Here is a 43,861-nt window from a genome sequence, read left to right as displayed (position 1 = left end):
GGTGCACTGTGGGGGGGGGGGGGGGGGGGGGTGGGGTTTTTTTTTTACGTTTGAGGGGCCAAACCCCGGGGTGGGGGGGGGGGCGGGGGGGGGGGGGGGGGGGGGGGCTCGCGGGACACGCCGCAAGTACATCCCTGTAGGCTCCGCCACCGCATCCATGCGGTGGAGGGTCCCGCAATCCCACCCAGCCCCACCCCCGATAGTGGATCGGTAGCCATGGGCAAGCAAAGCAAGCGGCACAAGCAGGCCAGGCACAGGCAATTGATACGAGGTAGGGTCGGTTCCCAAACGATTGCCGGTAGGGTTGGTCGGCGCGGCGAACGCATGTTGCCCACCGAAGAAGGCCCTGGGCAAGCCAGTGCCACCGGCCCAGCCGATAAACACACGGGCTCACACTGCTTTCGCTCTTGGCTTCTCAATAAAAAAAGGCGGCGCCCGAGGGCGCCGCCTTACTTCCATTCAACGGCTTGGAGAGAGTAAGCCGTGGATCAGAAACGCTGCTGGTACTTCATGTACATGTAACGGCCGATGTCGAAGCCACCGTAGTAGGTGAAGCTGCTGTTCGGCTGGCTGTACATGATCGGACCCTGGTGGTCGAACACGTTGTTCATGCCCATCGAGATGGTGCCGTTCCACGGCAGGATGTAACGCATCTGGATGTCATGGAAGGTGTTCGAACCCACCTTGTTGATGCCCTGGTTGCCGGTGTACGGCGAGCTGAAGCCCGGGTTGCTGCACTCGGTCGCGAACGCGCAGTTTTCCTGCATGCCCGAGTAGTAACGTGCCGTCCAGCCCAGGCCCAGATTGCCGTACTGCCAATCCAGGTTCAGGTTCGAGCGCACGCGGAAGTTGCCTTCCCAGCCCGTGTACTGACGCACCGGCGTCGTATCGACGTTGTCGTTCTTGCGCTCCAGGTAATCCACATACGTGGTGTTCCAGGTGATCGCGAACTTGCCGATCGCCAGTTCCGGCAGGCGGTAACGCACCGAGATGTCATAGCCGGCCGTTTCCTGGTAGCCCGCGTTGAGCAGGGTGCGATCCAGGCTGCTCACCTGACCGATGGTCTTGCCCGACTTGCTGCGGGTGAAGCGGCTGCATGCCGCGTCCACGCCCTGCACGTAGCACTGGTTGAGCATGTCCGTGGCCGACTCACCGACGATCACGTCGTTGATGCGGATCTTCCACCAGTCCAGGCTCAGGTCCAGGCCCGACACGAACTCCGGGCTGTACACCAGGCCCACGGTCCAGGTCTTGGCGGTTTCCGGCTTCAGCTCGGCATTGGAGCCGGAGGTGAAGTCGGTGCCACCCTGCTGGCCCGGCACCGTGGCGGCATTGCCGTCGGCGGCGAGCTGGTGGAAGTTGGCCGGAACGCCCTTGGCCAGGCAGCGTGCCAGCACCTGCGGGTTGCTGGCGGCGGCGCCGAAGGTCATGTCGCACGGATCGGTGTACGAATCACGCGTGGTGACCGTGCCGCCGTACAGATCTTCCACCGTCGGTGCGCGGAAGCCGGTGCCGTAGGTGGCGCGCACCAGCAGGCTGTCGATCGGCTTCCACTTCAGGCCGAACTTGGTGTTGGTGGTCGAACCGAAGTTGCTGTAGTCCGAGTAACGGGCGGCCATGTCCAGCGACAGCTCGCGCGCGAAGGCCATGTCGGCCAGCACCGGCACCTGCAGTTCCAGGTAGGCTTCGTTGAGCGAGTAGTCGCCCCGGGTCGGCTGGCCGGAGGTACCGGCAATCTGGCCCTTCTGCACCATCATGTCCGGGTCGTAGCTGGCTTCTTCGCTGCGGTGCTCGAAGCCCATGGCACCCATGATGTCACCGGCCGACAGGCTGAACAGCGAGCCGGAGATGTTCGCGCTGGCCACCTTGGTGGTGCTCTGGATCTTGTCGGTGAAGCGGGTGAACAGGAAGTCCTGCACGTCCTGGTTGCCCAGTGCGCCCGGGCCGGTGTAACCCATCGGGGCCAGCGGGTTCCACGGCGTGCAGCCGGCGATCACGTTGCCGACGCTGCCGCAATGGGCCACGCCATTGGTATCCAGGAACGACGGACCGACCGACTGGTTGACGTTCGGCTGGTACATGCTGCCCGTGCCGATGCGCTCGCCTTCGTTGCGGTTGTACATGTAGCTCACGTTCCAGTCCCAGTACCGCGAACCGGTTTCGAAGCTGCCTTCCACGCCCACGCTGGCGCGCTTGGTGGTGAGGTTGTTTTCGGTGGCGCGCGGCAGTTCTTCGGTGCGGTGCGCGAACGCCACGTCACGGCCGAACGGGTTGAACGCGCTGTCCTTGGACAGCAGCGCACGCGAGCCGGTGCTCTGGTACGGGTAGCCAGCCAGCTGTTTGGTCGACTCACGCTCGGTGTACAGCGCGTCGGCCACCAGGCGCAGGTTGTCGTTGATCGAGAACCCACCGTTGGCGAACACCGACTTGCGCTGCAGGCCGGTGAGCAGGCTCATGTTGGTCTTGGTGTTGGCGTCGTTGGCCTTGTTGGCCGGCACGAAGTTGCCCAGCTGGGTCGGGTCGCCGCCCGGGCCCACGCTCAGGTTCTTGCCGTCCACGGTGGCATAGCCCCACGGGGTGACGCCGCTCAGGCCGTCGGTCGGATGGCGCGGACCGTTCGGGTAGGCGGTGAATTCACGCGCGCTGCCCAGCACGGCATCTTCGTCGGAGTACTCACCGCCAACGGTGACCCAGCCACGGTCGAAGGTCTTGCCGAAGGTGGCGCTGTAACCGGTCTTCTGGCCGTCGCCTTCGCTGTACTGGCCGACGTAGGCGTTCACTTCGGCGCCGTCGAAGTTCTTGCGGGTGATGATGTTGACCACGCCGGCGATGGCGTCCGAGCCGTACAGCGCCGAGGCACCGTCGGTCAGCACTTCCACGCGGTCCACGATCGAGGACGGGATCGAGGCGAGGTCGGAATAGCCGGCGGCGGACACGCCCATGCGGCGGCCGTCGATCAGCACCAGGCTGCGTTCCGGGCCCAGGTTGCGCAGGCTGACGTACATGCCGCCGAAATCGCGGCCCGACTCCAGCGAGTTGGCGCGGCTCATCGCCGGCGCACCGGCGGCGGTGACGTCCTGCAGGATGTCGGCGACGTTGACGTAGCCCTTCTTCTCGATCTCGGCGCGGTTCAGCGCGACGACCGGCTGGGCGCTCTCGACGCTGGCCTGGCGGATGCGCGAGCCGGTGATTTCAATGCGATCCAGATTGGTGGTGCCATCAGTGGCGGTCTGGGCGAAGGCAGGGGCACTGCAGCTGGCAACAAGCGCGATGGCAATCGCGTTGCGCAGCGGGTGGGTCTTCAAATACATCCGTGCGATATCTCTTTTCAGGAAAAACAAGCGCCCTTGCGGGCGACGTGGGGAACAACATCACGACGCGGGGGGCGGGAGTCTAATGACTTTTCAAAATTTTTACTTTCACTTGAAAGCATAAAAACAGCCAAAAATGAACGATGGCTGACAAATTCGCGGGTTGGCGAACTATCTTTTTGTAATGCATGCCGTCGCGTGGGCAGTGCATCGCAACGATGCAGGCAGAGGCACCGATAACGGCGATGCACCCAGCAACTTGAGTGCCTGCAGACGCGCACGACGACAAGCATTCAGCGTCCGCCACCCGGTAGAGCCACCCCCATGGGTGGCTACGCAAAAAAAGTTCTTCTCCCATCTGAGGGAAGCGTCTTGTTGCAATGGCCGTCGCAGAGTGAGCACGACGGGACGCGGGTCGCCGGATGTGCAGGCGCCGCGGCTGGCGTCTCCGATCGGGGAGGTCGCGAGCGTGAGGGCCCCGTAGCAGCCGGTAGGCCCCTGGTGCAAATGTCCCCCGGCCGCTGGGCGGCCTCCTCCTTTACTTTGCCCAGGAGCCTACCGGCTGCGACGGGGCTCGGCTTGCGGTAGGAAGCGGGCGCCGGGCTTTTGGTGCTGTCGGTGGGTCGGGCGCTGGGTCCCGATGCCCTTGGAGGCGAAGTAAAGGGGGAGGCGGCGGCCGCAGGCCGACGCCGGAGGACATTCGCCGGAAAGGGTATCGGGGCCCAGCGCCCGACACGCCGACGGCTGCGCCTGGAAAGCGCCAATGCACGTTTTTGCATGCCCCGCAGATGGGCGAAGAACCCAAAAAAAGAACCGCACCCTTGCGGATGCGGTTCGTGACCTGCTATCGCGTGTGCGCAAACGCGCGCGCGGGTGCCTCTATTGCGGTCTCAGGTTTCGCGCAGTGCGGTAGTGATCGGCAGGCGTGCGGCTCGCAGCGCCGGGAACAGACCACCGACCAGCCCGATGCCAAGTGCCCACTTCAACCCCGTCCACAACAACTGCGGCGACACCTGGAACTGGAACACCACTTGGCTGAAGTTGTTGCCCAGCGTGGACACGGTGTAGTTGTTGAACACCAGCCATGCCACCAGCCCGCCGAGCAGGCCGCCAAGCAGGGCCAGCAGCATGGTTTCCAGCATCACCGCCGTCACCACCGGCAGGCCACGGAACCCGATCGCGCGCATGGTGGCGATCTCACGCGCGCGCGTGGCCACGGCCGCATACATCGTGTTGAGTGCGCCGAACACCGCGCCGATGGCCATGATCGTGCCGATCACCGTGCCCAGGATGCTGATCAGTTTGCTCAACCCGCCGGACTGCTTGCTGTAGTACGCGCGGCTGGTTTCCACGTCCAGCTTCAGTCGCGGGTCGGCCTCCATCGCCGCCTTGAAGCGGGCGAACCCGGCCGTGCCGTCGGTACGCACATTGACCGACTGGTAGGCACTGCGGTTGTAGGTGGTGGACAGGGTCTGGGTGTCGGCCCACAGCTCGGACTCGTGCACGTCGTTGGAGGCGAACACGCCCACCACCGTCCAGTCCTGCTTGCCCAGCTGCAGCGTCTTGCCCACCTCCAGGCCCTCGAACTGCGCCTTGGCCCCCTTGCCCACCACGATCTCGCGCAGGCCGGGTTTGAAGCGGCGGCCTTCAATGATGCGGATCGTGTTGCGCACTTCCCAGGCCTTGTCGCCGACCCCGCGGAACTGCACGTTGGTGTCGCTGTGGTCGCTGCGCGAGAGCAGGCTGATCACCTGCGACAGCTCGGCCGACACCAGCGGCTTGCCATCGGTGCCACGCGCCACGCCGGGCAGGCTTTGGATCAGCGGCAGCTGGTCACGCATGATCACCGAGTTGGTCTCGGCCTGCGAACCACCGCGCAGCACGATGGCCACGTCGTCACTGCCGCTGCGGTTGAGCGTGGCCTTGAAGCCGTCGCCCATCGCCAGCATCGCCACCAGTACGCCGACCACGCCGGCAATGCCGACCACGATCACCGACGAGGCGCCCCAGCGCTGCGGCAGGCTGGCAATGCCGATGCGCGCGGCCGCCAGCGACAGCCGCCCGCTGCGGGTCAGCAGCAGCCAGGCCGCCAGGGCCACCGCGATGACCAGCACCGCCGGCCACGGCAGCACGATCCAGACCCCCAATGCCACCGCCAGCAGCAGCACGGTCAACACGTTCCACATCCAGTGCGTTTTCATGGGGGGCTCCTCAGCGTCCGGCCAGTGCGTCGACGATCTTCAACCGCTGCGCGCGCAATGCCGGCAGCAGGCCCACTACCACGCCGATCACCGCCATCAGGCCCAGCGCCATGGCCCAGGTCTGCACCGGTACGCCCGGCAGGCTGATCATGCCCTGGCTGTTGGCGCTGATCGCCGGCATCAGGATGGCGGCCAGACCCATGCCGATCAGCCCGCCCAGCACGATCAACAGCACCGACTCCACCATCACCAGCACCAGCACGGTGCCGTCCTTGAAGCCCAGTGTCTTGAGGATGGCCAGCTCCGGAATGCGTTCGCGCACCGCCTGGGCCATGGTGTTGCCGGTCAGCAGCACCAGGGTGAAGAACACCGCGGCCATGATGCCGGTGACGATCAGCCCGATGTCGGCGAACTGCTTGGCGAAGGCCTGCGAGAACGCCGCTTCGGTCTGCGACTTGGTTTCGCGGTCGGAATTGAGCGACAGCGCATCGATCGCCTGGGCCACGCGCGAGGCATGGGCCGGGTTGTCCAGTTGCACGGTGTAGAAGCTGACCTGGTTCTTGATGTAATCGTTGGACTCGTCGAAATAGCTCCAGTGCAGCAGCAGCTGGTTCTCCGCACCGGCGTTGTTGCGGTCCTTGGCCCGATAGATGCCCACCAGTTCCAGCGGCCAGTCATTGCTGCCCTTGCGCGGGAAGATGGTGGCCTGCATCGGAATCGTATCGCCCAGCTTCCAGCCGAAGCGCTTGGCCAGGGTCTCGCCCACGATGGCGCCGGTGCGGGTGTTCTTGAACGCCTCGGCCTGCGCCGGTGGCAGCTCGAACTCCGGGTACAGGTCCATGTAGTTGTCCGACACCGAGAAACTGGGGAAGAAGTTCTTCGGGTCCTGGTAGATGCCGCCGAACCACATCGCGTAGTTCACCTTGCGCACGCCCGGGGTGGCTTCGATGTCACGCAGCAGGCGCAATGGCAGGCTCTGGGTGATCGAAAGCTTGGAGGACACCACCAGCCGCTTGGCGCCTTCGATGGTTTCGCCCCCGGAGTTGAACGCCACGCGCACCGAATCGAGCATGCCAAACAGCAGGAACGCGGCCACCACCGACAGCAGGGTCAGCAGCGTGCGTGTCTTGCTGCGGAACAGCTGGGCCCAGACCAGCGAGAAATACTTCATCGCGGCATCCTCCGTCAGTGGGCCGCTGGCGCGCTGGCCAGTTCGCCCTTGTCCAGGTGCACGGTATGGGTGGCGTACTCGGCGGCCTTGGGGTCGTGGGTGACCATGATGATGGTCTTGCCGTGCTCGCGGTTGAGCTGCTGCAGCAGGCCCAGGATTTCCTCGGCCGACTGCCGGTCCAGGTCGCCGGTGGGTTCGTCGCAGATCAGGAAGGTGGGGTCGGAGACGATCGCCCGTGCGATCGCCACGCGCTGCTGCTGGCCGCCGGACAGTTCATTGGGGCGGTGGCTGCGGCGGTCGGCCAGGCCCACCAGGGTCAGCGCGATCTCGGCGTTGCGCTTGCGCTGCGCCGCGCCCAGATGGGTGAGCAGCAGCGGCAGTTCCACGTTCTTCTGCGCGGTCAGCATCGGCATCAGGTTGTAGAACTGGAACACGAAGCCGACGTGGTGGCTGCGCCAGGTGGACAGCTGGCCGCCACTCATGCGGTCGATGCGTTCGCCTTCGATCACGATCTCGCCGTCGCTGGGCGTGTCCAGCCCGCCGATCAGGTTGAGCAGGGTGGTCTTGCCCGAGCCGGACGGGCCCATCAACGCGACGAAATCGCCGCGCTGGATGTCCAGGTCGATGCCGTGCAGCACCTGCACCTTCTCGGGGCCACGCTGGTAGGTCTTGGTGATGTTGCGGAGCGAAACCAGGGTCGACATGGACGGTTCTCCGTGGATCAAGGCGAATCGAGGGCGGCGCGGCATGCGGCATGCGCCTGCCTGCGGCGGAATGAGGGCCGTGCCCGGGTGGGATGCGCAGTGGCAGACAGCGGCCCGCCTGCGCGCCTGCTCGGCACGGGTAGCGCACGTTCGAGGCCGCGCGCGGGGGCGCGCGGGTCACACACTGCGTCGCGCCGCCCAGCGGGGCGGCACGGCTTACTGCTTCGCTTCCACGACCTTGCCGCCGTCCTTCAGCTCCGCCGGCGGGTCCAGCACCACCACCTCGCCCGCGCTCAGCCCCTGGCTGACCTGGCGGTCGGTGTTGAGCGTGGCGCCGGCGGTGACCGTGCGCTGTTCCACGCGCTGGTCGTCCTTCACCACGAAGGCCACGGTTTTCTGGTCGCGCTCCACGAGGGCGGCCGCCGGCACGCGCACGCCCTTGGGTGCGGCCGCCTGCGCCGGCTGTGCGGCCTCCAGGAAGCTCACCCGCACGCCCATTTCCGGCACGATGCGCGGGTCTTTCACCTTCAGCGCCACGCGTACCTTGACCGTGGCCTTGCCGCGGTCGGCGGTGGGAATGATGGCGATCACCTCGGCCGGGATCTTCCAGTCCGGGTAGGCGTTGAGCGTGGCTTCGACCGGCATCTTCGGTTGCACGCGGCCAATGAACGACTCGCCCACCTCCACTTCGATCTCCAGCGACTCCATGTCCACGATGGTGCCGATACCGGTACGGGTGAAGCCACCGCCGGCCGACAACGGCGACACGATCTCGCCCGGCTGCGCAGCCTTGGCGGTGACAACCCCGGAGAACGGCGCGCGCACGGTGTTGTTGTCCACGCCCAGGTCGGCGATGGCCAGTGCGTCGTTGGCTACCTTGGTATTGCGCTCGGCGGTGCGCAGCTGCGCGCGCAGGCTGTCACGCTGGGAAATGGCCAGGTCGTACTGCGAGCGCGACACCAGCTGCTGGCCCACCAGTGTCTGCAGGCGGCCGGCTTCGGCGTTGGCCTGCGCCACCTGCGCCTGCAGCCCGGCCAGCTGGCTGCGCGCGGCCTCCAGCTGCGAGGCCGACAGGCTGCGCTGGGCGTTGGCATCGATCGGGTCGAGCGTGGCCATCACCTGGCCTTCTTCCACCCGCATGCCTTCTTCGATCATCACCTCGCGCACCTTGCCGGTGATCTTGGCCGACACCGTGGCCATGCGCCGCGCCACCACGTAGCCGCTGGCATCGAGCACCGAACCGCTGGCGCCGCCCTGCTGGATGGCCACCACCGGTGCGGTGGTCACCTCGATCGGCCGTTGCCGGCCGAACAGAAACCAGCCGATGCCAACGAGCAGCAGCACGGCGACGATGGCCAGCCCGATCCATAGCCCACGGCGGGGCGCGGACGGCGGCGGGGTCGCCTTGCGGTCGATGCGGAGTTCCTTGAGCAGTTCAGCGGATGCGTTCATCGTGAGTCTGGACGGGGAATCGGGCCGAGTGTGACCGCAACGGCGGCCGGGGACAAACCGGCACCAGGCCGGGAGGTGCACAGCATGCCCGCCGGCCGGGGGCCACGGCAGTGACAGCTGTCACCTGCTTGCGCTGACGGTGGCCACTGGGACCGCGCCCGCCGCGGCGCGACGCTGTGCCGAACCCGTCACGGAGTGTCCCGATGTCCGTTTCCTGTCCGACTGCCTTGGCCACGCTGCGCGACGCGCAGGTGCATTACGGTGCTGTCGCCGCGCTGCAGGGCGTGAGTTTTTCGCTGCAGCGCGGCGAAGTGCTGGCCCTGCTCGGCCGCAACGGCGCGGGCAAGAGCACCGCGATCTCGGTCCTGCTGGGCCTGCGCGCCCTTGATGCCGGTCATGCCGAGCTGCTGGGCGGCGACCCGCAACAGCGCGCCAGTCGGCGGGGTATCGGGGTGATGCTGCAGAGCACCGCACTGCCACCGGTGCTGCAGGTAGACGAACTGATCGCGCTGGCAAGCGCCTGCTACGACGACCCACGCCCGCTGGCCGAGTGCCTGGCACTGGCCGGGCTTACCGACCTCGCGCGGCGCCGTTACGGCCAACTGTCCGGTGGCCAGCAGCGCCGCGTGCAGTTCGCCATCGCGCTGTGCGGGCGGCCGCAGCTGCTGTTCCTGGACGAGCCCACCACCGGCCTGGACATCCAGGCCCGGCAGGCGCTGTGGCAGGCGATCCGGCAGCTGTCCAGCGAAGGTTGCGGCGTGCTGCTGACCACACACTACCTGGAAGAGGCCGAAGCGCTGGCCCAGCGCGTGGTGGTGATCGAGCAGGGCCGGGTACTGGCCGATGGCCCGCTGGCGCAGTTCCGCCAGCAGCTGGCCCCGCGCCGGATCCGCTGCCGCAGCGCGCTGGATGCCGACGTACTGAAAACCTGGCCGGGGGTGCGCGAGGTGCAGCGCGATGGGCTGCGCCTGCAGCTGCTGGCCGAACCGGCCGAGCCGGTGGTGGCGCGGCTGCTGGCCGAAGACCCGCAGCTGCAGGAACTGGAAGTGCATGGCGGCGGCCTGGCCGACGCCTTCGTCGAACTGACCCGGGAGGCCGCATGAACACCCTGACCACCGTACCGAACGTGCACCCACGCGCGTCCACCTGGCGGATCTACCGCGCCGAAGCGCTGTGCGAACTGCGCCGTGCCTGGCGCACGCCCGCCTTTGCATTGCCCTCGCTGCTGTTCCCGGTGCTGTTCTATGCGCTGTTCGGCATCCTGCTCGGGCGCGGCCACGCGCCGCAGTACCTGCTGGCCACCTACTGCGTGTTCGGCGCGATGGCCCCGGCGCTGTTCGGCTTCGGCGTGCAGCTGGCGCTGGACCGCGAAGGCGGCCTGCTCACGCTGAAGCGCGCGCTGCCGTTGCCGCCGATGGCGCCGTTGCTGGCGCGGCTGCTGATGGCGGTGCTGTTCGCGCTGCTGGTGGCGCTGGTGCTGCTGGGGGTGGCGGCCCTGGCCGGGGTGGGCCTGGCGCCCGGCATGGTGCTGCGACTGCTGGCCGTGGCCGCCTTCGCCGCGCTGCCGCTGGGCGCGATCGGGCTGTGGATCGGCAGCCATGTCAGTGCCAGTGCGGCCCCGGCGGTGGTCAACCTGGTGTACCTGCCGCTGGCCCTGCTGTCGGGGCTGTGGCTGCCGCTGTCGATCCTGCCGCCGGTGTTCTCCACGCTGGCCCCGCTGTGGCCCACCTGGCACCTGGCCCAGCTGGCGCTGCCGGCGGTGGGCATGCCGGCCCAAGGCAGCACATGGGTGCACATCGCGGTGCTGCTGGCGGTCACCGGCGTGGCGCTGGGGCTGGCGCGGCGACGCCTGCGCCGGGTTGGCTAAGCGGCGGATGAAACTGGCATGATCGCGCCTGACCGCCCCGCCCTGGAACCGCCCGTGTCTTCGCGCTGGATCGCCTCGCTGCTGCGCCCCGCGCCGGACTCCTCGGTGGCCGACAACCTGCGCCGTGGCAAGCCGGCCTGGGCCGACGCGGTCCACCTGTTGTGGACGGGCTGGGTGTTCTTCACCCCCATCTTCGGCACGGGCTACACGCTGGATTGGATGTGGCTGACCCTGCTCACCTACCCGGTGTTCCTGACCCTGTATGTGCGCCTGCTGCTGGCGCCCCGCCACCACGGGCCGCGCTATGCGCTGGCGATGGTGGCCATGGGCCTGGCACTGCTGCCGTGGTATCCCTCGGGCATCAGCTACTTCATCTTCGGCTGCGTGATGCTGCGGGTGTGCCGCAACGCCAGCATGCTGCGCTACATGCTGCGGTTGCTGGCGCTCAACGGCCTGTTCGTGGTGGTCGCGTTGTGGGTGGGCTACCCCTGGCAGCTGGTGGTGTGGATTCCCTCGATGGCGCTGATCATCGGCATCATCATCAACGTGGAACGGGCCAACAAGGACCGTGATGCGGCCCTGCAGCTGTCGCAGGAGGAAGTACGCCGGCTGGCTGCCACCGCCGAACGCGAACGCATCGGCCGTGACCTGCACGACCTGCTGGGGCATACGCTGTCGTTGATCACGCTGAAGCTGGAGCTTTCGCGCAAGCTGGCCGACCGCGACCCGCAGGGCTCGCGCCGCGAAGTAACCGAGGCCGAAACGATCGCGCGCCAGGCCCTGGCCGAAGTGCGCAGCGCGGTCACCGGTATCCGCGCCAGCGACCTGGCGGCCGAGCTGGCCTCGGCGCGCCTGTTGCTGGAGTGCCAGCACGTGCACCTGCATTACGCGCCGCCGCCGCCGATGCCGCCGGATGTGGAGCGCGGGTTGTCGCTGGTGCTGCGAGAGGCGGCCACCAACATCGCCCGGCATGCGCAGGCGCACCAAGCCTGGATACGCTTTGAACAGGAAGGGCGCAGCTTGCTGATGGAGATCCGCGATGATGGCCGCGGTGGCGTACAGGCCGACGGCAACGGGCTGGGTGGCATGCGCGAACGGGTGACGGCTTTGCGCGGCACGCTGGTGCTGCAGTCGGTGAAAGGCGAGGGCACCTGCGTGACGGCGCGCGTTCCGCTGCCCGCGGCCACCGCGGCGGTGACTGCGTTGCCGACCGACCTGCCAACGGCACCGTCGCTGCCTGCGGGCGGGCCGGCATGATCCGCATCGTATTGGCCGAAGACCAGGCCATGGTGCGCGGCGCGCTGTCGGCGCTGCTTGGCCTGGAGCCGGACATCGAGGTGCTCGGCAGCGCCGCCGATGGCGAGGCGGCCTGGCGCATGCTGCAGCAGCTGCAGCCGGACATCCTGGTGACCGACATTGAAATGCCCGGCCTGTCCGGGCTGGAGCTGGCCCAGCGCATTGCGCGCCAGCAGTTGCCGATCAAGGTGGTGATCGTGACCACCTTCGCGCGCTCGGGCTTCCTGCGCCGCGCGTTGGATGCCGGCGTGTGCGGGTACCTGCTCAAGGACGCGCCGGCCGAACGCCTGGCCGATGCCCTGCGCCAGGTGCAGCGCGGCGGCCGTGCGATCGACCCGCAGCTGGCGCTGGACGCCTGGTCGCAGGCCGACCCGCTCAACGACCGCGAACGCCAGGTGCTGCGCCTGTCGGGTGACGGAAGATCCGCCAGCGAGATCGCCACCCAGCTGGGCTTGTCGCACGGCACCGTGCGCAACTACCTGTCCGAGTGCATCGGCAAGCTGGGCGTGGCCAACCGCATCGAAGCGTATCGGTTGGCGCGGCAGAAGGGCTGGCTCTGAATCTAGCGCCAACGGTGTGTCCGGGTTTTATTTAGTAATTATAATGGTGGTCTCCAAACTAAGAAAAGCTGGATGCATCGCCGCAAGCCCTATACTCCCGGCGGAGGCGGTAGCAGCCGGGAGATTATCAAGCGGAGACCGACCTAAGGTGAATCAGTGCGCATCTGAAAAATGCGTTCGAGCGAGCTGGGAAATGCAATTCAGCCATTCGTCAGCCTCCAACTTCGTGTATCCACGTTCCAATGCAGCTTCATGCATTAGGTGATATTCCATTCTGATCGTAGTCGGAATTACCCCGGGATCATCTGTATTGATAGTTACATCAATCTTCCTCTTGCGAAGTCCGTAAAGATTGATGGGTCCTCCGGCTTTAAGGTCGGAGATTCTCACCGGATGCCATCGAAAAATTGGGTGCTCACTGTATGCTTGCAACTGCCCGATATATACATTAGAGCTGGGGTTTGCCTCAATTGACAATCCTAGTCTCGCGTATCTCTCGATGCAGACATCCTGGAGGGCATGCATAAACTCCAGGTCCAGCTGATTGTCATGGTCGTGGATCGGATCATTACTGCTATGGTTTATGCTCTGGGACTCAAGCAGAGTTTGTTGACGAGTTGCATGCCCATAGCGAGGTGTTGCAACGCATGCAATTCTCGGCTTTCTGTTGGGAGACAAGTTTGTGCGATTTTGATGTCTAGACCAACTTAAAAAAAGTCCTGCAGCAGATGTTTCGTCAGTAGCCGATAGTCCCCTCTCCAGTATGGCCAAGTCCGGTAGCGCAACTTTCACCTTGGTGCCGCCAGTGATGGAAGCAGACTTCACTGAAGTCGATAGTTCCGCACAATTCCTCCGCAGCTTCCATGCTTTATACAGCAGTAAAATATGAGAATCAGTAATGGTCTCCTTCATGAGACTGACGGGGAGCCACGAAACACTAGGGGCCAGCCTCGCAATCCTTGACTCTAAGCGACTCCGAACCTCCTTGGAGAAAGCAAAATGTTTGATCTTGTTTGACTCGGACCATGCCCACACTAGGTTATCGAAGTGCTCGTCAAGAGGAAGAAGCGCCTCCCCAAATTTGGATAGCCAATCCTTTGGCGGCACCCCTAAGGCCAACGCGTGGCCGATCCTATCCCCGCGCCGCATCCCGCAGAATCGGACAGTCTCATTAACGTGGCGAATGCCAGACAGCGGATGCGAATAGTCTTCCCCCGCATGAATGCTAAGGTGCAGCCTGCGCGTTGGCTTGGTCGGGTGGAGTAAGCCGACCACTGATTGAGATTCCTCATGCTCGACACGAAGCCATCTAACCATCGGGGCAAATACATCAATTCTCTGGCGGTTCTCATCGCCGGCGACATCAAGCCCACGAATCAGATCAGACGGAAGCGCCATCTGGCTTTTACCAGTAGCGCATGCCTCCGATAGTGGGGATAGATTCCAAGGCGTGATAGATTTCATGACCGAGTTAAAGCGTTCGGCTTTCAGCCATAGATCCCTGCGAGAGGCATCGGATGAGCGATTAAAGTGTGCACAAAAGTGCCAGTCCCTGATCCTGATGGCGTCACCTGAGTTACCTGAAGATATTTTTGCTCCTCGGTGTATTGCGGCTCGTGCAAAGTTAGTTGTGGCTACGTTATTCTCGAAAGTGTGTAGGGATGCCTTAATCTCCGCCTGGTCCCCTTGTATATTGAATAATCTCGATGCAATCGCCTGCTGTCTCAGTTGTCCTCGCGCTGAGTCCCGGTTGAAGTCGGACCTCAATGGCGCGTGAAAAGTGCTGGACGTAAATCTCCGAAGGCCGCTTCCATGTGAAATAAGTCTTCGACGAAGCGCCATTATCTCAGATACCATTAGCAAGACTACAGCGCGAACCTCCCTGGATGTGGTTTTGGCTCTGTAGGTGCTCCAGAGTAGTATGAATAGCCATTTCCAAGCGCTATCAGTATCGTGGCCAGCTGCAGCCCGGCTCATCATTTTCAAGAGCCATGCCAGACAAATTGGTGTGTTGCGCTCGTTATTTGGCGATGCAATGCCTGATTCTACGCAAATCCAGTCAATTACTGGATCTGGTTCTATGGGGGTTGCCGTGTTGACGCATGCCTGCAGTAGTGATTCTGAGGATGCGGTATCCGAATGGCTGTTCGACCAAATAATGACAAAGGCCCTCAGTAGCCTGTGTATTCTACGAAGCCGTACATCCTCCGAGGTTGGTCGGTCAGTCGACGGATGGAATATGAGCTGGGCGAGCACAGTCTCGGTTCCGGCGACGCCATTTAGGTGTACATGACCATCTGAAATCGCACAAGAGTCAAACCTGTTTCCGACTAGGAGATGGTTGTGAGCTTCGACTAACGTGAAGAGTTCATTTGGGCAATCCGAGTAGCAATCACTCAGTGAGCTCGTTATGTGCCAAGCGAGGAGCATTATGGGGTCTATCTCAGAAACTAGCTCAGCGTAACGATGCACGAGTTCTTCGCGGAAATGAAGAACGCCGTCCGTGGTGGTCATGACATAACTAACTGTGCTTTCCAGTGCGGGTATGGTTGGGCCATCTAGGAACGGTTCGTCGCAAAGAAGATTTGCCGCATGTTCAAGGTCATCAATGCGGAAGCGTCGCCCGGTCTGGTCGTCGATATCCGCTAATAGTGCTAGCTTGAGACTTTTCCTAAGCTTCCCTGGCGACAGGCGTAACTGATTCCCATTGTCGGTCTTGAGCTGGCAATCTGATAAATGATGCAGTAGAACGGCGCTCGCTCTTTCGCCTCCGAACAGTGCGCCAATTGCCCGCTGCTGCATCTGTTTTACTAACACTATCGCGCACCCATGGCTGCTTCTGTAGTTGAATAGTGTTGGATCGCCCTGCGTAGGACGTTCAGCTGGCCCAGTGTTGGATACCTATTTTCAATTTTCTTTAGAATACTTTCGCCAAACCGACGAGGGGTGAATCCTCTTGGTGCATTTCTAAGTAGCGCGTTCTTTACCATTGCAACGGTAATTCGCTTCACGTTTTCCGACAAGCCTAGCGCATTAATAAGGGCAGCCCTCCCATCAGCTGTACTTCGCAGATCAAGAGGCATCAAGGCCGCCTCGCTTGAATGCGAGAAGAGATTCTGTAGAGCACTCCCCAAGGGGTGCGAGCTGAGGGTGGACGTGTAAGAGATAAATCTTTCAGGATCCACAGAGCCCGGCACTTCAGTAGCGTCCAATAGCGGTTTTATATTCTGTGTGTACAGGTTTGTCTTGTAAAAGTCTCCCTTTCTGTTGACAATATTAACGTTGGATACTTCAATGCTGAGGCCAAATAGGGGGCCCTTCTCAAAACTTGCCAATGCCGCCCAAAAGGAGTTGAATGTAGAAAGCCCTGAGGCCACCACATCCACAAGCGCTTCGGACTTTGGCTGCTCATTTATGCCAAGTTGTCGTGTAAAGAATGGGGTCTGATTGAGTGTCTTATTCAGTGCGCAGTATATCAGCCACGGAGAAGCTGCTAGTTTATTGGCATTGGAGCTGGATCGCCATGAATTTATTTTGGTGCATAGAAAGTTAACTGCTCCTTCCATGTCTGAGTCGGAATGGGCACCGCCACGTTGGCCGCGAATAAATGATGTTTCATCATCCACATCCTGTTCTGCTGTATCGATTTCGTGTATTGGTATCTTAAGCTCCTTAGTCGCCGCTACCTTAGGTGCGCTATGGAAGGGGGGCGCCCTTAGGATCCTATCGATGTCATCAGCCGTAACGTCGCGTACCAAACTTGTGACAATTAGCTCGAGTATCCTTCCGCTACTGATTAATGTGGATCGTTTGCTGGAGCTGTAGAAGTTGTGGTGTGTTATTAGATTGACGAGAAGGTGCGCAATCGCTGCGTCTTGAGCGTCAATGTTGCTGCTCGTTTCAATCTCCCAATTTAACGGTACCACTGCTCGGCCAGCCTCTGGAGTTGCAAAAGGCAGAATGGATTCATAGGGAATCGACTCCAGCCATGAATCCGGCAGACGACCTTCCAGTTCCATACTCCAGTTCAGGGGGGATCTGGTTTCTATATATCTAAGCTCTTGGCATTCAATTTGATTTTGAGGCTGGAAGAGCGGAGTATCAAGAACAGATGCTTTTTCATTGGATTGCCAATCGCGCAACGCGAGCAGCACCAAACAAACTGCGCCTGCAGAAGGTTCAAAAGTAAAGTGATCCAATAGCGCAGCAGTCCATCTTGATAATGATAGCTGTTCGCCCTTATTGCTGGATGCTGGTTCAGCTTGCCTAGGGTGTTTCGGCGAAGAACGCCGTTTCCCCTGTAGGGATATTCGGCGCATCAGTTCCGTCTGTGGCGTTGACTGCGATTCTCCGAAGAAAGCCTCTTCCAGTGATGGAATTTCATGTTTGACTCTAGACAAGATTTGGGAAAGTGCGCGGACGGTGGTGATTGGTATTTTGAGCCGGCTATTTTCTTGGCCGTTCACTGGTCCTGCGAGAACTGCGATGAGCCAAGAGTCCATTTCTGGCAAAGAAAGTCTACCTAATCCAGCGCGGTGATTTTCCGGTCCGAGAATTATGTTGTGGTTAGATAGTAATTCACCCACATCAGACATTCGAAGCCGTCGGTGAAGAGGGAGGATCTTCCTTAAGTACTCGTGCGCAAGTTCCACCGCTATTGGCTTTGCCTGTTCAGACTGGTGGGAAGTATCAATAGTGAGACGGCGGAATGCATCTCGCCAAGTGACCTCTCTGTACAGTGAGAGGTCGCCACAAACGATGGGAAGAACCGCTGGGCTTGCCAAGTATCTTCGAACGACTTCTAGATTCTCAAACGCTCGATGAAGGGTCGTATCCACGTCATCAATTGGAAGAACAAGAAGCTTTTTTCCCACCAAATGCGCTGCTTTTGTGAAGAATTCGTGCACCGCGCTGACTAGTTCTTGTGTGCCAATGAATGCGCGTAGTCGATCAAGACCCACTCCTTCACCCTGAGTCTCTTTCCCGGCAAGCGCACTGCCGAGCGCCTGCAGACTATTATGCAGCGCCTGCCATCCATCCGGCTGTGAATCCCTTCCTTCTAAGATTTTTCTATCGCTCAGTACCGCAGCAACAACAACATTCAGGAACAGATCGTCTCCGTCTTCTAACTGCGAGGGATCGATTGGTTCGAGTACGTGGACGAAATCTGAGACGCTTGGGTATAGTCGTCGAACTTCATCAGAATTGATGTACTGACGGAGGTTCACGATGACAGTTGTCTTCCCGGTTCCACGATTTCCATCCAGGAATATGGTTGTGTGACCTCTTTCTCGCTGGAAGTTGGTCTGCTGAGTGTCAGGTGAATTGAGCTCACCCACTTGCAATGAGTCGCTGATCATTTTTGTCAGCTTCTCATAGACGGTTCTCGGCAATAGTTGGTTGACGCTCAAGTGCCCAGATCTCTCTCCTTGGTCAAGTGGGAGATAGATGTGGTCATGAATTCGACTTTGCTGTTCGGCCACGCAGCATTCCTGTATTGGTTTATCGTAGGTTTCAGCATTATTCCCTACTTCTTTCTCACCTTCGAGTACAAGGTTGCCCCGTACACTCTTGAATGGTCTTGAGGCCGGGGCATGGACTGTGGTGATCGATAGGGCTCGCTGTCCTTAGATGAACTCTAGAACTCACAAAGTTGATCGAAGCCTGTCGCACGGCACCGTGCGCAACTACCTGTCCGAGTGCATCGGCAAGCTGGGCGTGGCCAACCGCGTCGAAGCCTATCGGCTGGCGCGGCAGAAGGGCTGGCTGTAGGCGAGCGCGTATCCTGTGCGCTCCATGGACCGGAAGCGCACCCGATGAAACACCACTTCGCCGATCTCATCGACCGTACCGGTGGGGTGTGGACCATCACGCCGAACGCGCAGCGCTGGTCCTGCCATTACGACGACATGGCCGATGCGCCCGACGACGCCACCCGGCTCACGCTGACCCGCCACGACCGCAACTGGGTGCGCGTGTTGGCGCTGTCGCAGCTGCGCGAACTGACCCTGCATGAGCCCGACCAGGCCCAGCTGGCGGCGTTGGCCCAGCTGCCGCAGCTGACCGCGTTGCGGATCAGCCATGCGCGGCCGAAGACGCTGGCGATGCTGGAGGGCATGCACGACCTGCGCGAGCTGGTGCTGGAGTATGTCTCGGCATTCTCCGATCTTTCGCCCGTGGGCCGCCTGCCGGCGTTGCAGGCGCTGCATTTGGAGAACCTGCGCCGGGTCCATGATTTCTCCGGCCTGGCCGGCGCCACTGCGCTGCGCGACCTGACCCTTCTCGGCACCCTGGACTGGAACCAGCCGGTGGACGACTTCGATTTTCTGGCCGGCCTGCCCGCGCTGGAGCGGTTGCACGCCTCGTGGTTCCGCGCGCCAAAGGTGTCGCCGGTGATGGGCGCGCTGCGGGCGTTGCCGCGTCTGGCCACGTTGGAAGTGGGCATGGCCAGCCTGCCGCTTGAAGAGTTCGCCTGGGTCGAGGCGAACCTGCCGCACGTGGAAGGTGCGGTGCGACCGGCCACCGTTCCGACCCAGGGCCAGGACCATGAAATCGGCGCCCGCGATCCGCGCGCGAGCATGCCTCTGGCCGAGTTTTACCAGCACATCGAGGTGTACGTGGGGCACCAGGGGAAGCGCTTCAGAAGCACCGGGTTCGAGGCCATGCTGCTGGGCAAGGGCGAGCGCAACGCCACCGGCACGCCCGAGGCGGTGCTGGCCAAATGCATCCGGCACCGCGAGCGCTACCGCGCCCTCGTCGACGCCCACCGCGCCGCCCGGTAGGCACCCACCGTGGATGGGTGCAACGCAATCGCACCGGTAGTGCTGGCCGCTGGCCGGCGCCTCGCAACGCTGACCGGAGGGCCATCTACCGACCAACGGTCGGTAGCTACCTGGCAGGCGTCCGTTTACCGAGGATCGACATCAGCCGGTCGCGTACGCCCCGGTCCCTTCGCCATCGCCTGAAACACCCCATCCCGGCGCACCCACAGGTGGAACAGCGCGGCCGACAGATGCACCACCACCGTGGCGAACAGCGCATAGGCCAACAGGCTGTGCGCATTGCGCAGCGCGGCGTACAGCGACGGATCATGCGGCACGATCGCCGGCAGGTTGAAGCCGGACCACATCACGATCGGATAGCCACCGGCCGATAGCATCGACCAGCCCACCAGCGGCATCGCCAGCATCAGCCCGTACAGCACCCAGTGCGAGGCATGCGCGGCAGCGGCCTGCCAGGCCGGCAGGTCGGTCGGCAACGGCGGCGGCCGGTGGCGCAGGCGGTTGTACAGGCGCACCAATACCAGCAGCAGGATCGCGATGCCCAGTGGTCGGTGCAGGTCGACCAGCATCGGCCGCCACTGCAGCGCGGCCACCATGCCCACGCCCACGAACAGCATGGTCAGGATCATCGCCGCCATCAGCCAGTGCAGCACCCGCGCGGTAAGGTTGAAGTGGCCGTTCTCGCGGTTCATTTCGCACCTTCCTTGCCGGTGGCAGCGGCACCCTTGCCGCTGGCGATTTCGCGCTCGCGGCGGTTGAACGAGTGGGAATACACCGCCGAGCGGGCCGCCAGGATCGGGTCGCCGGAGCCGGCGATGCCGCTGGGCAGAATCAGCGGGTCGTAGTTGAGGTCGCGGCACGCGCCCTCAGCCTGGGGCTGCATCGACACCAGGCTCAGCGTGCCCACCTTGACCTGGCGGCGTTGCGCCGGCCACACCTGCGACGGGTCATCGATCGGGTCGCCAGCTTCGGCAAGCGTCACCCACATGTCCCAGCGCACCGGGCCCTGGGCCAGCCGTTGCGCGAACTCGTCGGCCAGGTAATCCAGCCCGGCCTGCGCGCGCTGGTCGGCGGTCATCTCCACGAACGGGGCCTGCGGGCGCATGCTCCAGCGCACGAAGTGCCGGCTGCCGTCGGCGGCGGTGAAGCGGAAGCTGTTGACCCCGTTGTAGTCGGTGTTGGCCCAGCTGTTGGACCAGGGCGCGGTCTTGGCCCATTCCCCGAAGGCGCGCGCGCTGGGGTATTTGGCCTGCACCGCGGCCATCTTCGCCGGGTCCGGCTTGCCGGTGGCCGGGTCGGGGATACCGGCACGGGTCTGTTCCAGGAAGGCCTCGGTGGTGGGCACGGCGAAGAACGGGAAGCTGTTCATCGCGGTGCGCCATTCCTGGCCGTCATCGCTCACCAACTGCAGCGCCATGCTGCGCACACGCGCGTTGGCGTCGGCACCGTGCGGGTCGCCGCCGCCGATCGACAGGCGGCCCAGCACTGGCACCTGCGCCTGGCGGAACACGCGGGCCGAACTCAACGCGGCCCCGTCCGGCGTGCCCTGGAAACTGCCACTCACGCACACGCCCTTGCTGTGCGCGCGGCGGAACCCGGGGTGGGGCGGGCCGGTGGCCTCGATGCTGTCGGTGAAGGCCTGCGCAGTGGCGCGGTCGCGACCGATCCAGCCGGCCAGCCAGGCAAACGCCAGTACCAGCAGGCCGGCAATCAGCGCGATCAGCGCGATCCACAGCAGCGGCGACGGGGGACGCGGGGCGCCCGGCTCCTGGCCGGCGCGGGTGTAACCAAAGAGCGACATGTCCGGAATCCTGCCTTCACGATGCGTGTGGGTGGGCGACAGGCGCATGGTGTCAGAAGGCGGCGTGCGCCGATATTCACATTTTCGACAAGTATTGAAAACGCAGGTCCCGGCCTTGAAAACACAGATCCCCGCCGAAGCGGGGATCTGTCGGTTCCAACCGGTGGCGCGCGGCGTAGTGCCGGGTTCTACCCGGCAGCCCGCGCAGCGGGGCAGAGCCCCGCTTTACGATGGTCGGCAGCCAGGTAGTGCCGGGTTCTACCCGGCAGGTAGGGCAGCGGGGCAGAGCCCCGCTCTACGGTCAGGCGTAGCGCGCTTTCAGCATCGCCCACGCCGAGCGCAGCGCCAGCGCCTCGCCACCGGCCGGGCGGCCCGGGCGTTCGCCGTCGTTCCAGGCGTACACGTCCAGGTGCGCCCAGACCTGGCCTTCGGCGATGAAGCGCTCCAGGTACAGCGCGGCGGTGACCGAGCCGGCCATGCGCGAGCCGGCATTGGCCAGGTCGGCAATGCCGCTGTGCAGGTAACGCAGGTACGGACGCCACAGCGGCATGCGCCAGACCGGGTCGCGGGTCCGCTCGCCGGCCTGCAGCCACTGCTGGGCCAGGGTGTCATCGTTGCTGAACAGTGCCGGCAGGTCCGGGCCCAGGGCGATGCGTGCCGCGCCGGTGAGGGTGGCGAAGTCGAGCACGATCTGCGGCTGTTGTTCGCTGGCGTAGGTGAGGGCGTCGCACAGCACCAGGCGACCTTCGGCGTCGGTATTGTCGATCTCGATGCTCAGGCCCTTGCGGGTGGCGATCACTTCGCCCGGCCGGAATGCATCCGGGCCGATCGCGTTTTCCACCGCCGCAATCAGCAGCGTCAGCTGCACCGGCAGCTGCTGGGCCATGATCAGCCCGGCCAGTGCCAGCGCATGCGCCGCGCCGCCCATGTCCTTTTTCATGTTGCGCATGCCGTCGGCCGGCTTGATGTCCAGGCCACCGGTATCGAAGCACACGCCCTTGCCCACCAGCGCCACATGCGGCTGGCCAGCGTTGCCCCAGCGCAGCGCGATCAGGCGCGGTGCACGGTGCGAGGCGCGGCCAACGGCGTGGATGGCCGGGAAATTCTGCGCCAGCAGTGCATCACCGGTGATCACTTCCACCTGCGCACCATGTGCATCGGCCAGCGCACGCGCGGCGTCTTCCAGCTGCTGCGGGCCCATGTCTTCGGTGGGGGTGTTGACCCAGTCGCGCACGCGCAGGCTGGCGGTCACCACATCGCGCACTTCGGCCGACGGCGTGGCCAGCAGCTGCGCCGGCGCGCGGTTGGGCTTGCGGTACCGCGCGAAGCGATAGCTGCCCAGGCCCCAGCCGAGGTGCAGCAGGGTTTCGACATCCGCCGGCAGCGCATCGGCCACCTTCCACACGGTGCCTTCGGGCAGCGCGAACGGCGCATGTGCGTACGCATAGGCATCGCCGGGATCACCCACGCCCACGATCGCACCGGCCAGGCCATGCTCGCCGGGCAGCAGCACCACGCTGCCACCGCTGCCGTTGAAATGCTGCGCATCGATCCAGGCAACCAGCGCCTCGCTCTGCTGCGCGCGCCAGGCGGCAAACTGGGTGCGCTCCATCACGTGCAGCGGAAGGGCCTTGGCGGCGTCGGTGGTGAAACCGTTGATCTGGGTCATGCGGGAAAAGGCTCCGTTCGTGGTCAGGCGTGCTGCGCCGATGCATTCGCATCGAGCCAGTCGGCCAGCCCGGTCAGGGTGTCGAACTGCAGGTCAGGCTGCAGCGAAGGGTGGTTCCAGACATGCGCTTCGCGGTTGATCCAGCAACCGCGCAGGCCCGCCTGCATGGCGCCCACCACATCCATCTCGGCGTGGTCGCCCACGTGCAGCACGTGGGTGGGGGCAACGCCAAGGCGTTCGCAGGCGGCGTGGAAAATGCTGGCCGCCGGCTTGGCCGCGCCGTGTTCGCGCGAGCCCAGCTGGAAGCTGAAATGGTGGGCCAGGCCGATCCGCTGCAGGTCGGCGTTGCCGTTGCTGAGCGCGGCCACCGGCACCTTCGCGGCAATCCGGGCCAGCGCGTCCAGTGCGTCCGGGTAGAACTCCACCTGGTTGCGCGCGGCGTAGAACGCCTCGTAGGCCGGCTCGAGCAGGGCCAGGTCGGCGCCGCTTTTTTCCAGCGCTTCGTGCAGGGTCAACCGGCGCAGCGCGCTCAGGTCGTGGTGCAGCTGCGGGTTGTCGTGGAAGGAGCGCTCGCGCAGTTCCCGCATGGCCGCCACGGGATACATCGCGGCGGTGGCGGGGCTGTGCTGCAGCATCCAGTCAAACAACACCTGGTCAATGCGCGCGCCGATGGGGGCGAACGGCCACAGGGTGTCGTCGAGGTCGAGGGTGATGGCTTGGACGGGGAAATTCACCCCGCCATTCTACGCCTGCGCGCGCGGGCTTTCATGGCGCGCGCAGGCAAGGCGCCGGTGAAGGCCCCTCAGCGCAGGTCGTAGGAACAGCTGATGGATGCCTGGCCATCCTGCTGCCGCACGTTCAGGTCATGGCGACCCATCTGCAGGAGGTAGTCGCCGGCTACGTTGTCCCGCATCTTCGCCAGCGCGGCGATCTGCTCGGTACTGGCCGTGCTGAAGTACGCGGTGTAGCTGTCGCTGCCGTCCTCGCCGTTGGCACCGTCGTACAGGTACAGGCGGTTCACCGGCTGGCCCAGCACCAGCAGCGGCGTGGTCAACGCATACTCACCGTCGGACAGGGCGCCATACACCTGCAGCTCGGTGGGCTTGAGCACCTTGGCCAGGGCGGCGAACTGCGCAGGCGTCAGGTGACGCTTGCAGGTGACCGCCTCGACCAGCTGACGGCCGGCTACGTCGGCGCTGGGCGGGGGAGCGGCCAACGCCGGGGCGGCGAGGGTGACAAGGCCGACGAGGGCGAGGCAACGGGGAGCGAGGGAAGACATCAGCACCGGGTCCATCCGAAAAAAGGGCCGGTATTCTGCCAGCCTCGGCAGTGTGCGGCCAGCCAAGTCCCCGGCATCACAGGCTCATTCGAGCAACCGCGCCCAGCCGTGCATGCCGTCCAGCCGTGCCAGCACCAGCTTGACGCAGACCAGCAGCGGCACCGCCAGCAGCAGCCCGATCATGCCCCACAGCCAGCCGAACACCAGCAGCGACAGGATCAGGATCAACGGCGAGATCGCCATGCGCCGGCCCAGCACGATCGGCGTGACCACCTGGCCTTCAATGGTGTGCAGGGCCAGGTAGCAGGCCGCCGGCAGCAAGGCCTTGAGCGGATCGCTGAACTCCACAAAGCCCATCAACAGCATCAGCGCCACGCCGATCAGCGGCCCCACGTAGGGCGCAAAGTTCAGCAGGGCCGCCACCGTGCCCCATAGCAGCGCTTCCTGCAGGCTGATCCCGAGCAGCAGCAACACGCCGGAAAACACCAGCCCCACCAGGGTGTTGATCACGGTGATGGTGAGGACGTAACGCGAGACCTCGCGTTCGATCGAGCGCAGGATGTCGGTGGTGAAGCGTTGCTGCTGGCGGCTGGGGAACAGCGCGATGGCATGCTTCTGCAGGTTCTGCCCGTAGATCATGAAGAACAGCGTCAACAGCACCACCGCCAGTATCGAGGCGGCCAGTCGCGGCGCGCGGGTCAACACCTTGTAGGGGTCGTCCAGCTGGGTGCGCACGATCTGCACGCGTCGGCTGCTTTCGCCCCCGGCGACGCGGGCGAAGTTCTCGGCGGCCTGGTTGGCCTGCTGCACCGGCTTGGTCAGGTCCTGCACCTGGCGGGCCACTTTGCGCAGCTGCTGCGGGGCTTCCTGCGCCCACTCCATGGCCGGCCCCACCAGCTGCACGCCCAGCGCGGCGGCACCACTCAGGCCCACGCCCAGCACCAGCACCGCGCCCAGGAAGCGGGGAATCCAGAGCTTGCCCAGCAGCCGCAGGATGGGGTTGCAGACCAGTGCCAGGAACATCGCCAGCAGCACCGGCAGGATCACCTCCTGCGCGGCCCAGAGCGTGAACCCCACGGCCAGCGTGGCCAGCACCACCAGCGACATCGGCGCGCGCGGGCGGGGCGGTGGGGGCGCGGTGACGGTGTCATCGAGGGAAACGGCAGGAACGCTCATGCGGGCGCCGGGCAGGAAAGGTGCGCCATTATTGGGCAAGCCAGGTGCGGGCGGCGTGTTGGTGGCGGGGTCAAAACGCATCCGCGCCGGCGCGGGATACACCACGGCCAGCCGTCTGCGCGGCACGCAATAAAAAACCCCGCCGCGGTGGGCGGCAGGGCTTCAGATGCATTACCCCGGCGGATCGGCCGGACTCAGCGTTCGGAAAGATCCGTCGCCGCTTCGGCCGGCTGCGGTTGGCGCTGGTCGTCGGCGTCGACACGCGGTGCTGCAGCGGCCGCGGCGCGTGGCGCGGGCGGCTGGCGCGGCACGCCGTCCACCGCATCGTCCACCCTGTCGGCGGCCTGCTCGGCGGTATCGGCCGCTTCACTGGCCTGCATCGACGCAAACGCGGCCTGGGTACTGGCCAACAGGTTGGACACCGAGCCGATCATCTGCAGCCAGCGTGCCCCTTGGACCTTCGCCCCGAGCCCGGTGGGCTCCAGCTTGCCGGCCAGGAAACCGCCGGCCAGGCCCACGGTGATGATGCGCAACGGCGTCCACCCGGCCCGCCATGCGTCGCTGAGGGTGAACCAGCTGCTGCGGGTTTTCTCCACCCGCACCGCCACCACCAGTTCGGCACGCTGCACGCGTTGCCGCAAGGCTTCAAAATTCATCGCTTGGCCCCCGTCGTATCGACGTCGGCATCGGGATCTTCTTCACTGGGTTCGTCATACAGCCCCAGCCGCGACAACTGGCGACGGGTGGCATGCATGCCGGTATGGCGGAAGAAGAACGACACCCGCCACATGGCATAGCCGGTCACGATCAGGCTGAGGATGGAGGTGATCAGCAGCGAGTGGAACCAGGTCATGCCCCAGCGCACCATCAGCGCGATCAGCGTGCCGGCCAGCAACAGCCAGGCCGACGCACCGAACACGATTGCTACGCCACTCCACGCCAGCGCTCGCCCGAAGGCACTGCGCGCCAGCGCGAAATCGGCCGAGGCCAACCGGCGCAGTGACCGCAGCGTGTGCTTGGCCGACTCCACGGTGTCACGACCGGCGGCACCCACCTGGCGGATGCTTTCATCCAGGTGGGGCGCCTTCTCAGCGCCGTCCGGTGGCGGGGTGTCCGCGCCACCGGTGGCGGTCGACTGGGCTTGATCGCTCACGCCGGATTACTTGTCGCCGCCGCTGCGGGCCAGCTTGGCGATGATCCAGCCGGCGGCGAAGGCGACACCGAAGGAGGCCAGCGGACGCTCGCGGATAAGCTCGGCGGCGCTGTCCACCAGGTCCTTGCCCTTGTCCATCAGGGCATCGACCTGTTCCTTGGCGGCGGCACCACCGAACTCGGCGGCAGCCAGGCCCGACAGCGCGGTGTCGGACAGCTCGGCCTTGACGTTGGCCTTGCCGATCCGCAGTTCGTCGCCCGCGGCACCAGTGGCGCCCTTGATCGCGCCGCCTGCAGCGGTGGCGGCCGACTTCAGGTGCGAACCGGCTTCGCCCAGGTGTTCCTTCAGGTTTTCGGTATTGGTGGGGCTCATCGTGACTCTCCGTTATGTGCGATGGGGAAGGTGACCGGGCAGGAACCGCGGTAACGAACTCAAGGTAATAGCATCGGCCGGGTGTAGAGGGTGTTAGCTGGCGTGAGATGCGCGCGAAGGCCGGCTGACCGGTTCAGCGCATCACCAGCACGCCCGGCGTGTTGCCCCGCACGATGCGCAGCACCAGCTGCGGCGGGCGTTGCTGGAAGTTGGCGCGCCAGCTGGCCAGGTCGGCGAACTCGCCGGCGGTGGTCTCGGTGATCACGTCGCCGGCGGCAAGGCCCGAGCTGGCCGCGCGGCTGCCGCGCTTGACCTCGCTGACCTGCACGCCGCTGATGCCGGCCTGGCGCAGCGACTCGGGCAGGTCCACGAAGGTGGCCCCGGCCAGGCGCGGGTCCAGCGTGTCGCCGCTGACCGCGCGCGCCTGTTCCTTCAGCGTGGCCTTGAGCTGCTGCGCCTTGCCATCGCGGCGGATGTCCAGGGTGAGCGTGCTGCCCACCGGCGCCAGGCCTTCAATGTTGTGCAGCGCCTGCGCGCTGTCCACGCGCTGGCCGTTGGCCGACACCACCACATCGCCCGGGCGCAGGCCGGCGGCGGCCGCGCCGGAGCCGGCCAGTACCCGCGTGACCAGCGCGCCGCGCGCTTCGTTCAAGCCCAGGCCCTGGGCAATCTGCTGGGTCAGGTTCTGCGCTTCCACGCCCAGCGTGCCGCGCACCACCACGCCATGCTTGACCAGCTGGTCAACCACGTCGCGTGCCAGGTTGGACGGAATGGCCAGGCCCAGGCCGATGTTGCCGGCCATGCTGCCCTGCGGATTGAAGCTGGCGGTATTGATGCCCACCAGCTGGCCCTGCAGGTTGACCAGCGCCCCGCCGGAGTTGCCCGGGTTGATCGAGGCGTCGGTCTGGATGAAGTTCTGGTAGCCCAGCCCGCGGATGCCGCTGCGGCCCACCGCCGAGACGATGCCGGAGGTGACGGTCTGGCTGAAACCGAACGGGTTGCCGATGGCCACCACGAAGTCGCCCACGCGCAGCTGGTCGCTGTTGCCCAGCGGCAGGGCGGTGAGCTTGTCGGCGGGAATGCGGATCAGGGCGATGTCGGTGTCACGGTCCGAGCCGATGAACTCGGCCTTGACCGTGCGCCCGTCGGCCAGCGTCACCTGCACGTCGTCGGCATTGTCGATGACGTGGTGGTTGGTCAGCACCAGCCCGGCGCTGGCATCGATGATGACGCCCGAGCCCAGTGATTCGTTGATGCGTTCCTGCGGCACTTCCGGGAACAGCCGGCGGAAGAACGGGTCGTTGAAGTAGGGGTTGCGTACCCGCACCACCTGCTTGGTGTTGACGCTGACCACCGCGGGCATCGCCCGTTCCAGCATGGGCGCCAGTGACGGCACCGGCTGCCCGGCCACCGAGGCCGGCAGTGCGGCGGTGGCCGGAATGACCAGCGATGCCGGCGCTGCCTCGGCACGGTTGTCCAGGTGCGCGTTGATCGCCGAAGCGACGAAGCCACCGAAGGCGGCGGCAAGGGCGAGCGTGAGCAGGGTGGGGAGCGGTCGCATGGTCCGTCGGTTCCGTAACGAAGAGCGGCGTGGGAGGTAGGAGCCTATATAAGGTAAAGCAAGCTGAATGAGTGTGGCCGCCCGCGCCTAAACCGCGAATGAAATCCGATCCGCCGCGCGGCCGCGATCGTCCCCACCCTGCCGCCTGCCTCGGTTCAACTTGCCGCTGCACGACACCCCTGCTCGGCACGCCGGCGGCCAGGATGGACGCCCTGCACGGTCCCCCGTTTTCCACCCCGCCACGTTCCACTGCGCGGTGCCAAGGCAGCCGGATCCGGCCAGCGCCGTCTGCCGTTTCGAGCGCGAAGGCAGCGCAGTTGTGCAGTAAAGGGCAACCAACCGATCCGCGTCCGACACCCAATTGCACACCGCCGCACAACTGCCCGACGCATGCAGGGAAGGCAGGCGCGACAACGCGCGCGCGGTGCACGGAAGCTGTTTTAAAGGGGTTTGCTGCCGATGCCAGGTTTGTCGGGCAGCGCTGACGTCGTCCCGCCAAGCACAGGTGCGGCTCACAGGCTGCGACAAGACCGTTCCACGATGGACCGCGCCGGTATAGCATCGCCAGCGATTTAACTGACCAGGCCCCTTAGGAGGCAATCATGAGCAACGGTAATGGTGTGACCGCGACCCTGTCGCAGGGCGTCGACGAAGTAAAAGAAGTGGCCGGCAACGTGGGCGAGACCATCGCTACCGCTGCTGAAGATGCCGTGGCGTCGGTGAAGAAGACCGTCAAGCGCGCACGCAAGGCTGCCACCACCCAGGTTGCCAAGGTCAAGAAGGCCGTGCAGAAGGCCGAGAAGACCGTCGCCAAGAAGGCCGACAAGGCTGCCAAGTCGGTCGGCAAGACCCTGGCCACCGCCAAGAAGAAGCTGGAAGCGGCCAAGAGCAACGCCAAGGCCGAAGCCGCCTCGCTGAAGAAGCAGGTTGCCAAGAAGAAGGTCGCCGCTGAGAAGGCCGTGACCAAGACCACCAAGGCCGCCAAGAAGGTTGCCGGCAAGAAGGTCGCCACCGCCAAGAAGGCCGTGACCAAGAAGACCGCCGCCGCCAAGAAGGTGGTGGGTAAGAAGGTCGCCGTGGCCAAGAAGGCCGTGGCCAAGAAGACCGCGACCGCCAAGAAGGTTGTCGGCAAGAAGACCGCCGTGGCCAAGAAGACCGTCGGCAAGAAGGTCGCCGTGGCCAAGAAGGCTGTGGCCAAGAAGTCCGCGACCGCCAAGAAGGTTGTCGGCAAGAAGACCGCCGTGGCCAAGAAGACCGTTGGCAAGAAGGTTGCCGTGGCCAAGAAGGCCGTCGGCAAGAAGACCGCAGCGGCCAAGAAGGTTGTCGGCAAGAAGACCGCAGCGGCCAAGAAGGTTGTCGGCAAGAAGACCGCCGTCGCCCGCAAGACTGTCGGCAAGAAGGTCGCCGTCGCCAAGAAGACCGTCGGCAAGAAGACCGCCGTTGCCAAGAAGGCCGTCGCCAAGAAGAGCGCCGTGGCCAAGAAGGCTGTCGGCAAGAAGACCGCCGTTGCCAAGAAGGCCGTTGCCCGCAAGGCCGCCCCGGCCAAGCGTGCTGCCAAGCCGGTGGCCCGCAAGGCTCCGGCCAAGCGCGCCCGCAAGTAAGGCGTGACCACGGCGCCTGCCTGCGGGCGGGCGCCGTGATGCGGTTGCAGGGGTGTGCCGCCCTGCGCGCGGGGAACCGTCCTGGTTGCCGCCGCCCCCTTCCGCTTGCACAAAGCTGAAGCGGTTTACGCAATATCCGCGTCAGAATGTTGGCGCGCGTCATGCAGAGATGGCAGAGTCGGGATCTCGAAGTCATGGGACGAAGGAACGCCCGATGTATGCCGAAGCCCTCACCGCCGGTCACGCGCTCATGCGCCTGCACCAGGACCACCGCCTGATCCGTGTCGATACCGTGCTGGACCCGCAGACCTTCCTGGTCAAGCGGTTCGACGGCAGCGAACGCGTGTCCCATCCCTTCGCCTACCAGGTCGAGCTGCTCTCGGTGCAGCCCCGGCTGGAGCTCAAGCAGCTGGTGGGCCAGCCGCTGCGGCTGATCCTGGGCGACGAGTTCGGCGGCCATGGCATCCACGGTTACGTGCGCGAGTTCGCCAGCACCGGCCGCGAGGCGCAGTTCAGCGCCTACCGCGCCGAGATCGCGCCGTGGTTCGCCTTCCTGGACTACACCAGCAACTGCCGCATCTTCCAGGACATGAACGTGCTGAAGATCGTGGAAACGGTGTTCGCCGATTACCCCGACCTGGCCCGCTTCGACTACGACCTGGACACCGGCAAGCTACCCAAGCTGCCCTACTGCGTGCAGTACAACGAGTCCGATTTCGCCTTCGTCTCGCGCCTGCTCGAAGACGCCGGTATCTACTACAGCTTCCGCCACGATGAAGAGGGGCACACCCTGCTGCTCAGCGACGACTCCACCCTGAGCGTTGCGCTAGGCGAGCCGGTCCCGGTGTACTTCCGGGCGGATCAGGGCGTGCAGCAGCAGACCGGCCTGCACCGCTGGGGTGCCCGCCGCCGGGTGGGGCCGGGCGCGCATGCGCTGAGCAGTTTCGACTTCAAGCAGCCCAGTACCCCCTTGCGCGTGGTGCGTGGCAACGAGGCGCCGCGGGGCGTGCTGCCCGAACTTACCCAGTACCGCTACGACGGGGCGGCCCGCTTCGCCGACAGCCGCATTGGCGAGGCGCTGGCGGCGGTGCGCAATGAAGAAACCGCGTGGCCCACCAAGCTGTTCGAATGCGCCGGCAACGCCGCCGGGCTGCAGGCGGGCGGCTGCTTCACCCTGGAGCAGCAGCCGGACTTCATCGGCCGCGGTGCTGAAGACCGCCAGTTCTTCGTGGTGCGCCTGCAGCGCGAAGGGCGCAACAACTTCGCCAGCGATTTCGCCAGCGCCGAAGTGCCCAGCCATGCCATCGAGGCCGAGGTGCTGCGCCGCAAGATTCCCTACCGCCCGCTGCGGCAGACCCCGTGGCCGCGCATGCCCGGCCCGCAGACCGCCACCGTGGTGGGCCCGCCCGGCGAAGAACTGCATGCCGACGCCTACGGCCGGGTGAAGGTGCAGTTCCACTGGGACCGCAAGGAAGACCGCCGCGACAACGGCGCCGAAAACAGCTCCTGCTGGATCCGCAGCGCCAGCCCGTGGGCCGGCGCGGACATGGGCGGGGTGTCGCCGCCGCGCGTGGGCCAGGAAGTGGTGGTGGACTTCCTCGATGGCGACCCGGACCGCCCGATCATCACCGGCCGGGTGTTCAATGAAGAGAACATGCCGCCGTTCGGGCTGGAGGTGAGCGGCCTGAAGTCCAAGACGGTCAAGGGGGCCGGCTGGAACGAAATGACCATGCACGACACCGCCGGTGGCGAGCTGCTCAACATGCGTGCCCAGCGCGACATGGTCACCACCGTGCTCAACGACCAGAACGCCAGCATCCAGAACAACAAGTCCACCGCGGTGGCGGTGAACCACAGCATGAGCGTGGGCGCCAACCAGGACATCAGCGTGGGTGCCAACCGCGGCATCACCGTGACCGGCACCGACACCCTGGGCGTGACCGGCACGCGCACCACCAACGTTACCGGCGCGGTCACCCAGAACTACCAGTCCGGCCAGACCAAGACCATCGCCGCGGCCGGCTACACCGAAACCATCACCGGCGATTTCGGCACCACCCTGACCGGCAACTACACCAGCCAGCGCACCGGTACCTGGAAGGAAACCGTTACCTCCACCTCGCTGCGCCAGGTGATCGGCAAGGTCACCCAGGAGTACTCGGCCGGCCGTGAAACCACCATTACCGGGCTGGACAAGCGCGGCGTGCAGGGCGCGGTGGAAGACACCAACATCGGCGCGCGCACCGTGGGCGTGGACGGCACCTTCGAGCACGAAGTCACCGGCACCCACAGCCAGCTGTCCAATGGCGACATGACCCTCGGCTCGGCCAGCAAGCTCACTGCGGCGGTGGGCGGGGCCTTCATCGAGATCACCGACGGCGAGATCAAGATCTCCGCCGGCGGCTCGGAAGTGGTCATCAACAGCGGTGGCGTGTCGGTCAACGGCAGCGAGATCAAGCTCAACTGCTGACCGGTCCATCGGAGGGACACCCATGCACGACACCCCCATGCTGCGCGGCATCCAACGCCTCAGCGACGCCTGGCTCGCCGCCGCCGCCGACCCCAGCCGGCGGCTGCTGGTCTGGCGCCTGCCCGCCAATGCCAGCCGCCTGCTGGCTGCCTTCTTCGAGATGCAGCGGCACGACCAGGGCCGCGACACGCCGGACTACTTCCTGCGCGTGGACACGCCCTATGAGCTGGGCTTCCGCTACAGCCGGCAGATCAAGCAGACCCTGCTCGAGCGCTACCTGGGCAGCCAGGACGAACTGCGCGGGCAGGGCATCACGCTGGGCTGGCGCGGACCGCATGCCGAGCACCCCGACAGCGCCGCCGGCGTGGTGCAGGTGCTGGACAGCTTTGCCGAGCACCACGGCAGCCACCTGCGGTTGCTGGCTGCCGTGCTGGAACCCGAGCGCATGGTGCCCGGCGACGGCTTTGAGCGCTGGGTCGATGCGGCCCTGGCCGCCAGCCCCGGCGACCGCCTGCGCCTGGTGCTGGTGGACACCGACGAAGACCCGCGCTGGCAGCCGTTGCTGGAGCGCCATGCCAGCGTGGCCGCGCGCATCGCCGCGCCGGTGGACATGTTCGCCATCGCCCGCGACACCGCCTCGCAGTCCGGCGGCACCGGCCCGGAAGTGCTGTACCGCCAGCTGCTGGCTGACCTGATGTTGCTGCTTGAGCGCGGCAGCCCGCAGCAGGTGGTGGGCCGCGCCGAGCGCGCGCTGGGGCTGGCCCAGCGCCACGGCTGGCAGGAGCAGGCGTCGGTGGTGCAGATGATGGTGGCCGGTGCCTGGCTCAAGGCCGGCGACCACGGCCAGGCCATCACCGCCTACCGCCAGGCGCGCAGCGCCGCCGATGCCGCCCGCAGCGCCGGCAATGCCGCCGCGCCCGAGCTGGTCATGCAGAGCTGGTTCGGCGAAGCCGGCTGCTGGCTCACCGCCAAGAACCCCGAGCGCGCCGCGCAGACCTACCTGCAGGCGTCCACCTCGGCGGCCAGCATCCCGCATCCGATGTTCCAGCTGGAAGGCCAGCGCATGGCCGGCTACTGCCTGCTTCAGCACGGCAAGCGCGAGGAAGCGCGGACCCAGCTGCTGGAAGCCATCCGCATCGCCAAGCCGCTCAGCGCACAGGACCGCAAGGCCACCACCCTGCCGCAGGCCCTGTGGGACCTGCTGCAACTGCAGGACCTGCGCCGCGCCGAGAAGATCCAGCTCACCGCCCCGGCGTACCTCGAACAGACCACCGCGCTGCACGTGCAGGCCGAAGAGGCCGCCGCCAAGCTAGGCCCAACGCCCACCCGCACGCAGCTGGATGTCATCGATGCCCAGCTGCATGCGGGCCTCGAACAGACCTTCCACCGCACCCAGCAGGAACGCGAACGGCTGGTGCAGGGCGGCGACGAATTCTTCCGCAAGATCGTCGCGGTGGGGCGTGAGTTCCTCGACCCGCACTGGAACGGCCTGCCCACCATCGAACACCCACTCGACCACGAGATTCCGGTCTGGAGCGAACCGCCGGCCATGCAGCCGCTGCCCGACCCCGGCCCGCTGCTGGCCGGTACCGACCTTGCCCACGTCGCACCGCCTGCGGCCACCCCTGGAGTTGTTGCCGCATGAATACCCGCATTCTGGTCATGACCGTCGCCGTGCTGCTGGGCATGGCCATCGTGGTGTGGCTCGGCGTGGAATACCGCGACGAAGTCAAAGCCTTCCTGCGCGCCCTGCTGCGCGCGCTGTAAGCAACACAGGAGTGTTGCCGTGAGCATTGCCGCCAAGCATTTCGATCCACAGCTGGGCATCGACATCCACATGTACGCGATGCCGCCGTGCCCGCTGCCCACGCCGCACATCGGCCTGGTGCTGGACCCGTTCGACTACATCCCGTTCATTGGCTCCACCATCAAGGTCAACGGCGTGCACCGAGGCACCGCCGGCACCGGCGGGCTGGACATCCACATTCCACTGGGCGTGTGGGGCCCGCCGCTGGCCGCGCCGATGGGCCCGCAGTTCGACGGCGAAGAAATCTTCATGGGCAGCCGCACCGTGTCGGCCGATGGCGAGCCGTTCTCGCGCCTGGCCATGCCCGTGCTGGACTGCAACCTGGCCGGCATGATCAACCCGTTCCGGGTGAAGAAGCCCAAGAAGCCGCTGCGCGCGATGTCGCTGCCCACCGGCTTGAACGTGGCCATTCCCACCAGCGTCAAGGTCGGCGGCCCGCCCACCGTGTCGTGGACGGCGATGGCCTTCCGCGCGGCATTCGCCGGGCTGGGCAAGCTGCGCAAGACCGACTTCTTCCGCAAGAAGATGGATGCCTTCGCCGCGTGGCGCCGAGGCAAGTGGGGGCACCTGCCCTCGGGCACGCTCAAGTGCAAGATCTTGCGGGCCGAGCCGGTGGACATCCGCGACGGCAGCGTGTCGGTCAGCCACGAAGACTTCAGCATCCCCGGCCGCCTGCCGCTCAGCTGGCGCCGCGTGTACGCCTCACGCCATGCCCAGCGCACCGGCGCCTGCGGTCACGGCTGGCAGACCCCGGCCGACATCGCGCTGGCGCTGTCGGCCGACGGCAGCGCCTGGCTGTCCGGCCCGGACGAGGTGGCCTTCTTCCCCGAGCTGCCGCGCCGCGACGGCATGGACGCGGCCACCCTGGATTTCGTGGACGGCGCGCGCCTGTGGCGCGAAAACGGTCAGTGGATCGTGCGCTTCAAGGGCGGCCTGCAGTACCACTTCGACGCCACCCCGGCCGCCGGCGTGGCGGTGCTGCCGCACGAGCGCAGCCTGCCCATCGAGCGCATCGAAGACCGCTGCGGCAACCACTGGCGCTTCGAGCGCCGCGACGGCCACCTGGTGCGCATCGTCGAAAGCGGCGTGGACGGCCTGCAGGGCCGCTTCATCGAGGTGGATGCGCGCCAGGGCCACATCGACCGCCTGCAGCTTCACGACCCGGCCAGCGGCCTGAACCACCTGCTGGTGAGCTACCGCTACGCCAACGGCGACCTGATCGCCGCGGTGGACCCGCTGGATGCGCCGCGCACCTTCGGCTACCAGCAGCACTACATGGTGCGCCACACCGATCGGGTTGGCCTGTCGTTCTATTACGCGTTCGATGCGCAGTGGCGCGTGGTGCATTCCTGGGGCGACGGCGGCCTGTACGACTACCACTTCGACTACGACGCACTGCTGCACGAAACCCGCATCACCGACTCATTGGGCCACGTGAGCCTGGTCAAGTTCGACGAAAACCGCCTGCCGCTGTGCGAGATCGACCCGCTCGACGGGGTGACCATCTTCGAGTACGACGACTTCGGCCGGACCGTGGCGGTGACCGACCCGGAAGGGCTGCGGACCGGGTTCGAGTATGACGAACGGGGGAACCTGGTGGTGCTGGTGCGCGCCGATGGCACCACCCTGCAACAGCAGTTCGACGACAACGACCAGCTGCTGGGCGTGACCGACCCGGACGGCAACACCTGGCAGCAGCAGTACGACGCCCGCGGCCTGCTGATCGAGCAGACCGACCCGCTGCAGGCCAGCACCCGCTACGCCTACGACGCCCATGGCCTGCTGCAGGCCCAGACCAACGCGCGCGGCGCGGTCACCGGTGTGGCCTACGACCGGCATGGGCTGGTGGCGGTGGTGCGGGACCCGCTGGGCCATGAGAGCCGCTTCGAGCATGACCCGCTGGGTCGCCTGCAGCGTCAGGTGGATCCGCTCGGCCAGCCCACGGTGTACACCTACGACGCCAAGGGCCGGCTGCTGGCCGTGCTCGCCACCGACGGCACCGGCGTACGCTGCGAATACGACGCCGAAGACCAGCTCATCACCTACCTGGACGAGGCCGGTGCGCGCACCCGCCTGCAGTACGTGGGCATCGGCCAGATCGGCAAGCGCCTGCAGGCCGACGGCCAGGTGGTGGAGTACCGCTACGACACCGAAGAGCAGCTGGTGGCGGTGATCAACCAACGAGGCGAGACCTACACGCTCGCCCGCGACCCGCTCGGCCGCATCGTGGAAGAAGTGGATTACTGGGGCCAACCGCGTCGTTACGAGTACGACGCGGCGGGGCGCCTCACCGCCACCCTGGACCCGCTGGGCCAGCGCATCGGGTTTGCGACCGACAAGATGGGCCGCATCACCGCCAAAACCCTGCCGGATATCCGCCAGCCGGGGCGACAGGTCAAGGAAACGTTCGAGTACGACAAGCGCGGCCAGCTCATCGCGTTGCGCAACCCGCACCGGCACGCCACCCGCCGCTTCGACCCGCTGGGCCAACTGCTGGAGGAACTGCAGGACGGCTTCCGCGTGGCGTACGCCTACGACGAAGTAGGCAACCGCATCCAGCGCCAGACCGGCGCCGGCAACACCGTGGCCTTCGCCTACGACCTGCGCGACCAGTTGATCGAAGTGGGCATCAACGACGAAGCGCCCATCACCCTGGAGCGTGACGCGCTGGGCCGCACCACCCGCGAGCAGCTGAGCGCGCACGTGGAGCGCCGTTTCGAGTACGACGCGCGCAACCTGCTCACCGCGCAGACCGTCCTGCGCGATGCGTCACCGCTGTTCGACACCCGCTACGACTACGACCGCACCGGCAACCTCACCCGCCGCCAGGACAGCGCGCAGGGCGTGGACGAATACCGCTACGACGCGATAGGCCGGCTGCTGGCTCACACCGATCCGAAGGGCGTGCTGCACCCGTACTACAACGACCCGGCCGGCGACCGCCTGCGCATCGAAATCCGCGAAGTGCGCATGCGCAAGCTGGCCGGTGGCGACGACCAGGCAGAGCTGCTCTGGACACGCGAGGGCACCTACCAGGGCGTGCATTACGTGTTCGACCGCGCTGGCGACATGGTGCGCAAGGGCAGCCCGGGCGGCGGCGACGCCAGCGACCTGGAACTGATCTGGGACGCCAACCATCGGCTGGCCGAGAGCCGGCGTGGTGGGAAGAGCACGCACTACGGCTACGACCCGTTGGGACGACGGGTGTTCAAGCGCAACCCGGACGAGACCACATGGTTCTTCTGGGATGGCGACGCGCTGCTGGGCGAGGTGAAGCAGGCCAACGACGCTGAAGAGGCCGCGCCGGTGTGGGTGGACAACGTGGCCAGCCTGATCGAGGTGAAGCGGCGGCAGCGGCGGCTGGGGAAGCTGCATGAGGGAGTTCGGGAGTATGTGTATTACCCGGGGTCGTTTGTGCCGTTGGCGTTGCTGGAGAGAAGAGTCAATTCAACAGCTCGCCCTTCTAGTGAACTGAAGTCAGAACCTTCTTGTCGAGTTGGCACTGCCGAGCGTGCCGCTCAGTCCAGGCCTGGTTCGGTTCCCGCAGTTGTAGTGGTGGCGGACGGCTGCGATCAGCCTCCAGAGGGTGACAGCGCTCCGCCTGCAAGGCAACGCTCAGCGGACTACGGCGGAAACGGATTAGGTGCGCTTGGCAACCTCTCGCTTGCGAATCAAGACGCGGCAAGTGGCTTGCCCATCGCAAAAGACGGGCAAGCTAGTGCGCAGCCCGAGCGTGCATGGGGCGCTAAGCTGGGAACTATTAGCCTTGGCCCCGAAAAAAAAGAAGCATCTAACACGAAAGATGCAGTTAAGCCTCTTGAACACAGGACCGTATCCGCGCAACGCATTCCGGTCCGCCCATCATCCGAGAGCGACAAAGCACCCGACGAGTTGGCCCACGCCAGATCATTTGTGCGATTGCCGGAAGATGTCCATACCCCTACGGACACACTGAACGGGCCGAGCAGTAGCCTGTACCTGTACCAGTGTGACCCCAATGGGTGCCCAAATCGAATTGTTACAGCTCAAGGCAGGGTGATTTGGGTTGCTCCGCCTGAAGGCGCGCGTGATGATGGCGACGATAGCGAACTGAGCTTCATTCGATCGCTAGGTCAGTATCACGACGTGGAAACCGGGCTGGTCTATAACCGTGCTCGCTACTTCGACCGGGAGTTAAGTCAGTTTTGCTCGGCCGACCCGATTGGGCTCAACGGAGGAACAAACCTCTACGCTTACGGACTCAACTACATAAATTGGACAGATCCTTTGGGTCTGACCAGCGGTCGAACGACCGGTGAAAATGCCGACATCCTTCGTCGAAACATGAATCGAGAAGGGAGAACGGTTGCTCCTGGGCAAGCAGCGGGCCACATAGTTGCGTCAACAGGATCCAAGGGGCACTGGGCCGCAGCCGCAGACTCGAGAGATATCCTTTCGGCATATGACATTGAGATCAATGATGCCGCTAATGGTGTTCCGGTGGATCATCCGCGGCCGCACAATCGGATGCACACCAGAAAGTTCCACATGGATGTGAAGGCACGATTGACTGCGGTAGTCGATAGGATGTCTGCAGCTGGATATGGTCATCGTGCGACTAGGAGCGCTCTCCGAAGAGAGTTAAGGCAGATTGGTAGAGAGTTCACGGCTTCGTGCCGAGGATAGCAAAACGATTCACGGAGATTTGAAAATGGAAGATGTCAAGAGTTTGGTTGACTTGGTCTGCAAGGCACTTCGGCCCGCGTTGCTGGACTTATTTAGAAGTGGTGAGAGCTTCTATTACTGTACCTTCGTTATGACCGAGGAAGGCCATGCGCCATTCCTTTCAGCTTGGTCTGAAGAGGCGCTTGCAAGGGCAGTGGACGAGAGTGGCGAAGGCCCAGAGGTAGCTGCGGATCTGAGGTGGTCTTATGCAGATTCTCCATACGTTGACTTTGGAAGCGAATACACTGAAAAGCTTCGCGCGCCCTTCCTCGCCAGGCCGAGCCTACAAGAGCTCGGTGTCGATGAGTGGGAAAAAGAGATCGAGCTCCGTATGGATGCCGTAGAGCAGGCCGCACGCCAGTTGGATGCAGAGGGCGCATTCGGCGCAGGCCAGCGTCGCAGCAGGCTCCTTGTCGCGGTGGAGATCATGCCTCCAGTACCTTCCAACGTTGACCGAGTGGCTCGGCTGAACGACACCAATTCGGACATCTTCAAGCAGTGGTTGGAAGAGGCTGCAGAAGTGGATGGTTGAATGGCCGAAATGAAGAAAAAGATCAAGATCGCCGTTGGTGACGTGTTCGCGATTACTCTTTCGTCGGGCGGGTATGGGGTGGGGCGCCTGATACACATCTCAGACAGATGGCGGCTTGCTCAGTTCTTCGCGCTTAGGCTGGATGCGCCAGAGCTCCCGGCGTCGCTTTTCGACATCGGTGACGTGATGCCTGTTCACAACATAGTTACGTTGCGTATTGAAGAAGGCGCGTGGCCCGTTCTGAAGCACGGTATGTTCGATGCTCTGCCAGACCTTGACTCACTGATCTTCTATCGAGGGCTGCCTGCCCAGCGAACGTATTTGAAATTGAATGGCGAGAATGCGCCTGCGTGCCTTTCGGAGGGCTGCTCGTCTTCCATGCCTCAGTTCGCGGAGTACGTGGCGGAGCAGTTGGACGAGCGCTTGCCCACTTGAGGGTGACAATCTCCATCACTGACGCGACTGAGACAGGCTGCTCGGTGGAAGGGCGCTACAGGGCAAATGCAGGAAGGCCGCGACCTCCGCCTTTGCTTGCCTGGAGAGGCATGTGGATGTGGCCTTGATATGCACCCCTGTCCAAAACGTTCGAAGGTCTGTGGTCGCGTTGAATCATCCTGTACGGGTATGCTCCGCATTCCTGTGGTGCAGGGGGCGAAAGGGAATGGCCGATGCTTGCTAAAGAAGCTCGCGGCAGGTGGCAGGTCAAGCTGGTGAGGCTGGTCGAGAAGAATCTCTACGATGCTGCGAAGTCGCTCAAGATGGGGCCAATGCCGGAATCGCCCTTTGGCCTCACCGAGATGGGTATGGCCGACTATCGCGGGGTGACCCTCGCTGAGCCGGTGCGTTACCTGAAAGTAGGCAATGTCGATCTCTCTGACGTCCAGTTCAAAGAGGGTGCCAGCATCAACGAATCGGAGCTGGATGGATGTCGCCTTGATCGGATCGACATGCGTAACGTTTTCGTGAGGCGTAGCTTCAGTGACTGCAGCTTTGTCAAAGCGAGGCTCTCGGGCGCAAGGCTGGGCGGAGAATTCGTGCGCTGCGACTTCACCGGGGCTAACCTATTCAAGTCATTCGCCACGGACTGTAAGTTCACGGGATGCAACTTCGCCGGTGCGGCACTGTCCGATATTCATTTCATCAGCTGCACGTTCGAGGACTGTGACTTCTCGGACGTCAAGATGTTCACTGGATCCGTCGCCGGCAGCAAGTTCTTGGGCGGAACCTCGATGGACCAATTGGCGGGCTGTATCACGGAAAATGTAGCGATTCGTTGAGGTAGCCACCTGGAACTAGTGCGGTACCTATTGTCCAACGTATGCTGGGGCTCCATGGAAGTATCACTAACCGCCTGCTTGGGCGGTCCCGAGGTCGGCATCCTGCTTCTTGCAGGCGTAATTGATGCTCGCAAGCGTTTGAAAGCCCCAATGGGCGGGGTTTTCTTGGTCAGCCTTGATGTTATGGATATCACGCTGCATATCGGCGGTAGCATCACCGACATCTCCCCCGCAGCACCGAGCGTTGAAGCACGCTATCTCAAGCAGCAACGGCGCCGGAAGATCTTCGTGAGCATACCGAGTGCGGATGCGCAGCATACTCCGGAAGAGGACGTTGGAGGGTTGCGGAGTGGCTGGTGAATGGCCTCGAGAGCGTAGTTCTGCCGCGGAGTGCAGTTGGCACGACGCTCGGTCCGGTGTCGATCGCGTTGCGCTCTACGCCGTCGCCAGTGTGAGTTCTGTAGCGGGCGTAAGAGTGGCCCGTTGTCAATTGGAAGAAGTGTCTTCTTTCTGTATGTAAGTGAGGCATTGGATTCTGATGAAGCTTGGTTTATCTACAGATACAAGTGGGGCGACTGAGGTCTACCTCATTGCGAATGAACTTGACTCGGTTTTTCCGGCTATCGAATCGAGGTTTGAATCGACAGGCCTCGAGATATTTTTTGTATTTCGCTGCCTTCCTGATGCGTTGGGCAGGAAGTCGTCACGAAGATTTTCGAAGAGTGAATCTGTTTTGTATCTGGACATGTCCTTCTCCGAAGACTCGTTGAGTGAGATGGATCTGGAGCAGCAGCGTTCCGTTGTAGCTAGCTACTTCTTTGAGTACTTGGAAGATTCATTGAAAAAATATAAGTTCAAGGATCTTGATATCCCGTCTTTCATGGCGGCCTTCCGGGACGCCGCAGTGTCTATAGGCTGGGTGACCTGAGGCCTGAACTGACAAAGGATGACCGGCAATGTTTGAACGTCTCGAGGCCTTGCTAGCGCAGTCGTCGGGAGCCAAGGTGTTCCCCGGGCGCCAAGTAGCGCCTGAGTGGATCGAAGACGCCGAGTCGGGAGCTTGGCTTCCCGTTACCCGTAACGTACAGACGCTGGCTGCAGACCTACGGCAATCTCCTGGTTGGCAGCTACCCGGTCTTCACGCTTTGCGCTCCGGAGCACCGCGATCTCGCGGACGACGATCTCATCTACTACGCCAGGTTGAACGCGGTAGACGGCATCGCGCCGAAGGGACTGATTGCCCTGCACGTGCCAGACACGGATGAGGCGTTCTACTTCGACACCCGCACCGGCTTGAAGGAGGGCGAATACCCGATCCTCCGGTTCGACTACACCGATGGCAGCTACGCGCATTTCGCGGACTCCTTCGCGTTGTTCCTTGAGGACCTTGTGCGTCGAACCTGAGCCACCCGTCCGCCGAGGCCTGCCTACGGTCGTTGCCAACGCAGCGAGGAGCACTTCGGCTGCATCACCGCTTCACCCCACGCCAGCTATCGTTGCCAAACCCCCACCGCCTCCCGGATACCCATGCGCGTCTAGACTTCAGCTCTGGCGAGCCATGCTCTTCATCCTCTTCAGCCATAGCCAGAGGCTGGGAGTTGACGCTCTTGTCACATGCGAACCGATACCCGAAGATTTCGGGGAAAAATAGGCGGATTGGAGTACTGGTGGTGGATGATATTGAGAGGCTGTATAACCTCGCCGGCCCTTCGCAGAATAGTCGGCGGTCTTTGGTTGGGCGGAAGTACTCCAGGAAGAAGTTTGACAGGCTACTTTTTGGTCCGGGCGATCCATTCTGCGGTGGCGTAGATGTGAGGGATTGCGAGTTCGTCTCATGTTCAACTGACACCAGATTTGCTGTGTCGCATGGCGTCCATATGCAGTCTGTGCTGTTTGACGAAGTACGCGCGCCAGACGCAATGATCGTCTCCTCCGCCACGGTGCTTCAGAATGTCGTTGTTCGCGGTGGGAGGAAGGCGGCTGGACTATGGTGCAATCCCCCTCTTGATGGTGATGTAAGTGAGGCCCTGTTGGAGTGGTCGAGGCGCGGTATGGCCGGCGTGGGGTTGGCGATTGACCTATCAGGGTTGGCGGCGCCGGATAGCGAAGTGGTCGGAATCCCTCTCTCAAAGTTGAAGTGGAATCCAGAAATCCACATTCCAGTCTCTACGTCCTGGGAGTCTTCGGATTGCTGGGGGGAGCTCGATATCCCCCAGAAGAGCTTCTGGAGGATCCCAATTTCTAGGCTTCGAGACTGCAACTGCTCCGAGGGGTTGTTCACCATTCCGTTTCCCGGTGACAGAGGCTACGAAGCAAAAATGGAGGAACTGGCGCGCATAGAGAGTGCTGGACTTCTCAAAAGGTAATCGCTCTCTACCCGTAGGGGTTTATGGTTGCGGTGACGGACGGCAAACACGACGAGTTGTTTTTTGAATAGTTGCGTGCGGGAGTATGCGGATGCCGACGCTCGAATCTTCTGTGTGGCCGTGAAGACCAGCTGGTCGCATTGATCAATCGGCAAGCCGAGACCTGCACGACCCTCACCACGCTGGGCCGTATCACCCCAACGCAGCGGGGAGCCCTTCAGCTGCATCACCGCTTCACCCCACGCAAGCTATCGTTGCCAAACCCCCGCCGCCTCCCGGATCCCCATGCGCGGTCTAGACTTCAGCTCCTGGCAAGCCATGCTCTCGACCCTGCTCGGGCTGGCCGTCATCACCCTGATCGGCGTCGGCATCCGCCTGCTGGTGATGCAGACCATGCAGCAACGACGCGAGCGTGAGAACCGCCAGATCAACGAGCGCCTGCGCACGCTGATTGCCGCCTACAAGACCCTCGGCGGTTCGTTCACCGGCGCATTGCACGTCGATCCGCGCCATCTGCGCGATCTGCGCCAGCCGGCCGCGCCCGATGCCTCGGACGATGTGCTGCTGTTGCCCGTCGATGGGGGCACCGGCAGCGACCGTGCACGGCGCATTCGCGATGCCGTGGAGGCGGCACTGTCCGACATCATCCTGCTCGGCACCGACGACCAGGTGCGTTTGGCCGCCACCGCCGCCACCGAGTTGGCGCAGGGCACGCCGGTGCAGACCGCCGAGCTGGTGGTGTCGCTGCG

General features: G+C 64.2%; 35 protein-coding genes and 1 pseudogene (1 of these 36 cut by a window edge). 19 read left to right on the top strand and 17 right to left on the bottom strand.

Annotated elements, in window-relative coordinates:
* Positions 1-488 precede the first annotated feature (488 nt).
* The 5 genes from ABIA71_RS18170 to ABIA71_RS18150 all read right to left on the bottom strand — a co-directional run bounded on the left by ABIA71_RS18170 (position 489) and on the right by ABIA71_RS18150 (position 8,839).
* The gene (locus tag ABIA71_RS18170) at positions 489-3,311 is read right to left on the bottom strand and encodes a TonB-dependent receptor plug domain-containing protein (protein WP_354287074.1); all 2,823 of its coding nucleotides are present in this window, start codon (positions 3,309-3,311) and stop codon (positions 489-491) included.
* A gap of 890 nt (positions 3,312-4,201) precedes the next feature.
* Positions 4,202-5,512, bottom strand: a complete 1,311-nt coding sequence (locus ABIA71_RS18165; protein ID WP_128096778.1) for an ABC transporter permease — start codon at positions 5,510-5,512, stop codon at positions 4,202-4,204.
* Positions 5,513-5,522: 10 nt separating this feature from the next.
* On the bottom strand, positions 5,523-6,683 hold the full coding sequence (locus tag ABIA71_RS18160) for an ABC transporter permease (RefSeq protein ID WP_128096779.1): 1,161 nt from the start codon (positions 6,681-6,683) through the stop codon (positions 5,523-5,525).
* 14 nt (positions 6,684-6,697) lie between these two features.
* Positions 6,698-7,387, bottom strand: coding sequence for an ABC transporter ATP-binding protein (locus tag ABIA71_RS18155; RefSeq protein ID WP_354287071.1), 690 nt, complete (start codon positions 7,385-7,387; stop codon positions 6,698-6,700).
* 216 nt (positions 7,388-7,603) lie between these two features.
* Complete coding sequence (locus ABIA71_RS18150) at positions 7,604-8,839, bottom strand: efflux RND transporter periplasmic adaptor subunit (protein ID WP_354287069.1); 1,236 nt, start codon at positions 8,837-8,839, stop codon at positions 7,604-7,606.
* A gap of 203 nt (positions 8,840-9,042) precedes the next feature.
* On the opposite strand from ABIA71_RS18150, the gene ABIA71_RS18145 reads away from it, so the two are divergent.
* From ABIA71_RS18145 to ABIA71_RS18130, 4 genes are read left to right on the top strand one after another with little or no spacing between them, the layout of a single operon-like run.
* Positions 9,043-9,942: an ABC transporter ATP-binding protein gene (locus ABIA71_RS18145; RefSeq protein ID WP_128096781.1), complete on the top strand. Its 900-nt coding sequence runs from the start codon at positions 9,043-9,045 to the stop codon at positions 9,940-9,942.
* Positions 9,939-10,706, top strand: a complete 768-nt coding sequence (locus ABIA71_RS18140; protein ID WP_354287066.1) for an ABC transporter permease — start codon at positions 9,939-9,941, stop codon at positions 10,704-10,706. Before ABIA71_RS18145 ends, ABIA71_RS18140 begins: the two co-directional genes overlap by 4 nt.
* An 18-nt stretch (positions 10,707-10,724) precedes the next feature.
* On the top strand, positions 10,725-11,963 hold the full coding sequence (locus ABIA71_RS18135) for a sensor histidine kinase (protein WP_354287064.1): 1,239 nt from the start codon (positions 10,725-10,727) through the stop codon (positions 11,961-11,963).
* The gene (locus ABIA71_RS18130) at positions 11,960-12,562 is read left to right on the top strand and encodes a response regulator transcription factor (protein WP_038691041.1); all 603 of its coding nucleotides are present in this window, start codon (positions 11,960-11,962) and stop codon (positions 12,560-12,562) included. The genes ABIA71_RS18135 and ABIA71_RS18130 overlap by 4 nt, the downstream gene beginning before the upstream one ends.
* A gap of 153 nt (positions 12,563-12,715) precedes the next feature.
* Here ABIA71_RS18130 and ABIA71_RS18125 read toward each other — a convergent pair whose 3' ends face one another.
* Both ABIA71_RS18125 and rdrA read right to left on the bottom strand, forming a co-directional pair.
* Entirely contained in the window at positions 12,716-13,474 is a 759-nt protein-coding gene (locus tag ABIA71_RS18125) for an amidohydrolase family protein (protein ID WP_354287062.1), read from the bottom strand.
* Positions 13,475-15,378: 1,904 nt separating this feature from the next.
* Positions 15,379-18,045: an antiviral RADAR system adenosine triphosphatase RdrA gene (rdrA, locus tag ABIA71_RS18120; RefSeq protein ID WP_354287060.1), complete on the bottom strand. Its 2,667-nt coding sequence runs from the start codon at positions 18,043-18,045 to the stop codon at positions 15,379-15,381.
* A gap of 181 nt (positions 18,046-18,226) precedes the next feature.
* Between rdrA and ABIA71_RS18115 the strand changes: the two are divergent.
* Positions 18,227-18,334, top strand: a pseudogene (locus tag ABIA71_RS18115) (LuxR C-terminal-related transcriptional regulator); the annotation flags it as partial.
* 44 nt (positions 18,335-18,378) lie between these two features.
* On the top strand, positions 18,379-19,344 hold the full coding sequence (locus ABIA71_RS18110; RefSeq protein WP_354287058.1) for a hypothetical protein: 966 nt from the start codon (positions 18,379-18,381) through the stop codon (positions 19,342-19,344).
* A gap of 125 nt (positions 19,345-19,469) precedes the next feature.
* Here ABIA71_RS18110 and ABIA71_RS18105 read toward each other — a convergent pair whose 3' ends face one another.
* From ABIA71_RS18105 to ABIA71_RS18060, 10 genes are all read right to left on the bottom strand, one after another.
* A complete protein-coding gene (locus tag ABIA71_RS18105; RefSeq protein WP_354287056.1) occupies positions 19,470-20,036 on the bottom strand; it encodes a cytochrome b in 567 nt (188 codons plus the stop codon).
* Positions 20,033-21,145, bottom strand: a complete 1,113-nt coding sequence (locus tag ABIA71_RS18100; RefSeq protein ID WP_354287054.1) for a catalase family peroxidase — start codon at positions 21,143-21,145, stop codon at positions 20,033-20,035. The genes ABIA71_RS18105 and ABIA71_RS18100 overlap by 4 nt, the downstream gene beginning before the upstream one ends.
* A 301-nt stretch (positions 21,146-21,446) precedes the next feature.
* Positions 21,447-22,814: a leucyl aminopeptidase family protein gene (locus tag ABIA71_RS18095; protein WP_354287052.1), complete on the bottom strand. Its 1,368-nt coding sequence runs from the start codon at positions 22,812-22,814 to the stop codon at positions 21,447-21,449.
* A 23-nt stretch (positions 22,815-22,837) separates the two neighbouring features.
* On the bottom strand, positions 22,838-23,548 hold the full coding sequence (locus ABIA71_RS18090; protein ID WP_354287051.1) for an HAD family hydrolase: 711 nt from the start codon (positions 23,546-23,548) through the stop codon (positions 22,838-22,840).
* Positions 23,549-23,616: 68 nt separating this feature from the next.
* The gene (locus ABIA71_RS18085) at positions 23,617-24,093 is read right to left on the bottom strand and encodes a hypothetical protein (RefSeq protein ID WP_354287049.1); all 477 of its coding nucleotides are present in this window, start codon (positions 24,091-24,093) and stop codon (positions 23,617-23,619) included.
* Positions 24,094-24,177: 84 nt separating this feature from the next.
* Positions 24,178-25,269, bottom strand: a complete 1,092-nt coding sequence (locus ABIA71_RS18080) for an AI-2E family transporter (RefSeq protein WP_354287047.1) — start codon at positions 25,267-25,269, stop codon at positions 24,178-24,180.
* A 194-nt stretch (positions 25,270-25,463) separates the two neighbouring features.
* The gene (locus tag ABIA71_RS18075; protein ID WP_354287045.1) at positions 25,464-25,925 is read right to left on the bottom strand and encodes a protein sip-5; all 462 of its coding nucleotides are present in this window, start codon (positions 25,923-25,925) and stop codon (positions 25,464-25,466) included.
* Positions 25,922-26,422, bottom strand: coding sequence for a phage holin family protein (locus ABIA71_RS18070; RefSeq protein WP_354287043.1), 501 nt, complete (start codon positions 26,420-26,422; stop codon positions 25,922-25,924). Before ABIA71_RS18070 ends, ABIA71_RS18075 begins: the two co-directional genes overlap by 4 nt.
* Before the next feature lie 6 nt (positions 26,423-26,428).
* On the bottom strand, positions 26,429-26,794 hold the full coding sequence (locus tag ABIA71_RS18065) for a hypothetical protein (protein ID WP_019185548.1): 366 nt from the start codon (positions 26,792-26,794) through the stop codon (positions 26,429-26,431).
* Between the two features lie 133 nt (positions 26,795-26,927).
* The gene (locus tag ABIA71_RS18060) at positions 26,928-28,355 is read right to left on the bottom strand and encodes a Do family serine endopeptidase (RefSeq protein WP_354287041.1); all 1,428 of its coding nucleotides are present in this window, start codon (positions 28,353-28,355) and stop codon (positions 26,928-26,930) included.
* Between the two features lie 602 nt (positions 28,356-28,957).
* Here ABIA71_RS18060 and ABIA71_RS18055 point away from each other — a divergent pair.
* The 13 genes from ABIA71_RS18055 to ABIA71_RS17995 form a co-directional block, all read left to right on the top strand.
* Positions 28,958-29,956, top strand: coding sequence for a histone (locus tag ABIA71_RS18055; RefSeq protein WP_354287039.1), 999 nt, complete (start codon positions 28,958-28,960; stop codon positions 29,954-29,956).
* Positions 29,957-30,170: 214 nt separating this feature from the next.
* Positions 30,171-32,426, top strand: coding sequence for a type VI secretion system Vgr family protein (locus tag ABIA71_RS18050; protein WP_354287037.1), 2,256 nt, complete (start codon positions 30,171-30,173; stop codon positions 32,424-32,426).
* 22 nt (positions 32,427-32,448) lie between these two features.
* Positions 32,449-34,071 carry a hypothetical protein gene (locus ABIA71_RS18045; protein WP_354287035.1) on the top strand — a complete coding sequence of 541 codons (1,623 nt, stop codon included), beginning with the start codon at positions 32,449-32,451 and terminating at the stop codon, positions 34,069-34,071.
* Positions 34,068-34,193, top strand: a complete 126-nt coding sequence (locus ABIA71_RS18040; RefSeq protein WP_258223862.1) for a hypothetical protein — start codon at positions 34,068-34,070, stop codon at positions 34,191-34,193. Before ABIA71_RS18045 ends, ABIA71_RS18040 begins: the two co-directional genes overlap by 4 nt.
* A 19-nt stretch (positions 34,194-34,212) precedes the next feature.
* Positions 34,213-38,898 carry an RHS repeat-associated core domain-containing protein gene (locus ABIA71_RS18035; RefSeq protein WP_354287033.1) on the top strand — a complete coding sequence of 1,562 codons (4,686 nt, stop codon included), beginning with the start codon at positions 34,213-34,215 and terminating at the stop codon, positions 38,896-38,898.
* Positions 38,899-38,923: 25 nt separating this feature from the next.
* A complete protein-coding gene (locus ABIA71_RS18030) occupies positions 38,924-39,469 on the top strand; it encodes a DUF4303 domain-containing protein (RefSeq protein WP_354287032.1) in 546 nt (181 codons plus the stop codon).
* Positions 39,470-39,904, top strand: a complete 435-nt coding sequence (locus ABIA71_RS18025; RefSeq protein ID WP_354287030.1) for a hypothetical protein — start codon at positions 39,470-39,472, stop codon at positions 39,902-39,904.
* Positions 39,905-40,137: 233 nt separating this feature from the next.
* On the top strand, positions 40,138-40,746 hold the full coding sequence (locus ABIA71_RS18020) for a pentapeptide repeat-containing protein (RefSeq protein ID WP_354287028.1): 609 nt from the start codon (positions 40,138-40,140) through the stop codon (positions 40,744-40,746).
* 54 nt (positions 40,747-40,800) lie between these two features.
* Positions 40,801-41,106, top strand: a complete 306-nt coding sequence (locus ABIA71_RS18015; protein ID WP_354287026.1) for a hypothetical protein — start codon at positions 40,801-40,803, stop codon at positions 41,104-41,106.
* A 178-nt stretch (positions 41,107-41,284) separates the two neighbouring features.
* Positions 41,285-41,674 (top strand): Imm44 family immunity protein, encoded by a 390-nt coding sequence (locus ABIA71_RS18010; RefSeq protein WP_354287024.1) that lies wholly within the window; start codon positions 41,285-41,287, stop codon positions 41,672-41,674.
* 101 nt (positions 41,675-41,775) lie between these two features.
* Entirely contained in the window at positions 41,776-42,150 is a 375-nt protein-coding gene (locus ABIA71_RS18005) for an SMI1/KNR4 family protein (RefSeq protein WP_354287080.1), read from the top strand.
* Positions 42,151-42,416: 266 nt separating this feature from the next.
* The gene (locus ABIA71_RS18000; RefSeq protein ID WP_354287022.1) at positions 42,417-43,112 is read left to right on the top strand and encodes a hypothetical protein; all 696 of its coding nucleotides are present in this window, start codon (positions 42,417-42,419) and stop codon (positions 43,110-43,112) included.
* 285 nt (positions 43,113-43,397) lie between these two features.
* Positions 43,398-43,861 carry the 5' portion of a hypothetical protein gene (locus tag ABIA71_RS17995; protein WP_354287020.1) on the top strand. It continues 223 nt past the right edge of the window, so the window shows 464 of its 687 coding nt (coding positions 1-464); it begins with the start codon at positions 43,398-43,400; its stop codon lies beyond the right edge, outside the window.

The organism is Stenotrophomonas sp. 2619 (assembly GCF_040548725.1).
In the GTDB taxonomy this organism is placed as follows: domain Bacteria; phylum Pseudomonadota; class Gammaproteobacteria; order Xanthomonadales; family Xanthomonadaceae; genus Stenotrophomonas; species Stenotrophomonas maltophilia_AP.
This window is presented reverse-complemented; position numbering and strand designations above follow the sequence as displayed.

Excerpts from the sequence above, each read along its gene's own strand:
- ABIA71_RS18055 (WP_354287039.1), top strand. The coding sequence starts at position 28,958 with ATGAGCAACGGTAATGGTGTGACCGCGACCCTGTCGCAGGGCGTCGAC.
- ABIA71_RS18165 (WP_128096778.1), bottom strand. The coding sequence starts at position 5,512 with ATGAAAACGCACTGGATGTGGAACGTGTTGACCGTGCTGCTGCTGGCG.
- ABIA71_RS18095 (WP_354287052.1), bottom strand. The coding sequence starts at position 22,814 with ATGACCCAGATCAACGGTTTCACCACCGACGCCGCCAAGGCCCTTCCG.
- ABIA71_RS18030 (WP_354287032.1), top strand. The coding sequence starts at position 38,924 with ATGGAAGATGTCAAGAGTTTGGTTGACTTGGTCTGCAAGGCACTTCGG.
- ABIA71_RS18050 (WP_354287037.1), top strand. The coding sequence starts at position 30,171 with ATGTATGCCGAAGCCCTCACCGCCGGTCACGCGCTCATGCGCCTGCAC.
- ABIA71_RS18110 (WP_354287058.1), top strand. The coding sequence starts at position 18,379 with ATGAAACACCACTTCGCCGATCTCATCGACCGTACCGGTGGGGTGTGG.
- ABIA71_RS18140 (WP_354287066.1), top strand. The coding sequence starts at position 9,939 with ATGAACACCCTGACCACCGTACCGAACGTGCACCCACGCGCGTCCACC.
- ABIA71_RS18145 (WP_128096781.1), top strand. The coding sequence starts at position 9,043 with ATGTCCGTTTCCTGTCCGACTGCCTTGGCCACGCTGCGCGACGCGCAG.
- ABIA71_RS18040 (WP_258223862.1), top strand. The coding sequence starts at position 34,068 with ATGAATACCCGCATTCTGGTCATGACCGTCGCCGTGCTGCTGGGCATG.
- ABIA71_RS18020 (WP_354287028.1), top strand. The coding sequence starts at position 40,138 with ATGCTTGCTAAAGAAGCTCGCGGCAGGTGGCAGGTCAAGCTGGTGAGG.
- ABIA71_RS18060 (WP_354287041.1), bottom strand. The coding sequence starts at position 28,355 with ATGCGACCGCTCCCCACCCTGCTCACGCTCGCCCTTGCCGCCGCCTTC.
- ABIA71_RS18105 (WP_354287056.1), bottom strand. The coding sequence starts at position 20,036 with ATGAACCGCGAGAACGGCCACTTCAACCTTACCGCGCGGGTGCTGCAC.
- ABIA71_RS18045 (WP_354287035.1), top strand. The coding sequence starts at position 32,449 with ATGCACGACACCCCCATGCTGCGCGGCATCCAACGCCTCAGCGACGCC.
- ABIA71_RS18155 (WP_354287071.1), bottom strand. The coding sequence starts at position 7,387 with ATGTCGACCCTGGTTTCGCTCCGCAACATCACCAAGACCTACCAGCGT.
- ABIA71_RS18085 (WP_354287049.1), bottom strand. The coding sequence starts at position 24,093 with ATGTCTTCCCTCGCTCCCCGTTGCCTCGCCCTCGTCGGCCTTGTCACC.
- ABIA71_RS18015 (WP_354287026.1), top strand. The coding sequence starts at position 40,801 with ATGGAAGTATCACTAACCGCCTGCTTGGGCGGTCCCGAGGTCGGCATC.
- ABIA71_RS18150 (WP_354287069.1), bottom strand. The coding sequence starts at position 8,839 with ATGAACGCATCCGCTGAACTGCTCAAGGAACTCCGCATCGACCGCAAG.
- ABIA71_RS18010 (WP_354287024.1), top strand. The coding sequence starts at position 41,285 with ATGAAGCTTGGTTTATCTACAGATACAAGTGGGGCGACTGAGGTCTAC.
- ABIA71_RS18130 (WP_038691041.1), top strand. The coding sequence starts at position 11,960 with ATGATCCGCATCGTATTGGCCGAAGACCAGGCCATGGTGCGCGGCGCG.
- ABIA71_RS18025 (WP_354287030.1), top strand. The coding sequence starts at position 39,470 with ATGGCCGAAATGAAGAAAAAGATCAAGATCGCCGTTGGTGACGTGTTC.
- ABIA71_RS18075 (WP_354287045.1), bottom strand. The coding sequence starts at position 25,925 with ATGAATTTTGAAGCCTTGCGGCAACGCGTGCAGCGTGCCGAACTGGTG.
- ABIA71_RS18170 (WP_354287074.1), bottom strand. The coding sequence starts at position 3,311 with ATGTATTTGAAGACCCACCCGCTGCGCAACGCGATTGCCATCGCGCTT.
- ABIA71_RS18135 (WP_354287064.1), top strand. The coding sequence starts at position 10,725 with ATGATCGCGCCTGACCGCCCCGCCCTGGAACCGCCCGTGTCTTCGCGC.
- ABIA71_RS18080 (WP_354287047.1), bottom strand. The coding sequence starts at position 25,269 with ATGAGCGTTCCTGCCGTTTCCCTCGATGACACCGTCACCGCGCCCCCA.
- ABIA71_RS18160 (WP_128096779.1), bottom strand. The coding sequence starts at position 6,683 with ATGAAGTATTTCTCGCTGGTCTGGGCCCAGCTGTTCCGCAGCAAGACA.
- ABIA71_RS18125 (WP_354287062.1), bottom strand. The coding sequence starts at position 13,474 with ATGAAGGAGACCATTACTGATTCTCATATTTTACTGCTGTATAAAGCA.
- ABIA71_RS18065 (WP_019185548.1), bottom strand. The coding sequence starts at position 26,794 with ATGAGCCCCACCAATACCGAAAACCTGAAGGAACACCTGGGCGAAGCC.
- ABIA71_RS18100 (WP_354287054.1), bottom strand. The coding sequence starts at position 21,145 with ATGTCGCTCTTTGGTTACACCCGCGCCGGCCAGGAGCCGGGCGCCCCG.